Here is a 57,671-nt window from a genome sequence, read left to right on the forward strand (position 1 = left end):
GAGTCCCGCCGACGACTGCTGTCCCCGGGCGTCCGCGAACGCGATCGTGACCACCTCCATCGTCCCGAAGACCGCTCCCATGGCCAGGCAGACGGCCAGCAGCGGAGGCATGCCGCGGGTGCGGAGCGGGGACCGGGGCGCGGCCGCCGTACGGGCCGCGCGTCCGGGGGCGGGCGGTTCCGTCGACCGCTGGGCGGCGAACAGCAGCACGCCCGTCATCAGCAGCACGGCGCCGGTCAGCGTGCCCGCCTCGGGGAAGAGGGAGGTGCACAGGAAGGCCGCGAGGACCGGGCCGACCATGAAGCACAGCTCGTCCGCGGCCTGCTCGAAGGAGTTGGCGGTGTGCAGCGCCGCCGGGTCGTCGCGCAGCAGGTGGGCCCAGCGGGCGCGGGACATGCCGCCCGTGTTCGGGGTGGTCGCCGTGGCGGCGTACGAGGCGAACAGGGTCCAGTCGGGCGCGTTGAAGCGCATGCACAGCAGCAGCGACAGGCAGCCCAGTACGGCGACCGCGGTGGCGGGCACGGCCACCCTGGCCTGGCCGTGGCGGTCGACGAGCCGTGCGGTCCACGGGGCCACCAGGGCCGACGCGACCAGTCCCGTCGCGGTGACGGCACCGGCCAGGGCGTACGAACCGCGCTGCCCGGCGATCATGATCACCGCGCTGACGCTGAACATGCCCATGGGCAGCCGGGCGAGGAGATTGCCGCACGTGAAGGCGCGGGTCCCGGGGAGGGCGAACAGGTGGCGGTAGAGGGCGAGCGGGCCCGCGCCACGGCCACGGATACCGACATGGCCGCGGCTGCGGCTCGATCGGGTCGTTCCGACGGGGCGGTCCGCGCGAGAGTCCTCCCTCCGGGGGCCGAAGTCGGCGGCCACCAGGCTGTCGGCGGTGACGGTGAGCAGAGGCGCGGAGGGAGTCCGCGCGGGTGGTTGCGGCATGGTCTTACGGTCGCCCGGGTCATGATCGGCCGTCCAACACCTGCTCCGTGGTGATTGACGCATCCGGGTTGTAAATTCGGCGGATGCCCACCGTGGACCCCCGCCTCCTGCGAGCGTTCCTCGCCACCGCCGAGGAACTGCACTTCACGCGGGCCGCGGCCCGGCTGTACATCGCCCAGCAGGCGCTCAGCCGCGATGTCCGGCGGCTGGAACGGGAGCTCGGTGCCGAGCTCTTCGTCCGGACGACCCGGCAGGTGTCCCTGACGGCCGACGGGGCGCGGCTGCTGCCGTACGCGCGCCGGGTGCTCCAGGCGCAGGAGGAACTGCTCGCGGCGTTCGGGCGGTCCGGTGGCGGGGTGCCGCGGCCGCCGCTGCTCGTCGACGTCAACAGCCCGGGGATGGTCGGCGAGCGGATCCTCGCCCGCGCCCGCGCACTCGCCCCCGACGAGGAGCTGATGACCCGCTACGAGAGCGGGCTCACCGGAGCCGCCGCGGAGATCCTCGCGGGCCGGCTCGACGCGTCGTTCGGACGGTACGCGGGGCTGGATCCGGCGGTGCGCGTCCGCCTGGAACAGCAGCCCGTACGGTACGAGCCGATGGCGGTGATCCTGCCCGAGGGCCACCCGCTGGCAGCCCTGGACGAGGTACCGCTGGCCGCGCTCGCCGGCGAGACCGTGTACGCGGGTGCCGGGAACCCCCGGACGCCGGAGTGGACGGACCTGGCCCGCCTTCTCCTCGAGGAGCGCGGCATCGGGATCGCGCCGCCCGCGCCCCTGGCCGTCGGGGTCGAGGAGTTCCAGCGGATCATGGCCAAGTCGAGGCGTCCCGTGCTCGCCGTCATGGGCTTCCCGGCCATGCCGGAGACGGTGATCCGGCCGCTCGTCGAACCCGTTCCGCTGTCACCCCTGTCGCTGGTGTGGCGCAAGGGGCTGGCACATCCGGGGCTCGAGGCGCTCAGGCGCGCCGCGGCCGAGCTCGCGGCCGAGGAGGGGTGGCTGCGGCGGCCCGCGGAGGGATGGCTTCCGGCAGCGGACGCACAGGTCATGACGAGCCGCTCCTGACGCACACAGCACACACACAGCGCAAGAAGTGCGCATGCCGGCGGGCCCGGCCGGGGTGCCCTCACCCGCACTCCGAGATGTCCCCTCATCTACGACTCTGCTCCGTTATGAACACCCCCGTTGCGTGAGGGGTTGTTGAAGGTCGCTGGTAATTTGTGGGGGCACCGATCTGCGAGGCCGGCAGTCGGTATGCAGCCGCATCGACGGCAGGCGGGTCGGACCGACCTACATCCGCCCGCGCGATCGATGCCGAATGCGAAGGGGGATGTCGTGGCGCCGATGGGGGACGGGGAGGAGCCTCAGGAGCGGGACGTCACCATGCAGCTGAAAATGCCCGGCTCATTCACAACGGATGAGACCGTGCAGTTGCGGGTGCCGCCGCCGGGCACTTCCGGCCCCGAGAGCGAAGAGGCGATATCCGGAATATCCGCCTCTGAGGTGGACTCGCCGACGTCGAAGCGAATACGCGGCGGCGACACAGCCGACCAGACGAAGCGCGACGGAAACGGGAACCGGAACAGACGCAAGGCACCCCGCCCGTCCCTCGGTTCCCGCCTCGCCGCCGTCCCCCGGCTGGCGCCCCTGCTGGGTCCGCTCGCCGAGCTGACCGCCCGCCTCGCGCCCTACGCCCGCCGTATGCGGCCGCAGTACCCCCGGCCCGGACGAACCGACTGGCGCCGGTGGCTGCCCTCCTGGCGGCAGTGGCTCGGCGGCTCGCTCGCCGGTGTGGGGTTCACCGGCCTCTTCCTCGTCGTCGCCTACGCGGCCACCGACATCCCGGACAACCTCAACTCGTACGCCACCCAGCAGGACAACGTGTACTTCTGGGCCGACGGGACGCCCATGGCCCGTACCGGCTGGGTGCAGCGGCAGGCGATGCCGCTCAAGGACATTCCCGAGGACGTCCGCTGGGCGGTGCTCGCCGCCGAGAACGCGAGCTTCTACAGCGACCCCGGCATCTCCTTCAGCGGCATCACCCGTGCCCTGCTCCGCACGGTCGGCCAGGGTGACACCCAGGGCGGCTCGACCATCACCCAGCAGTACGTGAAGAACGTCTACCTGAACCAGGACCAGACGATCAGCCGCAAGTTCACCGAGGCGATGATCGCCCTCAAGCTCGACAACCAGATGAGCAAGGACGACATCCTCGAGGCCTACCTCAACACCAGCTGGTTCGGCCGCGGCACCTACGGCATCCAGCGCGCCGCCCAGGCCTACTACGGCAAGGACGTCAGCGAGCTCAACGCCAGCGAGGCCGCGTTCCTGGCCTCCCTGCTCAAGGGCGCCGGCCTCTACGACCCGACCCTGAACAGCGCCAACCGTGAGCGGGCCGTGGAGCGCTGGTCCTGGACCCTCGACCGGATGGTCGAGATCGGCAAGCTCTCGAAGGCCGAGCGGGAGAAGTACAAGGAGTTCCCGGAGCCGCTGAAGAGCAACCCGCTGTACGACACCGGTGAGCAGAGCGACTACCTGGTCGAACTCGCCTCCCAGTACGCCAAGAGCGCCGCGGACATCTCCGACAAGGACTTCGACCTCGGCGGCTACCAGATCTACACGACCTTCGACAAGAAACGGGAGGCGCAGCTCACCGACTCCGTCACCAAGGCGCGCAAGAAGGCACTGGAGGAGGATCCCAAGACCGCGAAGACCGCGCACTACGGGGCGGCCTCGGTGGCCGCGGACGGCCGGATCCTCGCCGTCTACGGTGGCCCCGACCACCGTAAGCAGGGCTACAACGAGTCCAACGCCTCCACCGTCCCGGCCGGTTCGGCCTTCATGCCGTTCGTGTACGCGGCCGGTCTCGAGCACGGTGTCCGCAAGACCCGGGACGAGGAGAGGACCCCGGTCACCGGGGACTCCCTCTACAACGGTGACGACGACGTGCCGGTGACCACGCCGGAGGGGCCGTACTGGGACCGCAGCGGCCGCAAGGTGTCCGCCAGCAACGACGGGGACGTGGACTACGGGCAGATCTCCCTGCACCAGGCGCTGGCGCTGTCGGTGAACACGCCGTTCATGCAGCTCGGCATGGACACCGGCCTGGAGGAGGTGCGCGCCACCGCCGAGGCCTCCGGCCTGCTGCCCTCCAGCATCGGTGCCCAGGTGCCCGCGCTGACGCAGGGCAGCTCCACGCCCAGCGCCATCCGCATGGCCAGCGGCTACTCCACCTTCGCGGCGGCCGGCGAGCACACCGAGCCCTACTCGGTGCGCAAGCTCACCCACAACGGCACCAAGGTCGTCCTGAAGCTGCCCGACGCACGCCGGGCGGTCGGCGCCGACGTGGCCGAGGAGGTCACCTCCGCGCTCACGGACTCCTTCCGCACCGCCCACCCCGACGGCGCGCCCGCCGACGCCGAGGTGGCCGGGAAGGCCGGGACGACCGAGGACGACACCGCCGCCTGGTACGTCGGCACGTACAACTCTGTCTCCACCGCAGTGGTCGTCTATCGCATGGACCTCGCCAAGAGTCTCGAACCACTGCCGTTGAAGGGCATCGCCGGCACCACCGACGACAGCGTTCCCTACGGCATCTGGTCCGGCGCCACGAGCCCTCTCGGCTGACCACCGACCGGGCACCGCAGTCCCCCACCGTCTGGAGAATGAGCCGCACATGAAGCCACCGTCGGGCCGCCGCCGCAAGGCCCCGGCACCGCGCCGCACCGCTCCCTTCCGCCCGGGGTTCCTGGCCCTGGCGGCGCTGCTCGTCGTCGCTTCGCTGACGGCGGGCTACCTGGTGCTGAACCGCACGGACAACACGACGCCGACCGCGTCCTCGGGGGAACCGCGGAAGACGGCGGGGACGCCCACCGAGGAGCCGAAGTGGGACGGGAAGACGAAGGTCCTGGGGGACGGCTCCACTTCCTACACCGGTCCGCAGACAGACCAGTTGAAGCCCGAAAAGCTCAAGCCGGGTGAGAAGCCGCCGCAGTTCGTCGTCTTCTCCTGGGACGGCGCGCTGCAGGGCGACGACATGCTCTTCTCCCACTACCGGGAGATGGCCGAGGAGTACGACATCCACATGACGTTCTTCCTCACGGGCATCTACCTGCTGCCGAAGGACAAGGCGTCGCTCTACGACCCTCCCCAGCACGACAAGGGCTCCGCGGCGATCAGCTACCCCACCGACGAGCACATCCGCACCACGCTGGAGCAGCTGGGCAAGGCGTGGGAGGAGGGCAACGAGATCGGCACCCACTTCAACGGGCACTTCTGCGGCACGAAGGGCGGCGGCGACTGGAGCGTCGAGGAGTGGAAGAGCGAGATCGACCAGTTCAACTCCTTCGTGCAGAACTGGAAGACCAACACCGGTGACACGGACCTGGACCCGCTGCCCTTCGACGTCGCCAAGGAGGTCGTCGGCGGCCGCGCCCCCTGCCTGGAGGGCCAGAAGAACCTGCTGAAGGCCATCAAGGACTACGGCTACCGCTACGACGCCAGCTCCGCGGGCGACTTCCAGATATGGCCCAGCAAGAAGAACGGCATCTGGGACTTCCCGCTGCAGATGCTCCCGTACGAGGGCGGCGAGTACCAGGGCCTCTCCATGGACTTCAACTTCCTCTACAACCAGTCCGACGGCGAGACCGACGGCGACCCGGCGATGTACCCGCAGTGGGAGGAGGAGACCGTCGACACCTACATGGCCGGCTTCAACCGCGTGTACTACGGCAGCCGGGCGCCCCTCTTCATCGGCAACCACTTCGAGGAGTGGAACGGCGGCATCTACATGAGGGCCGTGGACCGGGTCATCGAGGACGTCTGTACCAAGAAGGACGTCAAGTGCGTGTCCTTCAAGGAGCTCGCCGACTGGATGGACGTGCAGGACCCCGAGACGCTGCAGCGGCTGCGCAGCCTCGACCCGGGGCAGTCCCCGGACTGGTCGACCGTCGTGCAGTGACGTTCCCGTAACAGCCTCGGTGCACAGGCGCATCCCTCTTCACAAGCGCCTCACATGCCATGCAAGGATGCGCCTACCCGGCATCCTGTCGCCGGGGGCAAGAGGGGAACCATCAGTGAAGTCAAGGAAAATCAACCGCACCCGACGCCGCGTCACCATAGCCGGGGCGGCCGCCGCCTCGGTCGTCGCCGGAGTGGCGCTGGTGCCCAACTGGAGCGCGGGCGCCGCGGTCGTCGACGATCCCACGGTGGACGCCAAGACCAAGGCGACCTTCCAGCGGCTCGCGGACGCGGTCTTCACCGACCGTACGAACGCTCTGGTCGACAGCAGGCAGGGTGACCGGAAGAAGCAGCGGACCCACGGTTTCTCCGGGCACGTCCGGATGTCCTCCGGCACGACCAGCCGTGAGGACAGCGCGCTCTCCCAGCTGGGACAGCGCAAGAAGGAGCTCGCCGAGCTGGGCGAGACGTACAGCCAGGGCAGCACGACCGTCACCCTGGACGCCACGAACGTGAAGGGCCGCAAGGCCAAGGTCGCGGTCACCGAGACCACGACCCTCACCTACGCGGAGGCCCGCGGCAGCGACCCGCGGACCACCGGGTTCCAGGCCCACCACGAGCTGACGTTCAGCGCCGACCGCCGGGGCAACTGGCAGCTGACCCGGATCGAGGCGACCGACGAGGGCGACGTCGCGGTGAACCAGACGGCCAAGCCGGCCGTCGAGACGGAGGCCGCGAAGGCCGCCACCACGACCACGCCCGCGGCGCCCAAGGCGGCGACCACGTACCCCGCCCCGGCCAACAAGAAGGACTTCACCGCCAGCGGCCTGAACTACCAGGCGATGGCCACCTACGCGAAGAAGTACTGGTCCAACTACAACGCGGACTACCCGGACTTCAACGGGCAGGGCGCGGGCGGCGACTGCACCAACTTCGTCAGCCAGGCGCTGAAGGCGGGCGGTTGGAAGCACGAGCCCGGCTACGTGTACGACTACACCAAGTGGTTCGGCAACGCCGACATCCAGTCGCACTCGTTCGTCGGCGTCAACGAGTGGTCCTGGTACGCCCAGAACTCGAAGCGGGCGACGAGCCTCGCCAACGTCTACCAGATGGACGTCGGCGATGTGCTCCAGGTCGACTTCGACCGGGACGGCTCGAAGGACCACACCATGATCGTCACGTCCCGCAGCAACGGCGTGCCGTATCTGACGTACCACTCCACCAACACCTACAGCCGGTCGGTGGCGAGCGTCATCGCGTCGTACCCGAACGCGTCGTACTACGCCTACCGCACCTGACGGCGGCCGCGTATACGAAAGACGCCCGGCCGGGAAGCCCCGGCCGGGCGTCTTCGTTGTGTGCACGGGAGCAGTGGCCTCAGAAGGCCAGTGTCCAGCCGTTGAGGGTGCCGTTGGCGCCCGCGGAGGTGTCCTCGACGCGCAGCTTCCACGTGCCGTTGGCCGGCGAGGCGCTCGCGTCGGCGGTGTAGAGCTGCTGGAGGGTGCCACCCTCCTCCGTCTCGGACGACGGCTTCAGCGCGTACGTCCTGCCGTCCGGGGCGACCAGGGTGATCTCCAGGTCGCCGAGCCACTCGTGCGTGGCGTCGACGTACACCCGCGTCGTCCCGGAGGCGGTGCCGGTGAGGCCGCTGACGGTGATCGGCGATTCCACGGTGCCGGGGTCGGGGACGGTCTGGCCGGTCTGGTTCTCGTACGAGGCGGGGAACGTCAGTGACCAGCCGTTGAGGGTGCCGGTGGCGCCCTCCGAGAGGTCCTCGACGCGCAGCTTCCAGGTGCCGGCCGCCGGTGAGGCGCTCGCGTCGACGGTGTAGAGCTGCTGGAGGGTGCCGCCGGTCTCGGTCGAGGACGTCGACTTCAGCGCGTACGCCGTACCGCCCGGGGCGACCAGGCTGAGCTTGAGGTCACCGAGCCAGTCGTGCGTGACGTCCGCGTAGACCTGCAGCGTCTTGGGGGCGTTGCCGGTGAGTCCGCCGACGGTGATCGGAGACTCCACGGTGCCGGGGTCGGGGATCGTGAGGTCGGTCCGGTTCTCGTGCGAGGGGAACGTGAGCGACCAGTTGTCGAGGGTGCCGTCGGCGCCCGCGGACCTGTCCTGCACCTGGAGCTTCCAGGTGCCGTCGGCCGGGGAGGCCCCGGCGGGGACCGTGTAGGTCTTGCTGAGCGTGCCGCCCGGATCCGTCGCGTTCGTCGCCTTGAGGGCGTACGTCTTCCCGTCCGGGTCGACCAGGTCGATCTTGATCTCGCCGAGCCATTCGTGCGTGAGGTTCACCGAGACCTGCAGCGCCACGGGGGCGTTGCCGGACATTCCGCTGACCGTGATCGGCGACTCCACGGTGCCGGGGTCGGGAATGACGTAGTCGGTGTCATTGATGATCCTGGCCGCGCGGGGCTTGTCGCCCGGCTCCGGCTCCGGCTCCGGCTCGGGATCGGGTTCCGCCACTCCGGCCGCCTTGGCGATGTCGATGCGGGGGATGCTGACGCCCGCCTCGTCGGTGACGGTCGTCCCGGTCGTCTTCAGCAGCGACCCGAGGTCCGTGACGCTCTTGCCCGGGTAGGCCTGCCGAAGCACGGCGAGGGCCCCGGCCACGTGCGGAGCGGCCATGGAGGTGCCGCTCTTGGCGCCGTAACCGCTGAGCACGGAGGAGACGATGCCGGAGCCGGGGGCGAAGACGTCCAGCAGCGGGCCCCGGTTGCTGAACGAGGAGATCTCGTCGTTGTCGGTGGTGGAGCCGACGGCGATCGCGGAGGGCACGCAGGCGGGGGCGTTGACCCCGTCCTCGGAGCCGTTGTTGCCGGCCGCGACCACCGTGGCGACTCCGGCGCCGAGCAGCTTGTCGATCACCGGCCTGCGGGCGTCGCCGGTGCAGGCCTCGGAGTACATCGACGAGCCCAGGCTGAGGTTCGCCGCGACGACCGGGGTTCCGGCCTGCTGCCACTCGTACACCTTCTCCAGGGCCGCGATCTGGGCGCTGGTGTAGCTGCGGATGCAGGGTGTGGTGCCGACGGCTTCGCAGTACTGCGGGGAGTCGAACCTGCTGAAGACCTGGATGGCGATGATGTCGGCGCCGGGGGCCACACCGGACGCGGGGGCTCCGGAGAGGCCGTCGCCGTTGCCCGCGGCGATACCGGCCACGTGGGTTCCGTGGTCGCATCCCTCGATGGCCGCGCACGGCCCGCTCCCGGAGTCGGCGGCGCCGGTGCCCTCCTGCTCGGCCGTGCCGTCGGGGCACAGGCTGGTGGCGCCGGAGACGGCGTCGATCGGCGAGAAGCACGCCTCGGCGACGACCCGGCCCTCCAGGAACGGGTGGCTGGTGGCGACGCCGGTGTCCAGAATGGCGATCGCGCTGCCCTCGCCGGTCAGACCTGCCGCGATGGCCTGGTCGCCGCCGATGAGCGGCACGCTGCCGTCCAGCGCGGGCGGGACCGCCTCGTCCTCGCTGACGCTGATCACGCCGTCCTGGGCGGCCAGTTCCGTAAGGCCGGCCCGGTCGACCCGGAGCGTGACGACCGGCAGGGTCGAGAAGGCCTGCACCGTCTTACCGGTGCTCGCCGCGTCGGCCAGGTCCGAGCGCCTCTCGGTGACGACGTTGACGCGCACGGTGCCGCCGTCGGCGGTGTCGTCGTACAGCGGCGGGTCGATCGGGTCGCCCTCCGTCGCGCTGCCCGCCAGGTCGTCGTCCGCCGCGGTCGCCGCGGTGGTGCTCAGGGAGGTCACAGCGTGGGCGGGGATCGCGCCGAGGGTCACGGTCATCACCGAGGTGACGACCGTCGTCCATATCCGTCTCTTCATCTCGCTCTCGGGTTAAGAGGGCATGACAACGCATGCGGGGATGTGAGTGGAGAATTCCGGTAAGGAAAGGCCGGATGGCGGCATGCGTATCTGTGCGGTCTTCGCGCACCGGGGATGCCGCACTGGGGTGATCCGTCATGAAGCCGCAGGGAAAAGCGGGCGGTTCATTCCGACCGCAGCGGCGACAGGGAGTGCTGTAGTGCACAGGCACTCCAAATGGACGGGTCAGCTTGATCGGCTCGAAGCCTAGGGCGGCCTGGATCACGTCCGCAAGGACTTCATGAGCGGAGCAAATGGCTCCGTTTTATGGTGCTGCTTCTGCTGTCCGTTGCGGCGGCAAAACCCATCAGAGTCCACGTGGGATCTCTCGGCGTCCATGGAGTCACGCCCGCAAAACGGAATCGATGCTTTCCGCTTCTGTGTGGCGGCCGTTGCCTGCGCCCCTGCCTCGCCGCGGAAGTCAGCGCAGGAGAAGCAGGACCGCCAGCGCGACGAGCAGCGAATCGATCCTGTCCAGCAGGCCGCCCGAGCCGGGCAGCCAGTGACCCGCGTCCTTGACCTGAGCACCTCGCTTGATCATGGATTCGAGGAGGTCTCCGGCCGGACCGCCGACCGCCACCGCAACCGCCGTCGGCCAGCTCAGCGCGGACAGCACGGCGAGCACCCCGAGGCCGGCCGCGGCCCCGGCCAGGGTCCCGCTCCACCGTTTGGCCGGTGACAGCGGCGACAGCCGCGGCCCGCCCAGCCGCCGGCCGGCGAAGTACGCCGCGATGTCGGCGACCGACACCGCGATGAACAGCGCGAGCGCGCTCGCCCCGAGCGGCACGAGCGCGGCCAGCACACTCAGCCAGGCCAGCCCGAGCAGGCCGGCGCCGAGCCGGTGCACCCCACGGTCGGCGTCGCCGGACAGGAGCGGCACCGCGGCCACCGCGAGTGCCCCGATCGCGAGTACCCGAAGCACCTGTCCGGGCGCCAGCCAGGTGGCCAGCACCACGCCCGTCACCGCCGTGGCCAGCACGGCCCGGTCCGCCCGGCCCAGCCGCATCAGCCCGCCGAACTCGAGCACCGCGACCACCCCGGCCGCGACGGCGAGGGCCGCGGCGCCCGGGCGGCCCAGCCAGAACGCACCCGTGACCAGGGGTACTCCGACCGCCCAGGCGCACCACCGGATCAGCAGCTCCCGGCGCCGGGACGCCGCGACCGCGACACCGCCCATCACCAGCGCCCCACCGAGCCAGGGGGCCAGCGAAGCAACCGTGATCACCGAGCGGATCCGGTGACGGTGACAGCCGGAAGCTCCGGAACGAACGAGACGGAACCCGTCCGCAGGTCGTCCAGGGCGGTCCGGCACGCGGCCACGATGCGCGCGTTCTCGGCGGTGTCCCTGACCGCGATGCGCACGGCGCGTCCCTCGTACAGCGGCGACAGCGGTGACAGGTCGCGCAGATATACGTCGTGGCGGCGGCACTCGTGCACCAGCTGCGCGGCACTCGGCCCGCCGGGCGGCAGGGTCACGGTGAGGAAGTTCGCCACGGCCTCCTCGACCACCAGGGACCCGTCCAGCCCGGCCAGGTCGGCGGCCAGTTCCCGGCGCAGAGCGTGGGTGCGCTGCCAGCGGTCGCGGTAGTACGCCGGGTCGCGCAACGCCGCCACCGCGGCCAGCTGCGCCGGGAGGCCGACCGGCCAGGGCGGTGTCCACCGGCGCAGCAGCGCCGCGGTGGCCGGCTCGGCCACCAGGTACGCGGCCCGTACACCGGACAGCGCGTACATCTTCGACAGTGAGCTGCAGACCACCACCCGCGGGTCCGTCGCGGCGAGCCCGGCGAGCGATTCGGCCGGGCCGACATAGCCCAGGTACGCCTCGTCGATCCACCACCGGGTGCGGTCCGGCGTGGCGGCGATGACCGAGCGCAGCTCCGCGGCCGGCGCATGGCGTCCGGTCGGGTTGTTCGGGTTGACCACCACCACGAGGTCGTAGCGGCCGGAGCCGACGGCGGCGGACAGCCGGGCCGGATCGATCCGCCAGCCGTCCTCGCGGCGCAGCCGGAACCGGTCCACCCGGCAGCCGATGACCCGCTCCGTGACATGGGCGTACTCGCCGTAAGCCGGGTCCAGGAGAAGCACCCTGCTGTCCGGGGTCAGCCACCGGCCGAACGCCCGGAAGATCAGGTCGGAGGAACCGGCGCCGACCGCGAGCGTCTCCGCCGGCAGTTCCCGGGAGGCGGCGATCTCCGCCAGCAGGCCCTCGGCACCGGTCGGCGGCGATGTGCGGGCGGCCCAGCCCGGGTCTTCCACGAGCGCCGCCCGCACCCCGGGAGCCGGCGGGAACCAGGCGTCCAGCACATCGGCGGCGACGACCTGATGCCGCCGGTGCAGGCTGCGGAAGTCCGTGCCGATGGCGGTGAACGAGGCGCCACCGTGTTCGCAGCCGTCCGGCCGGGGCGCGAAGGCCACGTCCAACTGCCAGTCGACTGTGGAGCCCAGACGCTCCAACGTGGCGCGGTAACGGCCCATCGTGCCCTTCGTCAGCTCGGTCACGCTGCCGGTCAGCACCTCGAACGTCACCGCACCACTGCGGACGGTGCGGCCGACCGGGCGCAGACCGACGGCCAGATACATGCCGAGCAACTCGGTACGCCCCATGGCCACCACCCGGCGGCCGCCCCGTGCGGCGATCCAGCGCAGCGCCGCGTACATCAGCAACGGCGCCGCCAGGGTGGCCCGCCAGCGCGGCTCCACGGTGAGGATGCGCACCTCGAAGACATCGTCCTCGTCCGGCAGCGGCAGCTCGTCGCGGCTCAGGTACTTGTCCAGCGCGTACCGCCCCACCCAGGGCGGAGTCACACTGACGAAGCCGATACGGGTCGCTCCGCGCGCCGCGACCAGATAGACGTTGTCGCCGTCCAGCCCGTCGCGCAGCCGCCCGGCCGGATCCGGCGCATGCTGGCCCAGCTCCTGCGCGTACACGCGGTGGCGCAGTTCGTGGATCCAGTCGGAATCCTCCGGGGTGGCAATGCGCAGCTGTACGTCACGATGCATGAGTACCTCTTTCGACGCAGGGGCACTTCATCGTGGGGAGCACAGACCGGCCGCGTCAGGGCCAGATGACGTGATGGGCATGAGTACGCGTACTCATGTGCAGCCGTCCCCGCCTGTGCCAGCGGCTGCGTAGGAGATGAACGCCTTCCATGCGGAGGATGCGACGGTGAGCCTGCGGCCGCCCGCCTTCTTCGAGTCGCGTATGTGGACGGTGGTGGGTGTGGTGGCTATCTCGACGCAGTTCGAGCCATCGCCGCTGTACGTGGACTTCCGCCAGTGGAAGGGCTGCACGGCCGGTTCCTCTCAGAGCTCTTGGGTGCAGTGCCTCAAGAAGTCGCGTGACTCGGCGCTGCTCAGGGCGCAGGACTGCATGCGGTCCACTACGGCGCGGTACTTGCTCAGCTGAGCTTCCGCGTCGAGGAACTCGCAGGCCCCATGCTGGGAGTCCAACTGGACTGTGTCGAGCTGCGCGATCGGCCCTTCCACGTAGTCGAAGGACTGCCCTGTGGTCGGGGAGTTGCTCGTTCCGAAGGGGGATCACGCGTACGGTGACATGAGGCAGTTCGCTTATGTCGATCAGGTGCTCGAACTGGCCGCGTGTGACGGCATGACCGCCGAAGCCCATGCGAAGCGCCGCCGTGGAGCGATGACATGACGCCTCGCCCTTCCGTCCTCACCGCCCCGCCCCCGCCCCGGTGAGAGCAAAGTTCCCTTTCGGTCACTCATGGCCACAGGGCGGAAACGCGCCTTCCCTACCTTCGGATTCCGGCAGCCCATCGCCGATCCCCCCGCGTACGACAGGCGAGCACCGGAGAACCGAACCGTGGAGGCGTCATGACAGCCCCGAGCAAAGCCCCCGCAACGAGCAGCAGGGGAGGCCGCTGGATCGAGCGCTGGGATCCGGAGGACGAGACGTTCTGGAAGGAGGGCGGTGAGAGGATCGCCAACCGCAACCTCTTCTTCTCCGTCCTGTCCGAGCACATCGGGTTCTCCGTCTGGACCATGTGGTCCGTGCTGGTGCTCTTCATGGGGCCGGAGTACGGGCTGACCCCGGCCGACAAGTTCCTGCTGACGTCGATGGTGACGCTCGTCGGCGCGGTGGTCCGGGTGCCCTACACCTTCGCCGTCGCCATCTTCGGCGGGCGGAACTGGACGATCATCTCCGCCAGTCTGCTGCTCGTCCCGACCGTCGCCGCCTTCGTGGTGATGGAGCCGGGCACCTCTTTCTCCACCTTCCTCCTGGTCGGTCTGCTGGCCGGTATCGGCGGCGGCAACTTCGCCTCCTCCATGACCAACATCAACGCCTTCTTCCCGCTGCGGAGGAAGGGCTGGGCTCTGGGGCTCAACGCCGGCGGCGGCAACATCGGCGTGCCCGTCATCCAGCTGATCGCCCTCGCCATCATCGGGGCCGGCGGCGGTCCGCGCCTGCTGCTCGGCATCTACATCCCGCTGATCCTCGTGGCCGCCGCCCTCTCCGCCGTCTACATGGACAATCTCTCGTCCGTGAAGAACGACACCGGCGCCGCCAAGGACGCCGCGAGGGACGCGCACACCTGGATCATGTCCTTCCTCTACGTCGGCACCTTCGGGTCGTTCATCGGGTACAGCTTCGCCTTCGGGATGGTGCTCCAGAACGAGTTCGGGCGGACCCCGCTCCAGGCCGCCTACCTCACCTTCCTCGGCCCGCTGCTCGGCTCCCTCATCCGGCCCGTGGGCGGCTGGCTCGCCGACCGCTACGGCGGCGCGAGGATCAGCCTCTACAACTACGTCGGCATGGGTGCCGCGACCGCCGTCCTGATCGTGGCCGGCGTGCAGGAGCTGCTGCCGCTGTTCGTCACCGCCTTCGTGGTGCTGTTCATGCTGTCCGGGCTCGGCAACGGCTCGACGTTCAAGATGATCCCCGGCATCTTCCAGGCCAAGGCCCTCGCCAAGGGGCTCCAGGGTGAGGAGGCCGCGGCGTACGGCCGCCGGCTCTCCGGTGCCTCCATGGGGCTCATCGGCGCGGTGGGCGCGCTCGGCGGCGTCGGCATCAACCTCGCCTTCCGCCAGTCCTTCCTCTCCGCGGGCTCCGGCACCGGCGCCTTCGTCTCCTTCCTGGTCTTCTACGCGGCCTGCTTCGCGGTGACCTGGGCCGTATACCTTCGCCGTCCGGCGGGTGCGCAGGCGCAGGCCACGGCCGCCACGGAGGCGAAGCCGCAGATGAGCTACGCGGAGGTGTAGCAGAGATCTCGGTCCTGACCGAGAGACACTGGAACGGGCCGGCGGCGGAAGATCGCGGTCGGCTCTTTCACAGGAGGCGGCATCGGTAACACCGCCGACATGAAGGCGAACCGAGTCTGTCACGCGCCGTTGACAGGCTCGTTCGGCACGCAGGCGAAGCACGAAGGCGAAGCACGCAGGCGGAAGAACGCAGGCGAACGAACGGCACGCAGGCGCACGAAGTCGACCGCGGGACGAGGCATGCACGACGAACAGCAGCGACCAGACCACGGGCCCCTGGCCGGGTTCACCGTGGGTGTCACGGCCGCCCGGCGGGCCGACGAGCTCGGAGCACTGCTCCAGCGGCGCGGCGCATCCGTCCTTCACGCCCCCGCCCTGCGCATCGTGCCCCTCGCCGACGACAGCGAGCTGCTCGCCGCGACCAAGGACCTCCTCGACCGGGCGCCGGACATCGTCGTGGCGACCACGGCCATCGGCTTCCGCGGCTGGATGGCGGCCGCCGACGGCTGGGGGCTCGGCGAGGCCCTGCTCGGCCGGCTCCGTGAGGTCGAACTGCTCGCCCGGGGGCCCAAGGTCAAGGGCGCCATCCGGGCCGCCGGGCTGACGGAGGAGTGGTCGCCCTCGTCGGAGTCCATGGCGGAGGTGCTCGACCGGCTGCTGGAGCAGGGTGTCGACGGCCGCCGCATCGCCGTCCAGCTGCACGGCGAGCCGCTGCCCGGCTTCGTCGAGTCGCTCCGGGCCGGGGGAGCGGAGGTGGTGGGTGTGCCCGTCTACCGCTGGATGCCGCCGGAGGACCTCGGCCCCGTCGACCGGCTGCTGGACGCGACGGTCGCCCGCTCCCTGGACGCCGTCACCTTCACGAGCGCGCCCGCCGCCGCCTCCCTGATGTCCCGCGCCGAGGACAGGGGGCTGCTGCCGGAGCTGCTCGCCGCCCTCCACCACGACGTGCTGCCCGCGTGCGTGGGCCCGGTCACCGCGCTGCCGCTCCAGGCCCGGGGCGTCGACACGGTGCAGCCCGAGCGGTTCCGGCTCGGGCCGCTGGTGCAGCTGCTCTGCCAGGAGCTGCCGGGACGCGCCCGTACGCTGCCTGTCGCCGGCCGCCGGATGGAGATCCGCGGCCACGCGGTGCTGGTGGACGGGGCGCTGCGGCCCGTGCCGCCCGCCGGGATGTCGCTGCTGCGGGCGCTGTGCCGGCAGCCGGGCTGGGTGGTGTCACGGGCGGAGCTGCTGCGGGCGCTGCCGGGGGCGGGCCGGGACGAGCACGCCGTGGAGACGGCGATGGCCCGGCTGCGGACCGCGCTCGGCACGCCGAAGCTGATCCAGACGGTGGTCAAGCGGGGGTACCGGCTGGCGCTGGACCCGGCTTCGGACGCGAAGTACGCGGACGAGGTGGACGGGTAGGGCCGCTTCGGGACTCCCCCGGAACCGTGGCTCAAGTGAGTGTGCGGCCTTCCGGTCGGGTGTGCGTGCGGGCACTGTAGGGGATACGAACCCTCGCAGAACCCTCGGACAGCTCCCACCGGTACCTCACCGACGCACCCCACCGACCCCCGGCCGAGTCTCGCGCGGGGGCGACCCCAAGGCGGTGACAGGCACATGGCACCCGGCACGGCCACGACGACGGCCTCGACCACGGCCACAGCCCCGGCCCCGGCCACAGCCCCGGCCCCGGCTCCCACCCCGGCCACAGCCCCGTACGGCCCGCGCATCGACTGCGGGCGACTCTGTCTGGACCTCCTCGCGACCACGCACCCCGAGGAACAGCTCCACTCGCCGGACCGGCTGCGGGCGTGGATGACCGGGGCGGGGATCGTGCCGCCGGGGACGTCCCTGACGGCCGCCGACGCCTCCTGGCTGGCGAGCTTCCGCGAACTGCGGGGTTGCGTCGGCCTGTTGGTGCGGGGAGAGGCGAGCCGGGACTCACGGCCGTACGAGATCGCGCTCGGCCGGATCAACGAGCTGGCGCGCGCGGCGACTCCCGCGCCCTGCGCCGTACGGACGGACGAGGGCTCCCTGGTGCGGGCGCTGGACGGGGCGCCGGACTGTGCCGCGCTGCTGGCCGTGGTCGCGCGGGACGCCGTGGAGCTGCTGACCGACCCCGTGGCCTGTGCGGGACTGCGGCAGTGCGCGGGCGACAACTGCCCCATCGTGTACGTCGACACGTCCCGGGGGCGGCGGCGCCGCTGGTGCTCCAGCGAGACCTGCGGCAACCGGGAGCGGGTGGCCCGCCACCGGAGGCGGGCGGCGCTGGCGCGGGCGTAGGGCCTCCAGCACCCAATTTGCCCGCGAATTGACCGACCGTGCCCCTTTGTGGGCGTGAAGCGATTGGCTGTGCCTCGGGTTGGGGATATTGGGGAAAGCCGCCGAAGGTCATTCGTTCCGGGCGGTGCGTGCTTCTGTGACGTAAAGGGAAAACCGTGCCGAGTTTCCCGGGCGGGGAGCCGTCCCCTCTCTAACGTCCAGGTCAAGCAGGGGTTTTCCGGTAGTAATGGGTGTTCTTGTCCCCCTTCTCGTGCCCCTGGGATTCCCTGAGGTCTCGGCCCGGTCACAAATTTGTGCGCTCCCTTTGAACACGCGGCTCGTCGCTCACGTACCTCGTCATGAGCGACCGACTGGGGGACCCCGGTCGAATCGGGGACACCGGAGGTAGCCGTGCGCAAGGATTCCGCTGTGGCCGATGAACGCCCGCACAGGGCCCGACATCGAGCGTCACAGCCCTCGGGACCCGATGAGGAGCTGATGCGTGCGCTCTACCGTGAACATGCGGGGCCCTTGCTCGCCTATGTGCTGCGCCTGGTCGCGGGAGACCGGCAGCGGGCCGAGGACGTGGTGCAGGAAACGCTCATCCGTGCCTGGAAGAACGCCGGTCAGCTCAACAGAGCGACCGGATCGGTACGCCCCTGGCTGGTGACGGTCGCACGGCGCATCGTCATCGACGGCCACCGCAGCCGGCAGGCCCGGCCGCAGGAGGTCGACCCGTCGCCGCTGGAGGTCATCCCCGCGGAGGACGAGATCGACAAGGCGTTGTGGCTGATGACACTCTCGGACGCACTGGACGACCTGACCCCTGCCCACCGGGAGGTCCTGGTGGAGACGTACTTCAAAGGGCGTACCGTCAATGAGGCGGCCGAGACGCTCGGCATCCCCAGCGGCACGGTCCGCTCACGGGTGTTCTACGCCCTGCGGTCGATGAAGCTGGCTCTCGAGGAGCGCGGGGTGACGGCATGAACATGTACGGGGGACGGGGAACCGGCGGCGGTTCCGGTCCGCTGCGGGGCGTGCAGCCGGGCGACGGGCCCGGTGACATCCACGAGACCGTGGGCGCCTACGCCCTCGGCATCCTGGACGACGCCGAGGCGACGCGGTTCGAGGCCCATCTGGCCGGCTGCGAGTGGTGCGCCCAGCAGCTCGACGAACTCGCCGGGATGGAGCCGATGCTGGCCGCGCTCGCGGACCTGCCCGGCGCGCAGGGCAGCCCCGCCGTCGGGGAGTCGCTGGCCGCGAGGCCGGAACCGCGGATGGCGGAGCGGCTCGTCGACGAGGTCGCCGAGCGCCGTGCGCAGAAACGTCGGCGCAACTACTACATGGTCGCCGCCGCGGCCGCGCTGATCGTCGGCGGGCCGGTGACCGCGATCGCGGTGACGGGAGGCGACGCGGGCTCGAAGGACATCCGGGCGGGCGAGACCAAGAGCGCCGTCACCCCCGCCGAGGACGCCTTCATGAACATGGACGACAAGGTGCGGGCCACCGACGCCGCCACCGGGGTCGGCGCCACCGTCGCCATGGAGCCCAAGGACTGGGGCACCAGTGCCGTGCTGGAGCTGAAGAACGTCAAGGGCCCCGAGAAGTGCTCCCTCATCGCCGTCGGGAAGAACGGCGACCGGGAGACGGCGACCACGTGGTCGGTGCCGGCCTGGGGCTACGGCATCCCGGGCGCCGCCACCGAGCAGGCCAAGGAGCCGCTCTACGTGCACGGCGGCGTGGCCATGGAACCGAACGAGATCGACCACTTCGAGGTCATGACCTTCGACGGGGAGAAGCTCGTGGAGATCGGCGCCTAGCGGCGGCGCGGGCACGGCGCGGCGGATCGGTGGACACACCCCCGGGCGACACATAGCCTCCCGGGGGTCCCTTCGCGTACGGTTGACGGCTGCCCAGCACGTCAGAAGGGGGCCCGGTGGCCGCTCAGGTTCAACAGGAGGCCGCGCTCGGACCGGCTCACGACTCCGTTCGTGAGCGGGAGATCGGCAGCGAACAGGAACACCTGGACCAGGTGTACCGGCGTCTCGAGGAGAAGATCCACGAGGCGGAGTTCCTGATGCACGACGCCGTCCGGCGCGGCCAGGTCGGCACACCCGGCGCGCTCGCCGAACGGGACGCGCAGGTCTTCCGGGCGGGCGTCCACCTCAACCGGCTGAACAACGAGTACGAGGACTTCCTCTTCGGCCGTATCGACCTGCTGCTCGGCAAGGACGGCAAGAGGGGCCCGGACGGCGCGTACACGGCGGTCGAGCCGGCCGAGGGCGCCGTGCGCGAGGACGGTACGGCCGACATCGCGGAAACCCTGCACATCGGGCGCCTGGGGGTCCTGGACGAGGACTACACGCCGCTGGTCATCGACTGGCGGGCGCCCGCGGCCGCCCCCTTCTACCGGGCCACCCCGGTCGACCCCGGCCGGGTCGTACGGCGCCGGGTCATCCGCTCCAAGGGGCGCCGGGTGCTCGGCGTCGAGGACGACCTGATGCGCCCCGAGCTGAAGGCATCCCTGGACGGGCGCGAACTGGCCGTCCTCGGCGACGGCGCCCTGATGGCCGCGCTCGGCCGGGCCCGCAGCCACTCCATGCGGGACATCGTCTCCTCGATCCAGGCCGAGCAGGACATGGTCATCCGGGCGCCCGCCGCCTCGGTGACGTACGTGGAGGGCGGCCCCGGCACCGGCAAGACGGCCGTCGCCCTGCACCGCGCCGCCTACCTGCTCTACCAGGACCGCCGCCGGTACGCGGGCGGCATCCTCATCGTCTCCCCGACCCCGCTGCTGGTCGCCTACACCGAGGGCGTCCTGCCGTCGCTGGGCGAGGAGGGGCAGGTCGCCATCCGCGCCCTCGGCTCCCTGGCCGACGGCGCCGAGGCCACGCTGTACGACTCCCCGGCGGTGGCCCGCGCCAAGGGTTCCTCCCGCATGCTGAAGGTGCTGCGGAAGGCCGCCCGCGGAGCCCTGGAGGGATCCGACGCGCCGGACCGGCTGCGGGTCGTCGTCATGGGCCGCCGGCTGGAACTGGAGACCGGCGATTTGGACCGCGTCCGCCGCACCGCCCTCACCGGCACGGCACCCGTCAACCTGCTCCGCCCGCGCGCCCGCAAGCTGCTCCTCGACGCCCTGTGGGCGAAGTCCGGAGCGGCCGGCCGGCACACCGACCCCGAGCTGGCCGCCGAACTGCGCTCCTCCTTCGACGAGGACGTGACCAGCGAGGACGACTTCATCGCGTTCCTCGACGCCTGGTGGCCCGAGCTCACCCCGCAGGGCGTCCTCACGGCCATGGCCGACGAGAAGCGGCTGGGCCGCTGGGCCAGGCGGGTCCTCAACCCCGGCGAGGTCCGCAAGGTCGCGCGCTCGCTGAAGCGGGACGGGCTGTCCGTGCACGACGTCGCCCTGCTCGACGAGCTCCAGGCGATCCTCGGCCTGCCCGCCCGCCCGAAGAAGAAACGTGAACTCGACCCGCTGGACCAGCTCACCGGCCTGGAGGAGCTCATGCCGGTCCGCGAGGAGTCGCAGCGGGAGCGCGCGGAGCGCCTGGCCCGGGAGCGCACCGAGTACGCGCACGTCATCGTCGACGAGGCGCAGGACCTGACGCCGATGCAGTGGCGGATGGTGGGCCGCCGGGGCCGGCACGCCACCTGGACCGTGGTCGGCGACCCCGCCCAGTCGTCCTGGTCCGACCCGGACGAGGCCGCCGAGGCCCGCGAGGAGGCCCTCGGCACCCGCCCCCGCCGCCGCTTCACCCTCACCGTCAACTACCGAAACCCGTCCGAGATCGCCGAGCTGGCGGCCAGGGTGCTGGCACTGGCGATGCCCGGCTCCGAGGCCCCGTCGGCGGTGCGCTCCACCGGCGTACGGCCGCGCTTCGTGACGACGGGCGGCGGCACCGACCGGGCCCTGGCCCGTACGGTCCGCGAGGAGGCCGCCCGGCTGCTGGACCAGGTGGACGGCACGGTCGGCGTCGTCGTCGCCATGAACCGGCGCGAGGAGGCCGCCCGCTGGCTCGCCGGGCTCGGCGACCGTGTGGTGGCGCTCGGCAGCCTGGAGGCCAAGGGCCTGGAGTACGACGCCACGGTCGTCGTCTCGCCCGCGGAGATCGCCGACGAGTCCCCGGCGGGGCTGCGGGTGCTGTACGTGGCGCTGACGCGGGCCACCCAGCAGCTGACGGTCGTCTCGGGCGAGCGGGACGAGCCGGACGCGGCCGGAGTGCCGGACCTGCTGCGGGACTGAGGGACACAGCGAGATTCACAGGAAGACGGAGGAGGCCCCCGCACCTGCTGGTGCGGGGGCCTCCTCCGTTCGATCAGTGACACCGACCCGCCATGCTCGCCTCGCGGCAAGTGGTCGCTCGTAGCGACGAAGGTTGGGCCCGGGGGCTTGGATCGGGCCGGTGCCACGTCCACGGTAACAAACGATCCCCGCGAGGCAATTCCCGTCCCGAGGGTTCATCCGGCCGCTCTTCCCTGCGGGGCCGCTCTCTCGTATGGTGGAAACTGTTTTCCGAAAGAACGCCGGGGCTGTGCCGTACGACACGCGTGCCACACGAACAAAACGTTCGCAATTCAAGGGCGACTACCACGTACTCAGCGGTAGGTGCGACGATCGGACGGCACAATCGCGCCCGGCGCGACACAGCAGTACACGGTGAAAGCAGAGGAAGTCGGCCATGGCAACGGCGCCCAGCGTCTCCTACTCGATGACCATCCGGCTGGAGGTGCCCGCGAGCGGAACGGCCGTCTCGCAGCTCACCACCGCCGTGGAGTCCTCCGGAGGCTCGGTGACCGGCCTCGACGTCACGGCCTCCGGTCACGAGAAGCTCCGTATCGACGTCACCATCGCCGCCACCTCGACCGCGCACGCGGACGAGATCGTCGAGAAGCTCCGCGGCATCGAGGGCGTGACCCTCGGCAAGGTCTCCGACCGTACGTTCCTGATGCACCTCGGCGGCAAGATCGAGATGGCGTCCAAGCACCCCATCCGCAACCGTGACGACCTGTCCATGGTCTACACGCCGGGTGTGGCCCGCGTGTGCATGGCGATCGCGGAGAACCCCGAGGACGCGCGCCGGCTGACCATCAAGCGCAACTCCGTTGCGGTCGTGACGGACGGCTCGGCCGTGCTCGGCCTGGGCAACATCGGCCCCAAGGCCGCCCTCCCCGTGATGGAGGGCAAGGCGGCCCTGTTCAAGCGCTTCGCCGGCATCGACGCCTGGCCGATCTGCCTGGACACCCAGGACACCGACGCGATCGTGGAGATCGTCAAGGCGATCGCCCCCGGCTTCGCGGGCATCAACCTGGAGGACATCTCCGCGCCCCGCTGCTTCGAGATCGAGGCCCGGCTGCGCGAGGCCCTCGACATCCCCGTCTTCCACGACGACCAGCACGGCACCGCGATCGTCGTGCTTGCCGCCCTGACCAACGCGCTGCGGGTGGCGGGCAAGGCGATCGGGGACATCCGTGTCGTCATGTCGGGCGCCGGCGCCGCGGGCACGGCCATCCTCAAGCTGCTGCTCGCCGCGGGCGTGAAGAACGCCGTCGTCGCCGACATCCACGGTGTCGTGCACTGCGACCGCGAGGACCTGGTGGACGCCGCCCCCGACTCGGCGCTGCGCTGGATCGCCCAGAACACCAACCCCGAGAACCTCACCGGGACGCTGAAGGAGGCCGTGCGCGGCGCCGACGTGTTCATCGGCGTCTCGGCTCCTAACGTGCTGGACGGCGACGACGTGGCCGCCATGGCCGAGGACGCAATCGTGTTCGCGCTCGCGAACCCGGACCCCGAGGTCGACCCCGCGATCGCCCGCCAGACGGCCGCGGTCGTGGCCACGGGCCGCTCCGACTTCCCGAACCAGATCAACAACGTGCTGGTCTTCCCGGGCGTCTTCCGCGGTCTGCTGGACGCCCAGTCCCGCACGGTCAACACGGACATGATGCTGGCCGCCGCCACGGCCCTCGCGGACGTCGTCACCGAGGACGAGCTCAACCCGAACTACATCATCCCCAGCGTCTTCAACGACAAGGTCGCGGGCGCCGTGGCCGGCGCGGTCCGCGAGGCGGCGAAGTCGGCGGGGGCGACCGCGTCGGACTGAGCGGTCGGTCCGTCCCGGGCTCGGCCCGGATGACGATGACGGTGGCGACGTGTGGGCACTGTGGTGCCCGGACCGGGCCGGGGAGTGCCTCCGGACCCGGCCCGGGCGGCGGCCGGGGCGGAGTGCCCCGTCCGGCCACGGCTGTGATCGTCGCCACGGCAGAGGTCCGTACCGGCGCGTCGCGAGGCGTGCGGCGCCGGGCGGTCCCTTAGGGTTGCGGCCGGATCGGAGCTGTCAGGACGTACGGCTCGGCCACCCACAGCGAGCGGAGTGTCACCCCTCCGTGGCGGTGGCGCTTTTCGTGTGACTCCCAAGGGTGTTCGTGTGACTCCCAGGGGTGCCGGATTGGCTTTACCGCCGCAGGTGGGGGCAGGATGCCTCCCTGGGCGCGAGGGTCTGACGACGGACCCGGGTCCGGGGGCCCACCGAGGACCCTGGCAGCATCGGCTTCGCCGTGCCCTACATGCGGCTCCGCCGCGTGGCACGCCTCAACGGCAAGAAGAACACGGGAGTAACAAAATGAACCGCAGTGAGCTGGTGGCCGCGCTGGCCGACCGCGCCGAGGTGACCCGCAAGGACGCCGACGCCGTGCTGGCCGCGTTCGCCGAGACTGTCGGCGAGGTCGTCGCCAAGGGCGACGAGAAGGTCACCATCCCTGGTTTCCTGACCTTCGAGCGCACCCACCGTGCCGCTCGCACCGCGCGCAACCCGCAGACCGGCGACCCGATCCAGATCCCGGCCGGCTACAGCGTGAAGGTCTCCGCGGGCTCCAAGCTCAAGGAAGCCGCCAAGGGCAAGTGACCTTGCCGTTCGTACGCCCCGTAACGGCGTACGGCGCCCTTTGACGCCAATGGGGCGGCCACCCGGAGCCGGGTGGCCGCCCCATCGTCGTACGCGCGTACGAAGCGCTGAAGGTCAGCCCAGGGCCTTGCCCGGCAGCTCCACCTTCGCGCCCAGCTCCACGAGCTTCTCCATGAAGTTCTCGTAGCCGCGGTTGATCAGGTCGATGCCGTGGACCCGGGAGGTGCCCTGGGCCGCGAGCGCGGCGATCAGATACGAGAAGCCGCCGCGCAGGTCGGGGATGACCAGGTCGGCGCCCTGGAGCCGGGTCGGCCCGGAGACGACCGCGGAATGCAGGAAGTTCCGCTGGCCGAAGCGGCAGTCGGAGCCGCCGAGGCACTCGCGGTAGAGCTGGATGTGGGCGCCCATCTGGTTCAGGGCCGAGGTGAAGCCGAGCCGGGACTCGTACACCGTCTCGTGGATGATCGACAGGCCCGTGGCCTGCGTGAGCGCCACCACCAGCGGCTGCTGCCAGTCGGTCTGGAAGCCGGGGTGGACGTCCGTCTCCAGCGCGATGGACTTCAGCTGGCCGCCGGGGTGCCAGAAGCGGATGCCCTCGTCGTCGATCTCGAAGGCGCCGCCGACCTTCCGGTAGGTGTTCAGGAAGGTCATCATCGAGCGCTGCTGGGCGCCGCGGACATAGATGTTGCCCTCGGTCGCCAGGGCGGCGGACGCCCAGGAGGCGGCCTCCAGACGGTCCGGGAGCGCCTGGTGGTTGTAACCGCCGAGGCTGTCGACGCCCGTGATGCGGATGGTGCGGTCGGTGTCCATCGCGATGATGGCGCCCATCTTCTGCAGGACGCAGATGAGGTCCTCGATCTCGGGCTCCACGGCCGCGTTGGACAGCTCCGTGACACCCTCCGCCAGCACCGCCGTCAGCAGCACCTGCTCGGTCGCGCCCACCGACGGGTACGGCAGCCGGATCTTGGTGCCGCGCAGCCGCTGCGGGGCCTCCAGGTACTGGCCGTCCGCCCGCTTCTCGATCCGCGCGCCGAACTGCCGCAGCACGTCGAAGTGGAAGTCGATGGGCCGGCCGCCGATGTCACAGCCGCCGAGGCCCGGGATGAACGCGTGGCCGAGGCGGTGCAGCAGCGGGCCGCAGAAGAGGATCGGGATGCGGGAGGAGCCGGCGTGGGCGTCGATGTCGGCGACATTGGCGGACTCCACGTGGGTCGGATCGAGCACCAGCTCGCCCGGTTCCTCTCCCGGGCGGACCGTCACCCCGTGCAGCTGCAGCAGGCCGCGTACGACGCGGACGTCACGGATGTCGGGAACATTGCGCAGCCGGCTCGGAGCGCTTCCGAGCAGCGCGGCGACCATTGCCTTGGGTACGAGGTTCTTCGCACCGCGGACCCGGATCTCGCCCTCCAGCGGGGTTCCGCCGTGGACAAGCAGTACGTCGTCAGAGCCGTTGACGGTCATGGATCTCGCGTTCCGTGGGGTCGGGCAGGGGGGGTGGGCACCCGATCGGCCCGTTGTGCGGGGCCGAAGCGGAATGAGCCGAACAGCAAGCGTAATGGCCGCACAGCCCCCCGAAGTAAGCCCGTGAGGTCTGACGAACGTCATGAATCTGCCACAACACGAACCGTTCCACAGCAGGCACACAAGGTCACCGCCGTGACACCCGTGACGGCCCGGTCCGCGGCCCGGACCGGCCCCGCGAAGAGGGTGCGGCCCGGCCTCTCTCCGCGGCCGGGCGCGCCGTACACGGGTACGGTGATTGACTCCCCTCCCACGGGAAAGATGCGGGATCATGTCAGGCATGACCGAGGTGTCCTCGCTCACAGGGCGGCTGCTCGTGGCCACGCCCGCTCTGGCGGACCCGAACTTCGACCGCGCGGTGGTGCTCCTTCTCGACCACGACGAGAAGGGCTCGCTCGGCGTCGTCCTCAACCGGCCGACCCCGGTGGACGTCGGCGACATCCTGGAGGGCTGGGCGGAGCTCGCGGGCGAGCCCGGTGTCGTCTTCCAGGGCGGACCGGTCTCCCTCGACTCGGCGCTCGGCGTGGCGGTGATCCCGGGCGGGGCGACCGCGGAGCGGGCCCCGCTGGGCTGGCGGCGGGTGCACGGCGCGATCGGGCTGGTCGACCTGGAGACCCCGCCCGAGCTGCTCGCCTCGGCGCTGGGCTCCCTGCGGATCTTCGCCGGTTACGCGGGCTGGGGCCCGGGCCAGCTGGAGGACGAACTCGTCGAGGGGGCCTGGTACGTCGTCGAGTCCGAGCCGGGGGACGTCTCCTCGCCGGCCCCGGAGCGGCTCTGGCGCGAGGTGCTGCGCCGTCAGCGCAACGAGCTCGCGATGGTGGCGACGTATCCGGACGACCCTACGCTCAACTGAAGCCCGCGCGCTTCAGTACCCTTGGCGCTATGAGCACTCTCGAGCCCGAGCGCGGCACCGGTACGGGGACCCTCGTAGAGCCGACGCCGCAGGTGTCGCACGGCGACGGTGACCACGAGCGCTTCGCCCACTATGTCCAGAAGGACAAGATCATGGCCAGCGCCCTCGACGGTACGCCCGTCGTGGCCCTCTGCGGCAAGGTGTGGGTTCCGGGCCGCGATCCCAAGAAGTACCCCGTGTGCCCCATGTGCAAGGAGATCTACGAGTCCATGGGCTCCGGGGACGACGGCGGCAAGGGCGGCGACAAGAAGTGACGCCGCCGCGCGCTCGCGGCAACTGAGCGCCGACTGAACTGAACGACGGAACACGGCCGCGGCCCTGCTGAGCGGGGACCGCGGCTTCGCTGTGCCCGGGGCCGGTTCCCGGTCTTCTCCCGCTCCTCTCCCGGTCGTCTCCCGATCTTTTCCCGGTCTCCCGGTCACGAAGTGGTTGAGACCTCTTGTGGGTATGTTCCCGGACTCCTAGCCTCCGACGTGTTGTGCAGAGCAAAACCGCCATTGCGTATGTTGCAACACCTTCGGAGGAAGCTGCATGAAGCTCGCTGTCCGAACCCGTGGAACCCGCACGAGAGCGCGCCTGACCGCTGCCCTCGCGGCCCTCGTCCTCGCGGGGCTGACCGCCACCGCCTGCGCCCCCCAGACCTCCGACACCTCTTCCGACAGCGACGAGAAGACGGGCACCCTGCGCGTCTGGCTCTTCCAGGAGGTCGGCAACGAGCCGAAGGAGAAGGTCGTCGAGGACGCGGTCGCCGCCTTCGAGAAGGAGCACGACGGCGCCTCGGTCGAGGTCGAGTACATCCCCGTCGAGACCCGCGCCCAGCGCATCAAGGCCGCCTTCAACGACCCGAAGAGCGCCCCGGACGTCATCGAGTACGGCAACACGGACACCGCCGGCTATGTGAAGGACGGCGGACTCCTCGACATCACCGAGGAGTTCACCGGCTGGCGCGAGGCGACGGACACCGACCCCACGGCCAGGCAGTCCGTGACGGTCGACGGTCGCGTGTACGGCGCCCCCCTCTTCGTCGGCGTCCGCGCCCTGTACTACCGCACGGACCTCTTCGACGACCTGGGGCTCGACGTCCCCCGGACGCAGGCCGAGCTGATCGGGACGGCCCGGAAGATCCGTGCGGCCGAGCCCGATCTGTACGGCCTCGCCGTCGGCGGCGCCTACACGTACGGTGCGATGCCGTTCATCTGGGCGCACGGCGGCGAACTCGCCGAGAGCGAGGGAGCGGCGGGAGAGGGCGGGAGCGGGGCGTTCTCCTCCGCCGTCGACAGCCCGGCCGCGCGGAAGGGCATCGAGGCGTACACCTCCCTCTTCGGCGACGACAACTGTCCCGCCGCCAAGTGCGCGGGCATGACCGGCAACGACACCGTGACGGCGTTCGCCGCCGGCAAGGCGGGCATGGCGATCGGCGGCGACTTCAGCCACGCGGCGGTCGAGGCCGGAAAGGTCAAGGGCAAGTACGCGGTCGTACCGCTGCCGGGGCTGAAGGAGGGCGAGATCGCCCCGGCCTTCGCGGGCGGCAACAACATCGGCGTGCTGAGGAGCACCTCGCACCGCACGCTCGCCGTGGACCTGATGAAGCGGCTCGCGTCGAAGGAGACGCAGGGCGAGCTGTTCGACGCCATGGGCTTCCTGCCGACGTTCACCGATGTGCGGGCGGACGTCGCCGAGCAGGAGCCGTTCGTCGAGCCGTTCGTGAAGACGCTCGACGCGGGTGCCAAGTTCGTCCCCGCCTCCCCGGCCTGGGCCCAGATCGACGCCTCGCTCGTGCTGCCGACGATGTTCCAGGAGGTCATCACCGGCAAGAAGGACGTGGCGGCGGCCTCCGGGGACGCGGCGCGGAAGATGAACGACGCGTTCCGCTCCGCCGAGTGAGCCACGGAATGAGCCACGGAATGAGCCCCGGAGTGAGCGTGAAGCGCACCTCACGGCGCGGGCACGGCGGCTGGACGCCGTGGCTCTACCTCGCGCCCGCCCTCGTCGTCCTCGCCGGGCTGCTCGTGTACCCGATCTACCAGCTTGGGCTGATCTCCTTCCTGGAGTACACCCAGGCCCAGGTCAGCGGCGGTGAACCGACCACCTTCCAGGGCCTCGGCAACTACGCGGAGCTCTTCGGGGACACCCAGTTCTGGCAGGTGCTGCTGGCGACGGTGGTGTTCGCGGCGGCCTGCGTGGTGAGCACGCTGGCCGTCGGCTGCGCGCTCGCCGTCCTCCTCACGCGCGTACGGGCCGTGCCGCGCCTCGCCCTGATGCTGGCCGCGCTCGGCGCGTGGGCGACCCCGGCGATCACCGGCTCGACGGTGTGGCTGTTCCTCTTCGACCCCGACTTCGGGCCGGTCAACCGGGTGCTGGGGCTCGGTGACCACTCCTGGACGTACGGGCGGTACAGCGCCTTCGCGCTCGTCCTGCTCGAAGTGGTGTGGTGCTCCTTCCCGTTCGTCATGGTGACGGTGTACGCGGGCATCCGCGCCGTACCGGGCGAGGTGCTGGAGGCCGCCGCGCTGGACGGGGCCTCGCAGTGGCGGATCTGGCGCTCGGTGCTCGCGCCGATGCTCCGGCCCATCCTCGTCGTGGTCACCATCCAGTCCGTCATCTGGGACTTCAAGGTCTTCACGCAGATCTACGTCATGACGAACGGCGGCGGTATCGCCGGCCAGAACCTCGTGCTGAACGTGTACGCCTACCAGAAGGCTTTCGCGTCCTCGCAGTACAGCCTCGGTTCGGCGATCGGCGTGGTGATGCTGCTGATTCTGCTGGTGATCACACTCGGCTATTTGCGGCTGCTGCGCAGGCAGGGGGAGGAGCTGTGAGCAACGCACTTGTACGTGATGTCGTACGCCGTTCCGGAGAGCGCCGGGGAGGAAGTTCCAGAACCGGCTCCGGGGGGAGTTCCGGAGCGCGTTCCGGGAGGCGTTTCGTACGGCGTCCGTGGCGGCTCGCCGCGGAGGTGTCCGCGCTGGTCATCGCGGTCGTGGTGGCGTTCCCGCTGTACTGGATGGTCCTCGGCGCGGTGAAACCGGCGGGGGAGATCGAGTCGACCGAGCCACGGCCCTGGACGCTGTCGCCGACGCTGGATTCGTTCCGCCGTGTCCTCGGACAGCAGGAATTCGGCCGCTACTTCCTCAACAGCCTCCTCGTGGCGGGCACCGTGGTGATCGCCTCCGCGCTGATCGCGTTTCTCGCGGCGACCGCGGTGACCCGGTTCCGCTTCCGTTTCCGCACCACCTTGTTGATCATGTTTTTGGTGGCGCAGATGGTGCCCGTGGAGGCCCTCGCCATCCCCCTCTTCTTCCTCATGCGGGACTTCGGCCAGCTCAACACCCTGGGCGCGCTGATCCTGCCGCACATCGCGTTCTCGCTGCCGTTCGCGATCTGGATGCTGCGGGGATTCGTGAAGGCGGTGCCCGAGGCGCTGGAGGAGGCGGCGTACCTCGACGGGGCGAGCCGTGCGCGATTCCTGTGGCAGATCCTTTTCCCCCTGGTCTTCCCGGGACTGGTCGCCACCAGTGTGTTCTCGTTCATCTCGGCCTGGAACGACTTCCTGTTCGCCAAGTCGTTCATCATCAGCGACACCTCCCAGTCGACCCTGCCGATGGCGCTCCTCGTCTTCTACAAACCGGACGAGCCGGACTGGGGCGGAGTGATGGCGGCGTCCACGGTGATGACCATTCCGGTGCTGGTGTTCTTCGTACTCGTACAGCGACGACTCGTCTCCGGTCTCGGCGGAGCGGTAAAGGACTGATGACATGACCGAAGGTGAAGTGGCACTGATTCCGGCACCGCGCCGTGTGGCGGTTCCGCCGCCCGGAGAGGACGCGGGGTTCGTGCTCGACGAGGACACCGGGATCGAGGCCGGGCCCGGCACCGAACGCGTCGCGCGCTGGCTGCGCACGACCGTCGGCGCCGCGACCGGGCTGCCCCTCGCCCCGCACCGCGACGGCACGAACCGCCTGTCGCTGCGCATCGTGCCCGGACTCGCGGCGGAGACCGGTGGTGCACCCGGCACCTCGGTCGACACCGGCCCCGAGGCCGACGCCGCTGCCGCCGGCGCGGAGGCGTACCGTCTCCGCGCCGGCGAACAGCTGCTGGCCATCGAGGGGGCGAGCGAGGCGGGCGTGTTCCGGGGCGCCCAGACCCTCCGGCAGCTGCTCGGCCCCGAGGCCTTCCGGCGGGCTCCGGTCAGCACCCGGCGGACGTGGCACGTGCCCGCCGTCGTCGTCGAGGACGCCCCGCGCTTCCGCTGGCGCGGCATGATGCTCGACGTCGCACGGCACTTCACCCCGAAGGAAGGAGTGCTCCGCCATCTCGATCTGATGGCCGCGCACAAACTCAACGTCTTCCACTTCCACTTGACCGACGACCAGGGCTGGCGCGTCGAGATCAAGCGGTACCCGAAGCTCACCGAGACGGGTTCCTGGCGTCCGCGCACGAAATTCGGCCACCGCGCCTCACCTCTGTGGGAGGAGAAGCCGCACGGGGGCCACTACACGCAGGACGACATTCGCGAGATCGTCGCCTACGCGGCCGAGCGGCATATCAGCGTCGTCCCCGAGATCGACATACCGGGACACTCGCAGGCCGCCATCGCCGCGTATCCGGAACTGGGCAACACCGACGTCATCGACACGACCTCCCTCACCGTCTGGGACACCTGGGGCATCTCCCACAACGTACTCGCCCCCACTGACAACACCCTGCGCTTCTACGAGGGAGTGTTCGAGGAAGTCCTGGAACTGTTCCCGGCGGACGCGGCCGCATTCTCGGAGTTCGTGCACGTGGGCGGTGACGAGTGCCCCAAGGACCAGTGGCGGCGCTCACCCGCCGTTCAGGCGCGCATGGAGGAACTCGGGCTCGCGGACGAGAACGAGTTGCAGTCGTGGTTCGTACGGCACTTCGACACCTGGCTCACCGCGCGCGGGCGTCGCCTGATCGGATGGGACGAGATCCTGGAGGGCGGCCTCGCCCGGGGCGCCGCGGTGGCCTCCTGGCGCGGCTACGGCGGCGGGATCGCGGCGGCCCGCACGGGCCACGACGTCGTCATGTGCCCGGAAGAGCAGGTCTACCTGGACCACCGCCAGGACGCGGGTCCGGACGAACCGGTGCCCATCGGCTTCGTGCGCACCCTGGAGGACGTCTACCGCTTCGAGCCGGTTCCGCCGGAGCTGACCCCCGAGGAGGCGCGGCACGTCCTCGGCACGCAGGCCAACGTGTGGACCGAGGTCATGGAGGACCCCGCGCGCGTGGACTACCAGACGTACCCGCGTCTCGCGGCCTTCGCCGAGGTCGCCTGGAGCGCGCTGCCCGCCCCCGCCGACCGGGACTTCACCGGATTCGAACAGCGGATGGCCGCCCACTACCGGCGACTTGACGCGCTCGGCGTGGCCTACCGGCCGCCCACGGGGCCACGGCCGTGGCAGCGTCGTCCCGGCGTGCTCGGACGCCCGCTCGAAGGGCCGCCCCCGACCCGGTGAACCGGGCCGGGCCGTACCCCGCGCTTGTCAGAATTCACCGCCCCGCAGGGGGAAAGACGCCCAAAGATCACCGAAGAGTGCCAATCCGATCTCACGCATGATGTTGTGTGAAAACGGAGCATCATCGGGCTGAAGTGGGCGAACACCTCCTAGCGGACCCCCGCGTTCGGGTCCCGCGAGAATGTGCCAGAGTTGCCACGTCCGCCCTGTCAGCACGTACCGTACGGCAACACAGGTGGGACCAGGTGGGGCAGCGGGAAGGGGCAGCCGGTTTTGACCACGCACGCACCGCAGGCGGCGCAGGCCGTCACGCTGCCCGCCTCTCTGGACGACGCCGTGGCGGCCCTCGCGGCCATGCCCGCCGCCGTCCCCGTGGCGGGCGGCACCGACCTCATGGCCGCGGTCAACTCCGGGCAGCTCAGACCCGCCGCGCTCGTCGGACTGGGCCGGATCAGCGAGATCCGCGGCTGGCAGTACCAGGACGGCCACGCCCTGCTGGGCGCCGGACTCACCCACGCGCGTATGGGGCGCCCCGACTTCGCGGCCCTCATCCCCGCGCTCGCCGCCGCCGCACGGGCCGCGGGCCCGCCCCAGATCCGTAACGCGGGCACCCTCGGCGGCAACATCGCGACCGCCGCCCCCACGGGCGACGCGCTGCCCGTACTGGCCGCCCTGGAGGCCACGTTGATCATCGCGGGCCCGGGTGGCGCCCGCCGCGAGATCCCCGTCTCCCACCTGCTGGCCGGCATGGAGATGCTGCGTCCCGGCGAACTCATCGGCTACGTGCGCGTACCGCTGCTGCACGCCCCCCAGGTCTTCCTGAAGGCCACCGGACGCACCGGCCCCGGGCGGGCCACCGCGTCCGTGGCGCTCGTCCTCGACCCCGCCCGGCGCGGGGTGCGGTGCGCCGTCGGCGCCATAGCGCCCATGCCGCTGCGGCCCCTGGACGCCGAGGCGTGGGTCGCCCAGCTGATCGACTGGGACGGCGGGCGCACACTCGTGCCCGAGGCGCTGCACGCCTTCGGCGAGTACGTCGCCGCCGCCTGCATCCCCGACCCGGCCCCCGCCGAGGACGGTTCCGTACCACCGCTTCCGCCCGCCGTACTGCAACTGCGGCGTACCGTCGCCGTACTGGCCCGACGAGCACTGGGGAGGGCACTGTCGTGACCGACGACCAGCACCGAGAGGGCACGCCCCAGCAGGGCGCGCACGGCGGCTGGGAGCGGCTGCCCCAAGGGGACTACGACGACGGCGCCACCACGTTCGTCCAGCTCCCCGAAGGGGGCATCGACGCGCTGCTGGCCGCCAACAGCCCGCTCGCCGCGCCCGGCCACGGCTACGTGCCCCCGCCCATAACGGTCACCCCCGCCACGACCGCCGGCACGGACCCGGCGGCCACCGGCTCCTGGACGGTGCCGGCCGAGGGCGCCCAGTGGCCGGACCCGAACGCGGTGCCCTACGGGACCGGGCAGCAGCAGGAGCACGGGCACGAGTACGGGCACCAGCCGAGCCCCGCCGGCCAGTGGACCTACGGGGACACCGGTTACGGGGACACCGGCTACGAGGAGGCCGGGTACGAGGAGGCCGGGTACGAGGAGAGCGGGTACGAGGAGACCGGCCGGCAGGGCGCCGCGGCTCCCGGGCACGACGTGACCGGCCAGTGGTCGATCCCCGTGGCGGGCGGCGAGCTGCCGGACGAGTCCGGCGAGTTCACCCGGTCGTCGCTGGTCGAGCAGTGGGGCGGCACCCCTCCGGCGACCCTGCCCGGCGGCGCGCCCGCGCCCTGGGCCACGGAGACGATCGGTACGGCGTGGACGGCCCCGCCGCCGGAGCGGACCGGGGAGCAGGCGCCCGGAGCACCCGGGGAAGGGTCCGCGGAGCCGTCTGCCGCGCCGTACGCGGACGCACCGGCCGAGATGCCGGGCGGGGCTCCCGGGGGCGGTCAGGAGGCTGCTGAGGACTCCCTGGTGCCGCCCGGCCCGATGGCCGCGGCTCCCTCGGACGTCCCGGAATCACCGGAGCCGTCGGAGCCACCGGCATTCCCGGAGGGCGCGCAAGTCACGGAGACGCTGGCGTTTCCGCAGATCCGGCTGCCTTCGAAGCCGGAACCGGAGCCGGAGTCTGAGCCGGAGACGGAGCAGGAGCCGGAGCCGGAGGCGGAGCAGGAGGTCGCGGACACCGCGGGTGGTACCGAAGCCGCCGAGGGCGAACCGGCCGCCGTGGACGACCCCGCCGTACCCGAGACTCCCGGTGCTCCCGGTGCTCCCGGTGCATCCGACGAACTGGGCGAGCCGGTCGCCCAGCCCGTCGAAACCCCCGAGACCACCGACATCCCCGAGACCACCGACACCCCCGAGACCCACGAAACCCACGAGGACCCGTCGGCCGAACCCCCCGCGCCCGCGCACGACGACCACCCCCTGGCCTCGTACGTCCTGCGGGTGAACGGCACGGACCGCCCGGTCGCCGACGCCTGGATCGGCGAGTCGCTGCTGTACGTGCTGCGCGAGCGCCTCGGCCTCGCCGGCGCCAAGGACGGCTGCTCGCAGGGCGAGTGCGGCGCCTGCAACGTGCAGGTCGACGGCCGGCTCGTGGCGTCCTGCCTGGTACCCGCCGTCACCGCCGCCGGCAGCGAGGTCCGTACCGTCGAGGGGCTCGCCGAGCACGGGCAGCCCTCCGACGTGCAGCGGGCTCTCGCCAGGTGCGGAGCCGTGCAGTGCGGGTTCTGTGTGCCGGGCATGGCGATGACCGTGCACGACCTGCTGGAGGGCAACCCCGCGCCGACCGAGCTGGAGACCCGCGCGGCCCTGTGCGGCAACCTGTGCCGCTGCTCCGGTTACCGGGGAGTCCTGGAAGCCGTGCGCGAGGTCGTCGTCGAACGCGAGGCACACGCCGCCGCCGAGTCCGAGGCCGCGCAGGACGGCGGCGAGGCACGCATCCCGCACCAGGCGGGTCCGGGAGCGGGCGGCGTCAACCCGGCGGCGTACGAGAACCCGTCCGGGTACGAAGACGCGTCCGGGTACGAAGACGCGTCCGGATACGGCCCGCAGGGACAGCCCCCGCAGCCCTCGCAGCCTCCGCAGTCCCCGCAGCCCCCGGCACAGCAAGACCAGTCGTACGGCCCGGACGGAGGAGGCCCGGCGTGAGCAACGAAGCAGCCACCGCGACCCCCGCGGAGGCCGCACCGGCCCCCGAACCGCTGCCGCACGGGATCGGTGCCTCCCTGCCGCCCGCGGACGCCCGCGCCAAGGCCGAGGGGACCTTCCCCTACGCGGCCGACCTGTGGGCCGAGGGCCTGCTGTGGGCCGCCGTACTGCGCTCCCCGCACCCGCACGCGCGCGTGCTGTCCATCGACACCTCCCACGCGCGTGAGATGCCCGGCGTACGGGCCGTCGTCACCCACGAGGACGTGCCGGGCGCCCCGCTGCACGGCCGCGGCAAGGCCGACCGGCCGGTCTTCGCCTCCGAGGTCGTACGGCACCACGGCGAGCCCATCGCGGCCGTCGCCGCCGACCATCCCGACACCGCGCGCATGGCCGCGGCCGCCGTCATCGTCGAGTACGAAGTGCTCGACCCGGTCACGGACCCCGAGCAGGCCTTCGAGGCCGAGCCGCTGCACCCCGACGGCAATCTGATCCGCCACATCCCGCTGCACCACGGCGACCCCGGCGCGACCGGCGACATCGTCGTCGAGGGGCTGTACCGCATCGGCCGCCAGGACCCCGCCCCGATCGGCGCCGAGGCCGGACTCGCCGTGCCCCGCCCCGACGGCGGCGTCGAGCTCTACCTCGCCTCCACCGACCCGCACACCGACCGGGACGCGGCCGCCGCCTGCTACGGCCTGGCGCCCGAGCAGGTGAAGATCGTGGTCACCGGTGTGCCCGGGGCCACCGCCGACCGTGAGGACCAGGGCTTCCAGATCCCGCTCGGCCTCCTCGCCCTGAAGACGGGCTGCCCGGTCAAACTCACCGCCACGCGCGAGGAGTCCTTCCTGGGCCACGCCCACCGGCACCCGACCCTGCTGCGCTACCGCCACCACGCGGACGCCGAGGGCCGGCTGGTGAAGGTCGAGGCGCAAATCTTGCTGGACGCGGGCGCGTACGCGGACACGTCCTCCGACGCGCTGGCCGCCGCGGTGTCGTTCGCCTGCGGCCCGTACGTCGTGCCCAACGCCTTCATCGAGGGCTGGGCCGTACGCACCAACAACCCGCCCTCCGGCCATGTGCGCGGCGAGGGCGCGATGCAGGTCTGTGCGGCCTACGAGGCCCAGATGGACAAGCTGGCGAAGAAGCTGGGGGCGGACCCGGCCGAGCTGCGCATGCGCAACGTCATGTCCACGGGCGACGTGCTCCCCACCGGCCAGACGGTGACGTGCCCGGCCCCGGTGGCGGAACTCCTCCAGGCCGTGCAGGACTTCCCCCTCCCTGCCCTCCCCAAGGACACGCCCGAGGACGAATGGCTGCTCCCGGGCGGCCTCGAGGGCGCGGGCGAACCGGGCGCGGTGCGCCGGGGCGTGGGCTACGGGCTCGGCATGGTGCACATGCTGGGCGCCGAGGGCGCGGACGAGGTCTCGACGGCCACGGTGAAGGTCCAGAACGGCGTCGCGACGGTGCTGTGCGCTGCGGTGGAGACGGGCCAGGGCTTCTCGACACTGGCCCGGCAGATCGTCCAGGAGACCCTGGGCATCGACGAGGTCCACGTGGCACCGGTCGACACGGACCAGCCCCCCGCGGGCGCGGGCTGCCGGGGCCGCCACACATGGGTCTCGGGCGGCGCGGTGGAACGCGCGGCGAAGATGGTCCGCACCCAGCTCCTCCAGCCCCTGGCGCACAAGTTCGGCCTGTCCACGGAGCTGCTCCAGATCGCCGACGGTAAGATCACCTCGTACGACGGCGTCCTGTCCACCACCGTCGCCGAGGTGCTGGAGGGCAAGGAACTGTGGGCCACCGCCCAGTGCCGCCCCCACCCGACGGAACCGCTCGACGGGGCGGGCCAGGGCGACGCGTTCGTGGGCATGGCGTTCTGCGCGATCCGCGCGGTGGTGGACGTGGACATCGAGCTGGGATCGGTACGGGTCGTGGAGCTGGCGGTCGCCCAGGACGTGGGCCGCGTCCTGAACCCCGCCCAGCTCACCGCGCGCATCGAGGCGGGCGTGACCCAGGGACTCGGCGTGGCGCTGACGGAGAACCTCCGCACTCCCCGCGGCCTGATCCGCCACCCGGACCTCACGGGCTACTCCCTCCCGACGGCCCTGGACGCCCCCGACATCCGCATCGTCAAACTCGTCGAGGAACGCGACGTGGTCGCCCCCTTCGGCGCGAAGGCGGTCAGCGCCGTCCCGGTGGTGACGTCCCCCGCGGCCATCGCCTCCGCGGTCCGCGCGGCGACGGGCCGCCCGGTCAACCGTCTGCCGATCCGGCCGCAGGCGGCGGTGGTGACGGGGGTGTGACGCACGTCCCCCGCCGTACCGCGGGGGACGGCGTGGAAATTCCCGGCGTTGTCAGTGGGACGGCGTAAGGTTTTCGGTCAGTGGGACAACCGCGTCGATGCCGTGGTGTCCCAACCGGGGGAAGCACCACGGGAACCACATGCGCGGGGGGCGCCATGAGCACGGGTACGACGGTGGCGGGCAGTGGAACGGTCACATTCACGCTCACCTGCTCAGCGCCGGTCACGCCGCGCGAGGAGGCCAGGCTGGGGCGGGCGGCCGAGCTGGTGGCCCGCGCCGGGGAGCTGGCGCGGGAGCTGCGGGACCAGCTGGTGCTCGGGTCGCTGCGCGAGCTGGACAAGGACCTGGAGCGGATAGTCCGCGAAGGCGAGGCGGCCCGGTCCTCGACGCCACCCATGTGCGGTCTGTCCTCGTCCCTGGAGGGCGTGTTGCGACTCGCGGCGGCCACCACCTCGGAGCCGGATGCCGGCCTGGCACCGTACTGGAGGGCCGCCACGCTGATCCGCCCCTTCCTCCGCAGCGAGGGACCCGCCGCCGGCGAAACCGTGCGCTTCGAGGAGCTCGACTTCCCGTCGACGCTCACGCACGAGCCGACGCGCCGCTTTCTGCGGGAGGTCGGCCTCCCCGAGGACGGCTTCCTGTTCCAGCTGGACTCCGAGGTGCCCCTGCCGACTCTGCCCGAGTACTACGAGTACTGGGCGGACGAGCGCCCCGACTGCCTGGCGACGGCTGCGTCTGAACTCCCGCTGGGCGCCGACCGGTTAATCCGTCTCGGCCACCTGCTGGAGGACACGCACCTCGTCGTCGACGGCGCCACCGGAGCGGTCCAGTGCTGGAGCGAGCCCGACCGCACGCTGCGGCCCCTCAACGCCGACCTCTCCACGCTCGCCTTCACGGTCCGGCTGGTCCTGCGCCGGAGGAAGCTCGACGCGGACTACGACCTCACGCCCTTCCACACGTACCTGACGGCCACGATGCCCCCGGCGATCCCGGCCTGCTGAACGGGGCGGCCGGGACCGCCGCGTGCCGCTGCCGCTGCCGTTACGGGGCTTCCTCGTACGGTGGGATGCGCCGCCCCCGGCCCTCAGCGATGTTGAGCACGTCCGTCAGTGACTCGGACAGACGGCGGGAGATGAACCGCAGCTCCCCGGTCGTGAGGCTCGCCGCCTCGTCGAGCATCGGGCGAGCCAGGCCCAGGATGACGACCGCCGTCTCGATCTGCTGATCCTCCACGTCGTCCGCCAGCAGGGCGAGCGGGGTGGCCGTGCCGTCCGTGACGAGGTGAGCGGGTTTGCCCTCCGGGCCGGTCCAGGGGAGGAGGCGGAGATGTGTGGGGGAAGGGGGTCGGTGGTTCATCACGCGGCTGCCACCGCCTCTTCGTGCCGAAGGAGGTAGGGCCGTACGACGGGGAATCCGTCGGCGCGGATCACTTCGTGCACGGTGTACGGGGAGCGCGGGGTCGGGAGAGGGCTGCGCGAAGGATCGGGGGTGTGGCGCGCGTGTCGCCGAGCGGGGGACGTCGGATGGTTTTCCGCGCGGTGCCTGCCGCTCGGGGGCATGAGCCACGAGAGAAGGACAGTCAGTAGAGTTCGCACTTGTCGGTCACTCCTGAGGTGATCGGCCGTGCCCCGGGAGGTCTAGTCCACCTCGCCGGGGTCCTTGCTGTTTACCCAGGCGGGCGTGGTCGACCCTGACGCCGGGCGTTGTCGGCTCATAGCGTCCCGGAATTCACGGGGATATGCGACCGCGAAAGCGCGATACCGCGATAGCGCGATAGCGCGAATACGCGAAACCTGCAGGTCCTGCCGCCGTGATAAAGATGTGGGGCCCCAGCAGCGGACGGGCCGTTCCGCGAGAAGAGGGCAAGCTCCACACCGTTCAAAGCTCGTTCATTGCGAAGAAGTAGGGGCGGGTGCCGAGGTTATGAACCTTGATCGCTCTGTACCTGTATGGCCTCAGGTGGCGGACGAGTTGCGTCGACGGCTGGGGGCGGGATGGTACGAGCCGGGTGAACGCTTCCTGGGCACCGTGGACATCGCCGCCGAGTTCCAGGTGAGCCAGTCCACGGCTCAGAAGGTTGTGGTCGCTCTTCGTGAGGAGGGGCGGCTGTACACCGTGCTGGGACAAGGGTCGTTCGTCGTGGGGGAGTAAAGGGCTAGCCGTCGGTGGAATGGCGGGAAGCTGATGGAAGTGGAGGACCTGTCGCGACTGCTTGTTCGTACGCTGCGTCCATCAAAGCGACGAACTTAATGAATCGACGATCTCCCAACGCCACGGCGTAAGCATTCCAGTACGCCGACGTCAGATGCCAGTGTCGGCGGGCTGCTTCGCCTCGAAAGTGGAGTTCGGTCAGTACCCGCACCACGTCATCATTTGTCCGCTTCAGTCGGTAGTCGGCCCACCAGTTGCTGACGATGAGATTGACAAAGGCTACTTGCTTTCTCTCTCGAAACGAGACGAGGTCGGGAAGTGGCTCCCAGCAGAGTGCAAGCTCCGGGTCGTCGAGGGAAGCGAGAAGGAGTTGGCGGTGAGACGCACGCTGGGCCTCCTCGTTCGCGATGTCGGTCTGATGCGACTGATGCACCAGCGATGCGACCACACCCAGCAGAGCAGCCGCTGAGAATAGAACGGAAAGGGCACCGTAAGCCTGACTGATTTTGCTGAGCCTGTCCCAGTCTTCCTCCGCTGGCGCTGCCCATTGCAGCAAGAAAGGCGTCATTACTATGGCGAGGGCCATGACCACCCCTGTCGCGCTCCACGCCATGATCGTGCGTTGTCGTGCGGGTAGCCTTGCCATGAGTTCTCCACTCCCGAGATGTTCGCCATCTTGCGGAGTCGCGGACCTACGGACAAGACAACAGTCGAGATCGCTGACGAAAGCACTGCGAGACGTTCGGGTCCGGCGGTCGATCCGTACTTGGTGAGGTCGACTGGGGGAGAACTGAGAGGACCCAACGGCAGGGCGGCACCCCGGCATGGGGGCCGCCCTTCTGTCGTCGCGACAGAGGCCGTGGCGGGAATCGAACCCGCGTAACTCGCTTTGCAGGCGAGTCCCTGAACCACTCGGGCACACGGCCGAGGTGAGGAGCGGTGTGTGCTCCGTCTCGATGTCTCGACCGTAGGCGGGGCGCGTGCGGTGACTCAAGAGCCTTGTGCGCGCTGCAATGCGACTGCCACACGCCGTTCATGAATGGGGACCACGGACGGACCCGCGCCGACCGCTCCCGGGACGGGTGGCCCACCCGGAGACGACCACCTCATCGCCGGGCACCCGAGAAAATCTATGTTGGCCGGAGTAGACATTGGGCGATGGCACGAGTAGGGTTTGTTGCGTACCCCAGGGAGATAGCAGGCCTGGCAGAGACGAACTGCCGGGAAGTAGTAGACGCAGTTGCAGTGCGCAGGACGGTGCGGTGGTGGAGTTCCGAAGCCAGGGTTGTTTCATGACGGCGACGGGGCTGACGGCCGGACCGGGCGGCCCGCAGTGATCAGGGGCCGCCGTGAGCAGTACCGCATCACCAGCAGTAGGCAGTACCCCGCTTGGTAAGTAGTTGATCACTGAGGGAAGAACGGAGGAACCCGCGCCATCAGGATCGCCCGGGCAGAAGTCGTGGGCCCGGGTACCGCAGGACATCGATAGTGAGGTGGTCTCCGGTCAAGCAATCGCGATCCCCGCAGGCTCGACAGAAGTACGGTCGGGCCGGCGGAAACAAGAAGCCGGCGCAGTACCGAGGTCGGCAGATGGTCTAGCAGTTCCTTCGGGGCCTTGGTGCCGTACGGCACCAAGGCCCCTCCACGCGTTCAGAGAGAGGTGCGAATGACAGCAGATGACTCGTACGACCGTCTTGATGACGATGATTACCCTGCCTACACGATGGGCCGGGCCGCCGAAATGATCGGCACCACCCCGGGTTTCCTCCGCGCCATAGGCGAGGCTCGCCTCATCACCCCGCTCCGGTCCAAGGGCGGCCATCGCCGCTACTCCCGCTACCAGTTGCGCATCGCCGCCCGCGCCCGGGAACTCGTCGACCAAGGCACCCCCATCGAGGCCGCCTGCCGCATCATCATCCTCGAGGACCAGCTCGCAGAAGCCCAGCGCATGAACGCCGAATACCGCCGTGCCGCCGAGTCGGAGAAGCCTACGGCCGCGAGCTGATGCGGCTGAGGCCTGCGATCACACAGAAGGACGGACAACGCGGCGGCACCCCGTTCGGGTGCCGCTCTTGTCGTCCGCCTCGTCCGCCTCGTCTGCCTCGTCTGCCTCGTCCGCTCGTCCGGTCAGGCGCCGGAGGCGGAGCCGAGCCGTCCGGTGGCTCGAAAACTCGGGGCGCGGCGCGATACGACTGCAGGACGCCGTTCTTGAACGGCGTCCTGCAGTCGTACGACCAAGGTCCGAGGAGGACGTCGACTTTCGACAGGAGTCAGCACCCCCCGCGCCCCTTACCCTGGCGGTCATGAACACCCCCGAACCGCGCGACACAGGCGTCGCCGACAAGGTCGAGCCCACCCCCTCAGCGGATGCCGGGACCGGCGACGACGGGCGCGGGGGTGTGCTGAGCCGCCCGTACCGCGCGCTCAGTATCGGCATCGTCTCCGTCGTGCTGCTGATCGCCTTCGAGGCGACGGCCGTGGGGACGGCGATGCCGGTGGCGGCGCGGGAGCTGGACGGGGTGTCGCTGTACGCGTTCGCGTTCTCGGGGTACTTCACGACCAGCCTGTTCGGGATGGTGCTCGCCGGGCAGTGGTCCGACCGGCGTGGGCCGCTCGGGTCGCTGGCGACCGGTATCGCCGCTTTCGCGGCGGGGCTGGTGCTGTCCGGGACCGCCTCGACGATGTGGCTGTTCATTCTCGGGCGAGCCGTGCAGGGGCTGGGCGGCGGACTGGTGATCGTCGCGCTGTACGTGCTCGTGGGGCGGGCCTACCCGGAGCGGCTGCGCCCGGCGATCATGGCGGCGTTCGCGGCGTGCTGGGTGCTCCCGTCCGTGATCGGGCCGCTGGCGTCGGGTGCGGTGACCGAGCATCTGGGCTGGCGGTGGGTGTTCCTGGGGATACCTGTACTGGTTCTCCTCCCCCTCGCGCTCGCGCTGCCGCAGATACGGCGGCGGGCGGGCGGACCCCCCGAGGGTGCCGTCACCGCCCCCTTCGAGCGGCGCCGGATCCGACTCGCGCTCGCGATCTCCTTCGGTGCCGGTCTGCTCCAGTACGCCGCCCAGGACCTGCGGTGGCTGTCCGTCGTCCCGGCCGTCGCGGGTGCCGCGCTGCTCGTCCCGGCCGTGCTCGGGCTGCTGCCCCACGGCACCTGGCGGGCCGCGCGCGGGCTGCCCTCCGTGGTGCTGCTGCGCGGGGTGGCGGCCGGGTCCTTCATCGCGGCCGAGTCCTTCGTACCGTTGATGCTGGTCACGCAGCGGGGGGTGTCGCCCACTCTCGCTGGGCTGTCGCTCGCGGCGGGCGGGGCCACCTGGGCCCTCGGGTCGTACGTGCAGGCGCGGCCGCGCGTGGAGCCGTACCGCGAGCGGCTGATGACCCTCGGCATGGTGCTGGTCGCCGCCGCCATCGCGACCGCGCCGAGCGTGCTGATCGAGGCGGTGCCGGTGTGGATCGTGGCTGTGGCGTGGGGCTTCGGCTGCCTGGGGATGGGGCTGGTGATCTCGTCCACCAGCGTGCTGCTGCTCAAGCTCTCCGCGCCGGAGGAGGCCGGCGCGAACTCCGCCGCGCTGCAGATCTCCGACGGACTGTCCAACGTGCTGCTCCTCGCCGCGGGCGGTGCCGCCTTCGCGGCCCTCGGCGGCGGCGCGGCGGGTCACGCGGTCACCACGGCCACCGCCACGACGGGCTCGCACCCGGAGGCGTTCGCGGCGGTGTTCCTGCCGATGGCTGCGGTGGCGCTGGTGGGGGCCTGGGTGACGACGCGGCTGCGGACGGTCGACAACCGGCCGGGCGGGCCGGGCAGTGACGTGTGAGCTGAATCCCATCCGCGCGAGACCCCGTGCCGTTCACGGGAGGACGTCTCCTGGGCGCCGGTAGGGTGGCCCGGTTGTCATACGCGACCGAGCCGCTCTACCCGCTCTACCCCCATAGACCGGAGACCGTGACTACCACCGCCGCCACCGCCTCGCACTCCTCCTCCCACCACCTGTCGCCCGCCTTCCCGGGCCGTGCCCCCTGGGGTACCGCCAGCAAGCTGCGCGCCTGGCAGCAGGGGGCCATGGAGAGGTACATCCAGCAGCAGCCGCGTGACTTCCTCGCCGTCGCCACGCCCGGCGCCGGCAAGACGACCTTCGCGCTGACGCTGGCGTCCTGGCTGCTGCACCACCACGTCGTGCAGCAGGTGACCGTCGTCGCGCCGACCGAGCACCTGAAGAAGCAGTGGGCGGAGGCCGCCGCGCGGGTCGGGATCAAGCTGGACCCCGAGTACAGCGCGGGGCCGCTCGGCAAGGAGTACCACGGTGTCGCCGTGACGTACGCGGGCGTCGGCGTGCGGCCCATGCTGCACCGCAACCGCGTGGAGCAGCGCAAGACCCTGGTGATCCTCGACGAGATCCACCACGCCGGTGACTCGAAGTCGTGGGGTGAGGCCTGTCTCGAAGCCTTCGAGCCCGCCACCCGGCGGCTCGCCCTCACCGGTACGCCCTTCCGGTCCGACACCAACCCCATCCCCTTCGTGACGTACGAGGAGGGGTCCGACGGGATCCGGCGGTCCGCCGCCGACTACACGTACGGATACGGGTCCGCCCTCGCCGACAACGTCGTCCGGCCCGTGATCTTCCTGTCCTACAGCGGCAACATGCGCTGGCGCACCAAGGCGGGCGACGAGATCGAGGCCCGGCTCGGCGAGCCGATGACCAAGGACGCCATCAGCCAGGCCTGGCGGACCGCCCTCGACCCGCGCGGCGAGTGGATGCCCAGCGTGCTGCGCGCCGCCGACCAGCGGCTGACCGAGGTGCGGAAGGCCATCCCGGACGCGGGCGCGCTCGTGATCGCCTCCGATCAGGATTCGGCCCGCGCCTACGCCAAGCTCATCCGGGAGATCACCGGGCAGAAGGCGACCCTCGTCCTGTCCGACGACGCCGGTGCGTCCAACCGCATCGACGAGTTCAGCAACAACGACGACCGGTGGATGGTCGCCGTCCGCATGGTGTCCGAGGGTGTCGACGTGCCGCGGCTCGCGGTCGGGGTGTATGCCACCACCATCTCCACGCCGCTGTTCTTCGCGCAGGCCGTCGGCCGTTTCGTACGGTCCCGGCGGCGGGGCGAGACCGCGTCCGTCTTTCTGCCGACCGTGCCCGATCTCCTCTCCTTCGCCAACGAGATGGAGCGCGAGCGCGATCACGTCCTCGACAAGCCCAAGAAGGGCGGCGAGGAGGATCCGTACGCCGAGGAGGACAAGCTCCTCAAGGAGGCCGAGCAGCAGAAGGACGAGGACACCGGGGAGCAGGACATGCTGCCCTTCGAGGCCCTCGAGTCCGACGCCGTCTTCGACCGGGTGATGTACAACGGCGCCGAGTTCGGCATGCAGGCCCACCCGGGCAGCGAGGAGGAGCAGGACTACCTCGGGATTCCGGGGCTGCTGGAGCCCGACCAGGTGCAGATGCTGCTGCAGAAGCGGCAGGCCCGGCAGATCGCCCACAGCAAGAAGAAGCCCGACCACGAGGCCGACCTGGTGGAGCTGCCGGCCGAACGGCGGCCCGTCGTCACCCACAAGGAACTGCTGGAGCTGCGCAAGAAGCTCAACACCATGGTCAGCGCGTACTCCCACCAGTCGGGCAAGCCGCACGGCGTCATCCACAACGAGGTGCGCCGGCTGTGCGGCGGACCGCCGAGCGCGGAGGCCACCGCGGGGCAGCTGCGCCAGCGGATCGCCAAGGTGCAGGAGTGGGCCACCCGGATGCGGTGAGGGGCGCGCCCCGGTCCCGGGTGCGCCCCCGTCCTCGCCCCACCGTCGCCGTCCGGTCCGTCGGCTTCCCGCTTCCTGTGAAACGGCCGCCGTATACCGGGGCAAACAGCGGTAGTTGGTGCCGGTGACGTACCGGATTCTGGACGGAGGCTTCCGCTCAGCGGACCGGCTCGCTACTGTCCCCACACGCATACGCCCCGTGGCAGCGCCGCCGCGGAGCGCAGCCGTGAAGCGACTCCGCCCGGAGCACCAGCAGCTCCGGGATCAGCCGACCGGCGGCCTCTGAAGCGCGTCGCCGACGGGACCGGCGACGCATCCGCCGCGGAGGGGGCCGCCGCCCTCACCAAGAAGGAGTGGGCGTCGTGACCGCGGAGACCTCCCAGACCCTCGACCGGGGACTGCGCGTCCTCAAACTGCTCGCCGACACGGACCACGGGCTGACCGTCACCGAGCTCTCCAACAGGCTCGGCGTGAACCGGACCGTTGTCTATCGATTGCTCGCGACCCTGGAGCAGCACGCCCTCGTCCGCCGTGACCTGGGCGGCCGCGCCCGCGTCGGACTCGGTGTCCTGCGCCTGGGCCGCCAGGTGCACCCCCTCGTCCGCGAGGCGGCGCTGCCGGCGCTGCGGTCGCTCGCCGAGGACATCGGCGCGACCGCCCACCTCACCCTCGTCGACGGCGCCGACGCGCTGGCCGTCGCGGTCGTCGAGCCGACCTGGACCGACTACCACGTGGCCTACCGCCCCGGCTTCCGGCACTCCCTGGACCGGGGTGCCGCGGGCCGCGCCATCCTCGCGGCCCGGCGGCGCCCGGTCGCCGACCACCCCGGCTACACGCTCACACACGGCGAGCTGGAAGCGGGCGCGTGCGGCGCTGCCGCCCCGCTGCTGGGAGTGAGCGGCGTCGAGGGCAGCGTCGGCGTGGTCATGCTGGCGGACGCGGTACCGGAGCGGGTGGGCCCCCGCGTGGTCGACGCGGCGCGGGAAGTGGCCGAGGCGCTGCGCTGAGCCTCCTCTGCACGGCCGGTCACCCGGGTGCCGGTCATCCGAGTGAGGCCAGCCACTCCAGCAGCAGCTTGTTGAAGACGTCCGGCCGCTCCATCTGCGGGTAGTGGCCGGCGTCCGCCATCGTCACCGTACGGCTCTCACCCGCCACCGTGGCGGCGAGCCGGTCGGCCAAGCCGATCAGGTCCGGCGCGTCGAGGCCGCCGTGGATCGCCAGCACCGGCGCCGTGATGCCCGCGGCCCGCGCCCAGGTGTCGGTCACGGGGACGGTCCAGTCGGTTTCGCCGGGGGCGTGCTTGGTGATGGTGCCGCGCGCCATCTCCCGTACGCGCCGTACGACGTCGGGGTCGATGTCGTCGAGCGTCCGGTGGGGGCCGGTTATGGACCGCGCGAACAGGTCGAGCCAGCCCTCGATGTCACCGGCTGCCAAGGCACGGCCGTAGCCGGCGGCGAGCTCCAGCGTCCAGGGGTCCGTGTACTCCGGCTCGCTGGTCCCCGCGCCGCTGACGGCGAGCGCGCGCACGAGGCCGGGGTGCTCCAGCGCGGTGTCGACCGCTGTGCCGGCGCCCATCGACACGCCGACGAGCACCGCGGGACCGGTGCCGAGGTGGCGCAGCAGTGCGGCGAGGTCGTCCGCCGCCCGGAACGGCCCGCTCGCGTTGGCGGACCTGCCGTGCCCGCGCGCGTCCGGCGCGATCACCCGGAAGTCCCGGGCCAGTACGGGGATCTGCGCGTCCCATACGCGGTGGTCCACGAAGCCGCTGTGCAGCAGTACGAGCGGGGGGCCTTCGCCGGTGTCGCGGTAGGCGAGGGGGCCGTCGTCGGAGGCGAACGTGTGCATCAAGGAGTGAGAGTAGGTCTCAGTCATGACAACTAAGGTGTCACTCAACGTGCGGTTTGGCAACCAAGGTGTCATGCTGTCCCGGTGAGCCGCGACCCCGACAAGCCCCTCCCGCCCGACGACCTCGCCCCCCGCCTGTACGAGGTGTTCTCCGTACTGGGCCCCCTGTACCGGCGCGTGAGCCGCAAGGTGGAGCTCAACGAGCCGGTCGAGGGCCTCTCCACCGGCGTACGAGCCGTACTGGACCTCCTGCGCGCCCACGGGCCGATGACCGTCCCGCAGATGGGCCGCGCCCAGGCCATCAGCCGGCAGTTCGTGCAGCGGATGGTGAACGACGCGACGGCCCACGGCCTGGTGGAGGCCGTCCCCAACCCCGCGCACCGGCGGTCCTCCCTGATCCGGCTGACCGACGCCGGCCGCACGGCCATCGACACGGTGATCGCCCGTGAGAGCGCGCTGCTCAGAGAGGTCGGCGGTGATCTGACCGACGCCGACGTGGACACCTGTGTACGGGTCCTGACCCGGATGCTCGAGGTTTTCGAGGACGTGGACGTGAACTGACCGGACCCACCAACCGCTGACCGCCCCCACCAGCCGCTGACCGCCGACCGGACCCACCGGCCGCCGGGTGGCCCCCGGCACCCTCGCGTTAGATTGATCCCGTGCTCTCTCGTCTCTCCCGGCTTCCCCGCCGCAAGGCCGTCGCCGTCTGCGCCCTGCCGGTCGTGGCCCTGCTCGCCGCGGCCGCGTTCGCGCCGCTGCCGTTCTCCCTGGCGCAGCCCGGCAGGACGGTGGACGTCCTCGGGGAGAGCAAGGGCGACCCGGTGATCACGATCAGCGGCGCGAAGACCCGTGAGACGAGCGGTCAGCTGCGGATGACGACGATCGTGGCGACCGGCCCGGCCGTGAGCCTGAAGCTCGGCGACGTGATCGACGGCTGGTTCCGTACGGACCGGGCGGTGATGCCGCGCGACGCGGTCTATCCGAGCGGCGGCGACGTCCAGGAGATCGAGAAGCACAACAAGGCGGAGATGAAGGAGTCCCAGGAGACGGCGTCGCAGGCGGCGCTGTCGTACCTGGGCAAGGACGGCGAGGACATCGAGGTCGGCCTCGAGGCGGGCGACATCGGCGGTCCCAGCGCCGGCCTCCTCTTCTCGCTCGGCATCGTCGACAAGCTGGACGGCGACGGCAGCGGCGGCGACCTCACGGGCGGCCGCGTCATCGCCGGTACGGGGACGATCGACGCCTCCGGGAAGGTCGGCCCGGTCGGCGGGGTGGCCCTCAAGACGCAGGCCGCCCACCGCGACGGCGCCACCGTCTTCCTGGTGCCGAAGGCGGAGTGCTCCGACGCGCAGTCCGAGCTTCCGGAGGGCATGCGCCTGATCCCGGTGACGTCCCTGAAGGGCGCTGTCAGCGCGCTGGTGGCGCTGGAGAAGGGCAAGGGCTCGGTACCGAGCTGCTGACCGGACCCCGCGGCGACCACCGCTAGTCCTCCTCGACCACGAACCCCTCCTCCACCAGCCAGTCCAGCGCCACCTGGTGCGGATCCTCACCGTCCACATCCACCTTGGCGTTCAGCTTCCGCGCCACGTCGTTGTCGAGCTTCTTCGTGATGGGCGCCAGGACTTCGGCGATCTCCGGGTGCCGCTCGTACGTCTCGGAGTTGACCATGGGCGCCGCGTTGTAGTTGGGGAAGAACTTCTTGTCGTCCTCCATCACCACCAGGTCCATCGAGGTGATGCGCCCGTCCGTCGTGTAGACCTCCCCGTAGGTGCAACTGCCCTTCGACGCCTGGGTGTAGACGATCCCGGCGTCCATCTGCGTGACGTTCCCGGCGGGCAGGTCCAGCCCGTACGTCTTCCGCACACCCGGCAGTCCGTCCGCGCGGTTGGCGAACTCGGCCTCCACGCACAGGGTCACGGCACCGGGGTCCGACTTCGCGAGCGCGGTCACGTCCGAGAGCGTCCGCGTGCCGTACTTCTCGAAGTTGGACCGGTTCATGGCGAGCGCGTACGTGTTGTTCAGCGCGGCGGGCGCGAGCCAGGCCAGGCCCTCCTTCGTGTCCGCGTCGCGCACCGCCTCCCACTGCCGGCGCGGGTCGGTGATGGGCTCGCTGTGGCCCAGGTACGTGATCCAGGCCGTGCCCGTGTACTCGTACATGGCGTCCGCGTCCCCGGTCCGTACGGCCTCCCGCGCGCCGATCGACCCCTGGATGCCCGTACGGTCGAGCACCTCCGCGCCCGCCGCCTCGAACGCGATGCCCATGATGGCGCCCAGGACCAGGCTCTCGGTGAACGCCTTCGACGTCACCGTCAGATCGGCACCCTCCAGGGGCTCGCCCCGTCCGACGGTCCCCGGGCGTACGTCGTCCGTCATCGGGGAGCCGCTCCGCAGCCCGCAGCCGCCCCCGGCCGCCAGCGCCACCACCGCCGACGCGGTGGCCAGTAGCGCACACCTCCGCCTCACGGGCCCACCTCCAGACCTCGCGGCCGCAGCAGCACCTCGGCCAGCGAGGCCAGCCAGTCCACCAGCAGCGCGAGGGCGACCGTGAGGATCGAGCCGAGCAGCAGCACGGGCATGCGCTGGTTGGTGATGCCGGTGGTGATCAGTGTGCCGAGGCCGCCGCCCCCGCCGAAGGTGGCCAGTGTCGCCGTGCCCACGTTGAGGACGAGTGCCGTGCGGACGCCCGCGAGGATCAGCGGGACGGCCAGGGGGAGTTCCACCCGGGTCAGCACGCCGAACGGGGACATGCCGATGCCGCGGGCGGCCTCCAGCAGGGTCGGGTCGTTGGCCTTCAGCCCGGCGATGGTGTTCGAGAGGACCGGCAGCACCGCGTACGCGATGATGCCGATCAGGGCGGCCAGCCGGCCCGTGCCGAGCCAGATCACGAGCAGCGACAGCAGGCCGATCGCGGGGGCGGCCTGACCCATGTTGGCGAACGCCATCGCCACCGGGGTGGCCCGGCGGAAGGCCGGGCGGGTGAGCAGCACGCCCAGCGGAATGGCGATGATCAGCACGAAGACGGTGGAGATCACGGTCAGTTCGATGTGCTGGACCAGCGCCTTGGCCACCTTGCCGCCCGACAGCGCGTTGCTGGAGATCTCGTCCAGTTCGGCCTGCTGGAACCAGAGCCAGGTGACGAGCAGCAGGGCCACCAGCAGTGCGGGCAGGAAGGTCAGCTGCTGCCAGCTCACCCGGGGCGGACGGGTCCGGGACGGGCCGGCCGGGACCTCCTCCGCGTCCAGGGCCTCCGCTTCCTCGCCCTCGGTCTCCTCCCGTGCGACGTCCCGGGCTTTGGGGGTGCTCACGCCCTCGCCTCCCCGCTCCCGCCCGTCGTGCCCTCCTGCTCCTCGTGCGTCTGGTGGGCCCGTGCCTCCTCCAGGTCGTGCTGGTGCTCCAGCGCGTCGAGGCGGTCGGCCTCCAGCAGTTCGTGCACGGAGTTCATCAGCGTCTCCATGTCGACGACGCCCGTGTACTCGCCGCGCCGCCCGGTCACCGCGACACGTCCCGTGGCGTCGGTGAGCACGGCCTCCAGCGCGTCGTGCAGCGTGGCGTCGCGGGTCACGGTGTCGACGACCAGCGTGCCCGCGCGCGCGAGCGACCCGCGGGCACGCATGAGGTCGCCGCGCCGGAGCCACTTGTAGGGGCGTCCGCGCTTGTCGAGCAGCAGGATCTCGTTGTAGCCGCTGCCACGGAGCGCGTTGAAGATGTCCTGCAGCGGGTCGTCCACGGTCACCGTCGGATAGTCGGTGATCTCGACCTCCCCGACCCGGGTGAGGTTGAGCCGCTTCAGCGCGGCGCCCGCGCCCACGAAGCCCGACACGAAGTCGTCCGCCGGGTTGGTGAGGATCGCCTCCGGGGTGTCGAACTGCGCGATGTGCGAGCGCTCCCGCAGGACGGCGATCCGGTCGCCCAGCTTGATCGCCTCGTCGAAGTCGTGGGTGACGAACACGATCGTCTTGTGCAGCTCGCGCTGGAGCCGGATCAGCTCGTCCTGGAGGTGGTCGCGGGTGATCGGGTCCACCGCGCCGAACGGCTCGTCCATCAGCAGCACCGGCGGATCGGCGGCGAGCGCCCGGGCCACGCCCACGCGCTGCTGCTGGCCGCCGGAGAGCTGACGCGGATAGCGGCCGTGGAACTCTCCCGGGTCCAGCCCGACCAGGTCCAGCATCTCCTCCACCCGGTTTTTCATACGGGCCTTCTGCCAGCCGAGCATCTTCGGCACCTGGGCGATGTTCTGGGCGACCGTCATGTGCGGGAACAGCCCGGACGACTGGATGGCGTACCCGATCTTCCGGCGCAGCCGCACCGGGTCCATGTCGGTGACGTCCTCGCCGTTGATGCGGATGCGGCCGCTCGTCGGCTCGATCAGCCGGTTGATCATCTTGAGGGTGGTGGACTTCCCGCAGCCGGACGGACCGACGAAGATCACCGTCTCACCGGCCCGGATCTCCATGTTCACGCAGTCGACGGACGGCTGCGCGCTCCCCGGATACCGCTTGGTGAGGTTCTCCAGCTCGATGGTGGCCCCGGTGGGGTAGGCCGTCCCCTCGGACGATCCGGACGACCCGAAGGATCCGGGGGAGCCCTGCGCGACGGGCAAGGACGTGTCAGACACGGATCCCCCTCGGAATGGTCAGCCGCCCGATCAGCACGTACGCGGCGTCGAACAGCAGCGCCAGCACGATGATCCCGAGCGTGCCGGCGAGCACTTGGTTGAGCGCGTTGCTGCTGCCGAGCGAGCCCAGGCCGCGGAAGATCTCGTTGCCGAGGCCGGGCCCGGAGGCGTACGCGGCGATGGCGGCGATGCCCATCAGCATCTGCGTGGAGATCCGGATCCCGGTGAGGATCGGCGGCCAGGCCAGCGGCAGCTCCACCCGCACCAGCCGGGCGAGCCGTGACATCCCGATGCCCTTCGCCGCGTCCACCAGCGAGGGGTCCACCCCGCGCAGGCCCACGATGCAGTTCCGCACGATCGGCAGCAGCCCGTACAGGGTGAGCGCGACGACGGTCGGCGGCACGCCCAGGCCCACCACCGGGATCAGCAGACCGATCATGGCGAGGGACGGAATGGTGAGGATGGTCGCCGTACCGGTCGTGGCGAGGCCCGACGCCCAGCCGCTGCGGTAGGCGGCGACACCGATCAGCACCCCGATCACGGTCGCCAGCACCATGCACTGGAAGACCGCGCTGGCGTGTTGGTACGCGTCCATGAGCAGCTGCTCGTGGCGGGTGCCCAGGTACTCCCAGAAGTTCACGCGGTCACCTCCGGTGCGGGCCGGCCGATCACGTCTGCGTTTCTCGGCTGCGTCCGGGTCTCTCGGCTACGTCTGCGTCTTCTCCGAGTCCTGCGCCGCCTGCTCCACCAACGGGATGATCCGCAGCGGAACGGGGTTCTCCATGACGATCGCCGTGGCGGCCCGGACGATGCCATCAAAGCCGACGACCCGGTCGATCACCCGCTGGAGATCCGCGTTCGACCGGGCCACCAGCCGGCACAGCATGTCCCCGGTGCCGGTCGTCGTGTGCAGCTCCAGCACCTCCGGCACGGTCGCCAAGTGCGCCCGTACGTCGCGGCCTTGGCCCTGCCGGATCTCCAGCGTCGCGAACGCCGTGACCGGGTAGCCGAGGGCCGCCGGATCGACCTGCGGGCCGAATCCGCGGACGACGCCATTCGACTGAAGCCGGTCGAGCCGGGCCTGCACCGTGCCCCGGGCCACCCCCAGCCTCCGGGACATCTCCAGCACCCCGATGCGCGGCTCCCGGGCCAGCAGCACGATGATCCGCCCGTCCAGACGGTCGATCCCCACGGTGGCCTCCCTCATGAGTGGTCATCCTGTACAGAAAGCCCGCTGCGACGGGCCTTTCACCGGACAGGTTGCCCAGTGAAAACGCGAACTATTGCGCACCTTGTGAGGCGGGGCGGAGGCTGGGCATATGACGCAGACCACACACCAGACCCCCGGCACCGCACGGCAGGAAGATCCCTTCCCGGTCAAGGGAATGGACGCGGTCGTCTTCGCCGTGGGCAACGCCAAGCAAGCCGCCCACTACTACTCCACCGCCTTCGGCATGCGGCTCGTGGCCTACTCCGGACCGGAGAACGGCAGCCGCGAGACCGCCTCGTACGTGCTGGAGAACGGCTCCGCACGTTTCGTGTTCACCTCCGTCATCAAGCCCGCCGGCGACTGGGGCCGCTTCCTCGCGGACCACGTGGCCGAGCACGGCGACGGCGTCGTCGACCTCGCCATCGAGGTCCCGGACGCACGGGCCGCCTTCGCCTACGCGGTCGAGCACGGCGCCCGCCCGGTCACCGAGCCGTACGAGCTGAAGGACGAGCACGGCACGGTCGTCCTGGCCGCGATCGCCACCTACGGCAAGACCCGGCACACCCTCGTCGAGCGCACCGGCTACGACGGCCCCTACCTGCCGGGCTACGTGGCCGCCGACCCGATCGTCGAGCCGCCCGCCCACCGCACCTTCCAGGCCGTCGACCACTGCGTCGGCAACGTCGAGCTCGGCCGCATGAACGAGTGGGTCGGGTTCTACAACAAGGTCATGGGCTTCACGAACATGAAGGAGTTCGTGGGCGACGACATCGCCACCGAGTACAGCGCGCTGATGTCGAAGGTCGTCGCCGACGGCACGCTCAAGGTCAAGTTCCCGATCAACGAGCCCGCCGTCGCCAAGAAGAAGTCCCAGATAGACGAGTACCTGGAGTTCTACGGCGGCGCGGGCGTCCAGCACATCGCCCTCAACACCAACGACATCGTGCGGACCGTCCGTACGATGCGGGCGGCCGGTGTCCAGTTCCTGGACACGCCCGACTCGTACTACGACACGCTGGGGGAGTGGGTCGGCGAGACCCGGGTGCCGGTCGACACCCTGCGCGAGCTGAAGATCCTCGCGGACCGGGACGAGGACGGCTATCTCCTCCAGATCTTCACCAAACCGGTCCAGGACCGCCCGACCGTCTTCTTCGAGATCATCGAGCGGCACGGTTCGATGGGATTCGGCAAGGGCAACTTCAAGGCGCTGTTCGAGGCGATCGAGAGGGAACAGGCCAAGCGGGGCAACCTGTAGCCCTGGCCGGCGCGCGACCCCACGGAACCTGACAGCCGTGGGGCCGCGCGCCTACACAGGCTCTCCTGCCGACAGACACGCCCCTCTGCCGTCACGCAGGCCCTTCCTCCGCCGGCTCGCCCAGCCGGGCCAGCACCGCGCGCGCCTGAGGCACGTGCAGCGGCGAGAAGTACGGATTCACGCGCAGGGCCTCGGTGAGATGGCGGCGGGCCGGACCGTCCAGCCCCAGCGCGTCCTCGATCGCGCCCCGGTGGAAGAGGTACGGCGCGCCGCGCACCTCGCCCCCGCGCGTCCGGTCGGTCGCCCGCGTCGCGTACGTCAGCGCCTCCTCGTCGCGGCCGGCCCGGTGCAGCGCCCAGCCCAGCGCGTCGGCCACCGCGAGGCCCGGCTGCCGTCCCCACTCGGCACGCAGCCGGCGGACCGCCCGCTCCGGGTCGCCGTGGTCCGCCTCCAGCAGGCCGAGGAGCAGCGCGCCGTTCACCCCGGCCGCCGCCTCCCGCGCCACCGACGCACGGGCCGCCCGGTACTGCTCCGCGGCCGCGTCCCGGCGCCCCCGCGACTCGTACAGCTCGCCCAGTTCCACGGCGTACCGGGGCGCCGCGTACCGCCGCAGGGCCGCCCGGTACGCCCGCGCCGCGTCCCCGGCGCGGCCCAGCGCCGCCAGTGCGCGGGCCCGCGCGGCGAGAGCGGCGTGCGCGCCGGGATCGGCGTCCAGCGCGGCCGTGCAGCAGCGCAGCGCCCGCGCCCGCTCGCCCCGCTCCCACGCCAGCTCGCCCGCCAGGAGGAGGTGGACGGCCCGCTCGGCCGGGTGCTCCGCGCGAGCGGCCGCGTCCGAGAGCGCCGCCGCCGCGTCCTCGTACCGGCGCCGGTCCCCGTACACGCGGGCCGCGGACAGCGCCGCCGCGGATCCGGTCCGCAGGCCGAGCAGCCGGTCCACGGCCCTGCGGGCGGCCCGGTGGTCGCCGAGGCCGTCGCAGGCGTCGATCAGCGGCGGGTACGCCGTCCACTGCCGCGGTGCCAGGCGCACGGCCTCCTCGGCCCACCGGCGCGCCGCCCGGAAGTCACGGCGCGCGACCGCCAGCGCGGCCATCCCGCCACACGCCTCGGCGTTGGCGCGCGGGCGGACCCGCAGCGAGGTGCGCAGGGCCTGTTCGGCCCGCGGATAGTCCGCGAGCCCGCCCGTACGGCGGCCCCGCTCCGCGTACGCCGCGCCGAGCACCGCCCACGACCGCCCGTCACTGGGCCGGTCCCGCAGATACGGTTCGAGGTCGGCGATCAGCGCGGCCAGATCGGGCAGCGCGGCCGGCATCCCGCCGGCGGCCGCGGCCCGGGCCCGCGCCTCGGGCCCTGCGGCGGGCCCGGCCGCCTTCCGGTCCCCGTCCGGCAGCAGCGTCAGCGCCCCGCCCGCGACGGCGCACCCGGCCACCGCGCCGATCAGCGCCCGCCGTCCCATCCGTCCGGATGGCCGTGCTTCGCTTCGCATGAGCTCACTGTGCGTCCACGCGGTGATCACACATCGGCACCGAAAGGCCCCCGCCGACGTATTCACACCGATGGCCGCCCGGTGCGACTCTTTGATCATGAGCCGTATCGAAGCGCCCCGCGACGAAACCACCGGCAACCTCCTCGACCGACTCCTGAGCGCCCTCCCCGCCGAGGCGGTCCTCACCGACCCGGACGTCACGGCCTCGTACGCGAACGACATGGCGAGCTTCTGCGACGCGGGCGCCCCGGCCGTCGTCGTCCTGCCCCGCACCGTCGAACAGGTCCAGCACGTGCTGCGCACCGCCACCGAGCTGCGCGTCCCCGTCGTCCCGCAGGGCGCCCGCACCGGCCTGTCCGGCGGGGCCAACGCCACCGACGGCTGCATCGTGCTCTCGCTCGTCAAGATGGACCGCATCCTGGAGATCAACCCGGTCGACCGCGTCGCCGTCGTCGAACCGGGCGTCATCAACGCCGCCCTCTCCCGCGCGGTGAACGAACACGGCCTCTACTACCCGCCGGACCCCTCCAGCTGGGAGATGTGCACCATCGGCGGCAACATCGGCACGGCCTCCGGCGGGCTGTGCTGCGTCAAGTACGGGGTGACGGCCGAGTACGTGCTCGGCCTGGACGTGGTCCTCGCCGACGGACGGCTCATGTCCACCGGCCGCCGCACGGCCAAGGGGGTCGCCGGGTACGACCTCACCCGCCTCTTCGTCGGCTCCGAGGGCTCGCTCGGCATTGTCGTCCGCGCCGTCCTGGGTCTGCGGCCCCAGCCTCCGCAGCAGCTCGTCCTCGCCGCCGAGTTCGCCTCCACGGATGCCGCCTGCGACGCCATCTGCCGGATCATGGAGGGCGGGCACGTGCCGTCCCTCCTCGAACTGATGGACCGTACGACCGTCAAGGCCGTCAACGACCTCGCCCGCATGGGGCTGCCCGAGTCCACCGAGGCACTGCTGCTCGCCGCCTTCGACACCCCCGACCCGGCCGCCGACCTCGCCGCGGTGGGCGCGCTGTGCGAGGCCGCGGGCGCCACCCAGGTCGTCCCGGCGGAGGACGCGGCCGAGTCCGAACTCCTCCTCCAGGCGCGGCGCCTGTCGCTCACCGCGCTGGAGGCGGTCAAGGGCACGACGATGATCGACGACGTGTGCGTGCCCCGCTCGAAGCTGGGCGCGATGCTGGCGGGGGTCGAGCGCATCGCCGCGAAGTACGGCCTCACCATCGGCGTCTGCGCCCACGCCGGCGACGGCAACACCCACCCCACCGTCTGTTTCGACGCCGCCGACCCCGACGAGTCCCGGCGCGCCCGCGAGTCCTTCGACGAGATCATGGGCCTGGGCCTGGAGCTCGGCGGCACGATCACCGGCGAGCACGGTGTGGGCATCCTCAAGAAGGAGTGGATGGCCCGGGAACTCGGCCCGGTCGGCATGGAGATGCAGCGGGCGGTCAAGGCGGTCTTCGACCCGCTGGGCATCCTCAACCCGGGCAAGCTCTTCTGATTCGAATGCGTGCAACAGGTCTCATCAAAAGGGGCGGGTCCGGTGGGAGCCGACGTGACTCCTGCGCCGGTCTGGTAGATGTGGTGACCTCTACCAACCTCCGAGCAGATACGGGACGACGGACATGAGCGCCCCAACTCCGGCCCCCGGCGACGACAGGCCCCGCGAAGGGTACTACCCGGACCCGTCCATTCCTGGATATGTCCGGTACTGGAACGGCGCCTCCTGGGTGCCGGGCACGAGCCGTCCGGCGCCCGCCGACGGCGAATCGCTCTCCCCGCCGCCCGGCGCACGGCCCGCGGAACCGGCCCCGGTGGAGGAGACCGGTCCGCACTTCTTCGACGAGGACCCCCGGCCCTCCGCCGCAGGCCCCGGCGAGCAGGCCCCGGCCTCGGC

Annotated in this window: 48 protein-coding genes, 1 tRNA gene and 1 pseudogene (2 of these 50 cut by a window edge); 32 read left to right on the forward strand and 18 right to left on the reverse strand. The window is 71.1% G+C overall.

From position 1 onward, the window contains the following. A protein-coding gene (locus IE242_RS23170) for an MFS transporter (protein WP_189862299.1) crosses the window boundary here: on the reverse strand, positions 1-939 show its 5' portion. It extends 444 nt beyond the left edge of the window; only the first 939 of its 1,383 coding nucleotides appear in the window; its start codon is at positions 937-939; the stop codon falls past the left edge of the window. Between the two features lie 83 nt (positions 940-1,022). Here IE242_RS23170 and IE242_RS23175 point away from each other — a divergent pair, with 83 nt between their 5' ends. The 4 genes from IE242_RS23175 to IE242_RS23190 all read left to right on the forward strand — a co-directional run bounded on the left by IE242_RS23175 (position 1,023) and on the right by IE242_RS23190 (position 7,192). Then, on the forward strand, positions 1,023-2,000 hold the full coding sequence (locus tag IE242_RS23175) for a LysR family transcriptional regulator (RefSeq protein WP_189862301.1): 978 nt from the start codon (positions 1,023-1,025) through the stop codon (positions 1,998-2,000). A gap of 279 nt (positions 2,001-2,279) precedes the next feature. Further along, positions 2,280-4,562 (forward strand): transglycosylase domain-containing protein, encoded by a 2,283-nt coding sequence (locus IE242_RS23180; RefSeq protein WP_444545844.1) that lies wholly within the window; start codon positions 2,280-2,282, stop codon positions 4,560-4,562. Between the two features lie 49 nt (positions 4,563-4,611). After that, positions 4,612-5,895 carry a polysaccharide deacetylase family protein gene (locus IE242_RS23185; RefSeq protein WP_189862303.1) on the forward strand — a complete coding sequence of 428 codons (1,284 nt, stop codon included), beginning with the start codon at positions 4,612-4,614 and terminating at the stop codon, positions 5,893-5,895. Between the two features lie 115 nt (positions 5,896-6,010). Beyond that, on the forward strand, positions 6,011-7,192 hold the full coding sequence (locus IE242_RS23190) for an amidase domain-containing protein (protein ID WP_229859329.1): 1,182 nt from the start codon (positions 6,011-6,013) through the stop codon (positions 7,190-7,192). Positions 7,193-7,271: 79 nt separating this feature from the next. On the opposite strand, the gene IE242_RS23195 is transcribed toward IE242_RS23190, so the two are convergent. The 6 genes and pseudogenes from IE242_RS23195 to IE242_RS39555 all read right to left on the reverse strand — a co-directional run. Next, a complete protein-coding gene (locus tag IE242_RS23195; protein WP_189862306.1) occupies positions 7,272-9,704 on the reverse strand; it encodes a proprotein convertase P-domain-containing protein in 2,433 nt (810 codons plus the stop codon). Positions 9,705-10,164: 460 nt separating this feature from the next. Then, a complete protein-coding gene (locus IE242_RS23200) occupies positions 10,165-10,968 on the reverse strand; it encodes a phosphatidate cytidylyltransferase (RefSeq protein WP_189862308.1) in 804 nt (267 codons plus the stop codon). Next, positions 10,965-12,743, reverse strand: coding sequence for a histidinol-phosphate aminotransferase family protein (locus IE242_RS23205; protein ID WP_189862310.1), 1,779 nt, complete (start codon positions 12,741-12,743; stop codon positions 10,965-10,967). The genes IE242_RS23200 and IE242_RS23205 overlap by 4 nt, the downstream gene beginning before the upstream one ends. 93 nt (positions 12,744-12,836) lie before the next feature. Beyond that, positions 12,837-13,034 carry a DUF397 domain-containing protein gene (locus IE242_RS23210; protein WP_189862312.1) on the reverse strand — a complete coding sequence of 66 codons (198 nt, stop codon included), beginning with the start codon at positions 13,032-13,034 and terminating at the stop codon, positions 12,837-12,839. Between the two features lie 12 nt (positions 13,035-13,046). Further along, complete coding sequence (locus IE242_RS38880) at positions 13,047-13,229, reverse strand: Scr1 family TA system antitoxin-like transcriptional regulator (protein WP_308436780.1); 183 nt, start codon at positions 13,227-13,229, stop codon at positions 13,047-13,049. A 55-nt stretch (positions 13,230-13,284) separates the two neighbouring features. Then, a pseudogene (locus IE242_RS39555) lies at positions 13,285-13,368 on the reverse strand (transcriptional regulator); the annotation flags it as partial. A gap of 209 nt (positions 13,369-13,577) precedes the next feature. On the opposite strand from IE242_RS39555, the gene IE242_RS23215 reads away from it, so the two are divergent. From IE242_RS23215 to IE242_RS23250, 8 genes are all read left to right on the forward strand, one after another. Further along, complete coding sequence (locus IE242_RS23215) at positions 13,578-14,963, forward strand: nitrate/nitrite transporter (protein WP_189862314.1); 1,386 nt, start codon at positions 13,578-13,580, stop codon at positions 14,961-14,963. Between the two features lie 240 nt (positions 14,964-15,203). After that, on the forward strand, positions 15,204-16,364 hold the full coding sequence (locus tag IE242_RS23220; RefSeq protein ID WP_189862316.1) for a uroporphyrinogen-III synthase: 1,161 nt from the start codon (positions 15,204-15,206) through the stop codon (positions 16,362-16,364). 195 nt (positions 16,365-16,559) lie between these two features. After that, on the forward strand, positions 16,560-17,225 hold the full coding sequence (locus IE242_RS23225; protein WP_189862323.1) for a CGNR zinc finger domain-containing protein: 666 nt from the start codon (positions 16,560-16,562) through the stop codon (positions 17,223-17,225). A 390-nt stretch (positions 17,226-17,615) separates the two neighbouring features. Beyond that, positions 17,616-18,191 carry a sigma-70 family RNA polymerase sigma factor gene (locus IE242_RS23230; RefSeq protein ID WP_189862324.1) on the forward strand — a complete coding sequence of 192 codons (576 nt, stop codon included), beginning with the start codon at positions 17,616-17,618 and terminating at the stop codon, positions 18,189-18,191. Beyond that, the gene (locus IE242_RS23235; RefSeq protein WP_189862325.1) at positions 18,188-19,024 is read left to right on the forward strand and encodes an anti-sigma factor family protein; all 837 of its coding nucleotides are present in this window, start codon (positions 18,188-18,190) and stop codon (positions 19,022-19,024) included. Before IE242_RS23230 ends, IE242_RS23235 begins: the two co-directional genes overlap by 4 nt. A 116-nt stretch (positions 19,025-19,140) precedes the next feature. Further along, positions 19,141-21,450, forward strand: a complete 2,310-nt coding sequence (locus IE242_RS23240) for a HelD family protein (protein ID WP_189862326.1) — start codon at positions 19,141-19,143, stop codon at positions 21,448-21,450. Between the two features lie 436 nt (positions 21,451-21,886). Further along, the gene (locus tag IE242_RS23245; RefSeq protein ID WP_189862327.1) at positions 21,887-23,308 is read left to right on the forward strand and encodes an NAD-dependent malic enzyme; all 1,422 of its coding nucleotides are present in this window, start codon (positions 21,887-21,889) and stop codon (positions 23,306-23,308) included. Between the two features lie 519 nt (positions 23,309-23,827). Beyond that, complete coding sequence (locus IE242_RS23250; RefSeq protein ID WP_007498188.1) at positions 23,828-24,109, forward strand: HU family DNA-binding protein; 282 nt, start codon at positions 23,828-23,830, stop codon at positions 24,107-24,109. A 114-nt stretch (positions 24,110-24,223) separates the two neighbouring features. Here IE242_RS23250 and murA read toward each other — a convergent pair whose 3' ends face one another. Further along, entirely contained in the window at positions 24,224-25,570 is a 1,347-nt protein-coding gene (murA, locus tag IE242_RS23255) for a UDP-N-acetylglucosamine 1-carboxyvinyltransferase (protein ID WP_189862328.1), read from the reverse strand. A 340-nt stretch (positions 25,571-25,910) separates the two neighbouring features. On the opposite strand from murA, the gene IE242_RS23260 reads away from it, so the two are divergent. The 10 genes from IE242_RS23260 (at position 25,911) to IE242_RS39260 (ending at position 38,473) form a co-directional block, all read left to right on the forward strand. Then, entirely contained in the window at positions 25,911-26,483 is a 573-nt protein-coding gene (locus IE242_RS23260) for a YqgE/AlgH family protein (RefSeq protein WP_189862329.1), read from the forward strand. 29 nt (positions 26,484-26,512) lie between these two features. Continuing rightward, complete coding sequence (locus tag IE242_RS23265; RefSeq protein WP_189862330.1) at positions 26,513-26,797, forward strand: DUF3039 domain-containing protein; 285 nt, start codon at positions 26,513-26,515, stop codon at positions 26,795-26,797. Between the two features lie 277 nt (positions 26,798-27,074). Continuing rightward, positions 27,075-28,427, forward strand: coding sequence for an extracellular solute-binding protein (locus IE242_RS23270; protein WP_189862337.1), 1,353 nt, complete (start codon positions 27,075-27,077; stop codon positions 28,425-28,427). A gap of 20 nt (positions 28,428-28,447) precedes the next feature. Beyond that, positions 28,448-29,362 (forward strand): carbohydrate ABC transporter permease, encoded by a 915-nt coding sequence (locus IE242_RS23275; protein ID WP_189862339.1) that lies wholly within the window; start codon positions 28,448-28,450, stop codon positions 29,360-29,362. A gap of 137 nt (positions 29,363-29,499) precedes the next feature. Next, positions 29,500-30,294 carry a carbohydrate ABC transporter permease gene (locus IE242_RS23280; RefSeq protein WP_189862341.1) on the forward strand — a complete coding sequence of 265 codons (795 nt, stop codon included), beginning with the start codon at positions 29,500-29,502 and terminating at the stop codon, positions 30,292-30,294. A gap of 4 nt (positions 30,295-30,298) precedes the next feature. After that, complete coding sequence (locus IE242_RS23285; protein ID WP_189862343.1) at positions 30,299-32,023, forward strand: beta-N-acetylhexosaminidase; 1,725 nt, start codon at positions 30,299-30,301, stop codon at positions 32,021-32,023. Positions 32,024-32,296: 273 nt separating this feature from the next. Continuing rightward, positions 32,297-33,190: an FAD binding domain-containing protein gene (locus IE242_RS23290; protein WP_189862344.1), complete on the forward strand. Its 894-nt coding sequence runs from the start codon at positions 32,297-32,299 to the stop codon at positions 33,188-33,190. Next, complete coding sequence (locus IE242_RS23295) at positions 33,187-35,169, forward strand: 2Fe-2S iron-sulfur cluster-binding protein (protein WP_189862346.1); 1,983 nt, start codon at positions 33,187-33,189, stop codon at positions 35,167-35,169. Before IE242_RS23290 ends, IE242_RS23295 begins: the two co-directional genes overlap by 4 nt. After that, complete coding sequence (locus IE242_RS23300) at positions 35,166-37,472, forward strand: xanthine dehydrogenase family protein molybdopterin-binding subunit (RefSeq protein ID WP_189862347.1); 2,307 nt, start codon at positions 35,166-35,168, stop codon at positions 37,470-37,472. The genes IE242_RS23295 and IE242_RS23300 overlap by 4 nt, the downstream gene beginning before the upstream one ends. 155 nt (positions 37,473-37,627) lie before the next feature. After that, positions 37,628-38,473: an SUKH-4 family immunity protein gene (locus tag IE242_RS39260; protein ID WP_189862349.1), complete on the forward strand. Its 846-nt coding sequence runs from the start codon at positions 37,628-37,630 to the stop codon at positions 38,471-38,473. A gap of 40 nt (positions 38,474-38,513) precedes the next feature. On the opposite strand, the gene IE242_RS23310 is transcribed toward IE242_RS39260, so the two are convergent. After that, a complete protein-coding gene (locus tag IE242_RS23310) occupies positions 38,514-38,828 on the reverse strand; it encodes a hypothetical protein (protein WP_189862351.1) in 315 nt (104 codons plus the stop codon). 615 nt (positions 38,829-39,443) lie between these two features. Here IE242_RS23310 and IE242_RS23315 point away from each other — a divergent pair. After that, positions 39,444-39,623: a helix-turn-helix domain-containing protein gene (locus tag IE242_RS23315; protein ID WP_229859331.1), complete on the forward strand. Its 180-nt coding sequence runs from the start codon at positions 39,444-39,446 to the stop codon at positions 39,621-39,623. Positions 39,624-39,627: 4 nt separating this feature from the next. Here the strand turns inward: IE242_RS23315 and IE242_RS23320 are convergent, their stop codons facing one another. Beyond that, positions 39,628-40,269 (reverse strand): DUF6082 family protein, encoded by a 642-nt coding sequence (locus IE242_RS23320; protein WP_189862355.1) that lies wholly within the window; start codon positions 40,267-40,269, stop codon positions 39,628-39,630. Positions 40,270-40,477: 208 nt separating this feature from the next. Further along, a tRNA-Cys gene (locus IE242_RS23325) sits at positions 40,478-40,549 on the reverse strand. 740 nt (positions 40,550-41,289) lie between these two features. Between IE242_RS23325 and IE242_RS23330 the strand changes: the two genes are divergently transcribed. The 4 genes from IE242_RS23330 to IE242_RS23345 all read left to right on the forward strand — a co-directional run bounded on the left by IE242_RS23330 (position 41,290) and on the right by IE242_RS23345 (position 46,373). Further along, positions 41,290-41,628: a MerR family transcriptional regulator gene (locus IE242_RS23330; protein ID WP_189862357.1), complete on the forward strand. Its 339-nt coding sequence runs from the start codon at positions 41,290-41,292 to the stop codon at positions 41,626-41,628. Between the two features lie 298 nt (positions 41,629-41,926). After that, complete coding sequence (locus IE242_RS23335; RefSeq protein ID WP_189862359.1) at positions 41,927-43,432, forward strand: MFS transporter; 1,506 nt, start codon at positions 41,927-41,929, stop codon at positions 43,430-43,432. A 128-nt stretch (positions 43,433-43,560) separates the two neighbouring features. Then, positions 43,561-45,366: a DEAD/DEAH box helicase gene (locus IE242_RS23340; protein ID WP_189862361.1), complete on the forward strand. Its 1,806-nt coding sequence runs from the start codon at positions 43,561-43,563 to the stop codon at positions 45,364-45,366. Positions 45,367-45,728: 362 nt separating this feature from the next. After that, positions 45,729-46,373, forward strand: a complete 645-nt coding sequence (locus IE242_RS23345) for an IclR family transcriptional regulator (protein WP_189862363.1) — start codon at positions 45,729-45,731, stop codon at positions 46,371-46,373. A gap of 34 nt (positions 46,374-46,407) precedes the next feature. Here the strand turns inward: IE242_RS23345 and IE242_RS23350 are convergent, their stop codons facing one another. Then, positions 46,408-47,238, reverse strand: coding sequence for an alpha/beta fold hydrolase (locus IE242_RS23350; RefSeq protein WP_229859333.1), 831 nt, complete (start codon positions 47,236-47,238; stop codon positions 46,408-46,410). Between the two features lie 57 nt (positions 47,239-47,295). Between IE242_RS23350 and IE242_RS23355 the strand changes: the two genes are divergently transcribed. Together IE242_RS23355 and IE242_RS23360 are read left to right on the forward strand one after the other, a co-directional pair. Further along, positions 47,296-47,772, forward strand: coding sequence for a MarR family winged helix-turn-helix transcriptional regulator (locus IE242_RS23355; RefSeq protein WP_189862367.1), 477 nt, complete (start codon positions 47,296-47,298; stop codon positions 47,770-47,772). 101 nt (positions 47,773-47,873) lie between these two features. Further along, complete coding sequence (locus IE242_RS23360) at positions 47,874-48,674, forward strand: S16 family serine protease (RefSeq protein ID WP_189862369.1); 801 nt, start codon at positions 47,874-47,876, stop codon at positions 48,672-48,674. 22 nt (positions 48,675-48,696) lie between these two features. Here the strand turns inward: IE242_RS23360 and IE242_RS23365 are convergent, their stop codons facing one another. From IE242_RS23365 to IE242_RS23385, 5 genes are all read right to left on the reverse strand, one after another. Continuing rightward, positions 48,697-49,677, reverse strand: coding sequence for a glycine betaine ABC transporter substrate-binding protein (locus IE242_RS23365; RefSeq protein WP_229859334.1), 981 nt, complete (start codon positions 49,675-49,677; stop codon positions 48,697-48,699). After that, positions 49,674-50,519 (reverse strand): ABC transporter permease, encoded by an 846-nt coding sequence (locus tag IE242_RS23370; RefSeq protein WP_189862371.1) that lies wholly within the window; start codon positions 50,517-50,519, stop codon positions 49,674-49,676. The genes IE242_RS23365 and IE242_RS23370 overlap by 4 nt, the downstream gene beginning before the upstream one ends. Further along, entirely contained in the window at positions 50,516-51,733 is a 1,218-nt protein-coding gene (locus IE242_RS23375) for a betaine/proline/choline family ABC transporter ATP-binding protein (RefSeq protein ID WP_189862654.1), read from the reverse strand. Before IE242_RS23375 ends, IE242_RS23370 begins: the two co-directional genes overlap by 4 nt. 88 nt (positions 51,734-51,821) lie before the next feature. Further along, on the reverse strand, positions 51,822-52,469 hold the full coding sequence (locus IE242_RS23380; protein ID WP_189862373.1) for an ABC transporter permease: 648 nt from the start codon (positions 52,467-52,469) through the stop codon (positions 51,822-51,824). Between the two features lie 66 nt (positions 52,470-52,535). Continuing rightward, entirely contained in the window at positions 52,536-53,021 is a 486-nt protein-coding gene (locus tag IE242_RS23385; RefSeq protein ID WP_189862656.1) for an Lrp/AsnC family transcriptional regulator, read from the reverse strand. Positions 53,022-53,148: 127 nt separating this feature from the next. Here IE242_RS23385 and hppD point away from each other — a divergent pair, with 127 nt between their 5' ends. Next, a complete protein-coding gene (hppD, locus tag IE242_RS23390; RefSeq protein WP_189862375.1) occupies positions 53,149-54,294 on the forward strand; it encodes a 4-hydroxyphenylpyruvate dioxygenase in 1,146 nt (381 codons plus the stop codon). A 91-nt stretch (positions 54,295-54,385) separates the two neighbouring features. Here hppD and IE242_RS23395 read toward each other — a convergent pair whose 3' ends face one another. Further along, positions 54,386-55,777 carry a tetratricopeptide repeat protein gene (locus tag IE242_RS23395; RefSeq protein ID WP_189862377.1) on the reverse strand — a complete coding sequence of 464 codons (1,392 nt, stop codon included), beginning with the start codon at positions 55,775-55,777 and terminating at the stop codon, positions 54,386-54,388. Between the two features lie 91 nt (positions 55,778-55,868). Between IE242_RS23395 and IE242_RS23400 the strand changes: the two genes are divergently transcribed. Together IE242_RS23400 and IE242_RS23405 are read left to right on the forward strand one after the other, a co-directional pair. Further along, on the forward strand, positions 55,869-57,275 hold the full coding sequence (locus IE242_RS23400) for an FAD-binding oxidoreductase (protein ID WP_189862379.1): 1,407 nt from the start codon (positions 55,869-55,871) through the stop codon (positions 57,273-57,275). Positions 57,276-57,399: 124 nt separating this feature from the next. Continuing rightward, positions 57,400-57,671, forward strand: the 5' portion of a protein-coding gene (locus IE242_RS23405) for an RDD family protein (protein ID WP_189862381.1). Its footprint extends 1,207 nt past the window's final position; only the first 272 of its 1,479 coding nucleotides appear in the window; the start codon lies at positions 57,400-57,402; its stop codon lies beyond the right edge, outside the window.

It is taken from the genome of Streptomyces poonensis (assembly GCF_014650915.1).
Taxonomy (GTDB): domain Bacteria; phylum Actinomycetota; class Actinomycetes; order Streptomycetales; family Streptomycetaceae; genus Streptomyces; species Streptomyces poonensis.

Coding starts and splice junctions, on each gene's coding strand:
- IE242_RS23175 (WP_189862301.1), top strand. CDS start 1,023: ATGCCCACCGTGGACCCCCGCCTCCTGCGAGCGTTCCTCGCCACCGCC.
- IE242_RS23180 (WP_444545844.1), top strand. CDS start 2,280: ATGGGGGACGGGGAGGAGCCTCAGGAGCGGGACGTCACCATGCAGCTG.
- IE242_RS23185 (WP_189862303.1), top strand. CDS start 4,612: ATGAAGCCACCGTCGGGCCGCCGCCGCAAGGCCCCGGCACCGCGCCGC.
- IE242_RS23195 (WP_189862306.1), bottom strand. CDS start 9,704: ATGAAGAGACGGATATGGACGACGGTCGTCACCTCGGTGATGACCGTG.
- IE242_RS23205 (WP_189862310.1), bottom strand. CDS start 12,743: ATGCATCGTGACGTACAGCTGCGCATTGCCACCCCGGAGGATTCCGAC.
- IE242_RS23215 (WP_189862314.1), top strand. CDS start 13,578: ATGACAGCCCCGAGCAAAGCCCCCGCAACGAGCAGCAGGGGAGGCCGC.
- IE242_RS23220 (WP_189862316.1), top strand. CDS start 15,204: ATGCACGACGAACAGCAGCGACCAGACCACGGGCCCCTGGCCGGGTTC.
- IE242_RS23225 (WP_189862323.1), top strand. CDS start 16,560: ATGGCACCCGGCACGGCCACGACGACGGCCTCGACCACGGCCACAGCC.
- IE242_RS23235 (WP_189862325.1), top strand. CDS start 18,188: ATGAACATGTACGGGGGACGGGGAACCGGCGGCGGTTCCGGTCCGCTG.
- IE242_RS23245 (WP_189862327.1), top strand. CDS start 21,887: ATGGCAACGGCGCCCAGCGTCTCCTACTCGATGACCATCCGGCTGGAG.
- IE242_RS23250 (WP_007498188.1), top strand. CDS start 23,828: ATGAACCGCAGTGAGCTGGTGGCCGCGCTGGCCGACCGCGCCGAGGTG.
- murA (WP_189862328.1), bottom strand. CDS start 25,570: ATGACCGTCAACGGCTCTGACGACGTACTGCTTGTCCACGGCGGAACC.
- IE242_RS23260 (WP_189862329.1), top strand. CDS start 25,911: ATGACCGAGGTGTCCTCGCTCACAGGGCGGCTGCTCGTGGCCACGCCC.
- IE242_RS23265 (WP_189862330.1), top strand. CDS start 26,513: ATGAGCACTCTCGAGCCCGAGCGCGGCACCGGTACGGGGACCCTCGTA.
- IE242_RS23270 (WP_189862337.1), top strand. CDS start 27,075: ATGAAGCTCGCTGTCCGAACCCGTGGAACCCGCACGAGAGCGCGCCTG.
- IE242_RS23275 (WP_189862339.1), top strand. CDS start 28,448: ATGAGCCCCGGAGTGAGCGTGAAGCGCACCTCACGGCGCGGGCACGGC.
- IE242_RS23285 (WP_189862343.1), top strand. CDS start 30,299: ATGACCGAAGGTGAAGTGGCACTGATTCCGGCACCGCGCCGTGTGGCG.
- IE242_RS39260 (WP_189862349.1), top strand. CDS start 37,628: ATGAGCACGGGTACGACGGTGGCGGGCAGTGGAACGGTCACATTCACG.
- IE242_RS23310 (WP_189862351.1), bottom strand. CDS start 38,828: ATGAACCACCGACCCCCTTCCCCCACACATCTCCGCCTCCTCCCCTGG.
- IE242_RS23320 (WP_189862355.1), bottom strand. CDS start 40,269: ATGGCAAGGCTACCCGCACGACAACGCACGATCATGGCGTGGAGCGCG.
- IE242_RS23330 (WP_189862357.1), top strand. CDS start 41,290: ATGACAGCAGATGACTCGTACGACCGTCTTGATGACGATGATTACCCT.
- IE242_RS23335 (WP_189862359.1), top strand. CDS start 41,927: ATGAACACCCCCGAACCGCGCGACACAGGCGTCGCCGACAAGGTCGAG.
- IE242_RS23350 (WP_229859333.1), bottom strand. CDS start 47,238: ATGACTGAGACCTACTCTCACTCCTTGATGCACACGTTCGCCTCCGAC.
- hppD (WP_189862375.1), top strand. CDS start 53,149: ATGACGCAGACCACACACCAGACCCCCGGCACCGCACGGCAGGAAGAT.
- IE242_RS23395 (WP_189862377.1), bottom strand. CDS start 55,777: ATGCGAAGCGAAGCACGGCCATCCGGACGGATGGGACGGCGGGCGCTG.